Below are 56,561 nucleotides of genomic sequence, written 5' to 3'. Positions count from 1 at the left end.
CCCATGTTCTTGGCGCGGAGGCCGATCATGTCGCCGATCAGGGCACGGGACTGGTCCCCGCCGCCGTTGACCACAATCACGTCGCCCGGCTGGGCCTCGTCGAGGGCCTTGTGGATGTAGAGATTGTCGCCCGGCCGGGTCCATACCGTGTAGGCAGGTCCGGCGAGCTTGGCCCCCGGCCAGGAGGGCGACAGGGCCGACGCCACGCCGATGCGTTCCTGGGCGTCGCCGATGTTCGCTGCCGGGATGGCTGCCAGGCGGCGCACCAGCTCAGCGGTGGAGACGGGGGAGGTGTGTTCTGCCTGCATGGTGTCGCCGGCCTTTCTGCTGGTGTCCACGGTTACTGCTGCTTCAGGAGTTCATCGATGACCGGCTTGATCAGGGTTTCGCGCTCTTCCCACATCTTGCTGACCTCGGCGGCTGGGACCCAGGCCGGCTGCGTGGCCGCGCCCTTGAGCTTCTCCTGCACGGCCGGCGTCTCGGCGGCCTTCTTCAGCGACGACTCAAGCTTGGCCACAACTTCCTTGGGCGTCTTGGACGGGACGGAGAGGGCGAAGTTGCTGGCCATCGGCTCGACGTCGTAACCGGCGCTCTTCATCGTGGGCACGTCCGGCACAAACGTGCTCGGCTTGTCCTCGATGACTGTCAGGAGCTTGATGTCTCCGGACTTGTACTGGCCGAAGAAGCTGGACACGCCGCCGAGCGCGAAGTCCACCTCGCCGGAGACGATAGCCGCCACCTTGTCGGCCCCGCTGTTGTAATGCACGATGTTGAAGTCCAGGCCCAGCTTGTTCTCCAGCAGGCGCAGGTTGATGTGGTCGTCACCGGCGCGTGAATCGGTGCCCACGGTGATCTTGCCCGGTTCCGCCTTGACGGCGTCGAACAGGTCCTTGAGGGTCTTGTACTTGCTGTCCTTGTTGACGCCGATCACCACGGAGTTGGTGGCGAAGGAACCAATGGGCGTGAAGCTGCTGCGGTCGAATGCAGCCTTTTTGCTGGGGTCCAGGTAGCGGCCCAGGATGGAGGGGATGTTGGTGTTGCCGAAAGTGAGGCCATCCGGCTTGGACTGGGCGACGTAGTTCAGGCCGACCACCTGGCTGCCGCCCTCCTTGTTGACCACCTTGATGTTGGCGCCGAGATCCTCCTGCATGGCTGGTGCCACGATGCGGGCCAGGATGTCGTTGCCGGCGCCGGCGGCCGAGGGGACGATCCACTCGATGGTGGAGCCCGCCTTCGGGAAATCTGCGGCGGCGCTGCTGGTGGTGCTGCCGGCCTGTCCGCCGCAGCCTGTGAGGGCCAGGGCAACTGATGCGGCCAGTGCGGTGGTGGTCAGTGCGGTGAGTTTCTTCATTTCGCAAGCTCCTTTGGTGCGATGGGGGTGATGGTCTTTTTCTTCAGCATGGAAGCAATGAGGGGGCGGACTGCGCCGAACAGGATGGCCAGGACAATCACGCCGATGAGGGTGAGGCTGATGGGGCCCTGCAGGAATACGTTGTAGTCGCCGCGGGAAAGCGCCAGTGACCGCTGGAAGTTCTCCTCCAGCAGCGGGCCCAGGATGAGTCCCAGGACCAGCGGGGTGAGCGGCACTTTGACCAGCTGGAAGATGTAGCCGAGGATGCCGGCGCCGAGCATGATCAGGATGTCGAAGGCGCTGCCGTTGATGGAGTAGGTGCCGAGGAACATAAACGCCAGGATGGCGGCCATGAGGTAGTGGAACGGAACCTTAAGGACGGCGATCCAGACCCGGGCCAGCGGGACGTTGAGTACCAGCAGGATCAGGTTGCCCACGATGAGGCTGGCGATGATGGCCCAGGCAACGTCGGGGTTGTCGCGGAACAGCAGGGGCCCGGGGATCAGGCCGTTCATGGTGAACGCGCCAGCCATGATGGCCACGGTGGCGGAGGTGGGGATGCCGAGGGTGAACAGCGGGATCATGGACGAGACGGCGAGCGCGTTGTTCGCCGCTTCCGGTCCGGCGATGCCTTCCACGGCGCCCTTGCCGAATTCCTTGCTGCGCCTGGAGATCCGCTTTTCGGCGGCGTAGGAGGCCAGCGATGTTGCGGCGCCGGGGGAGCCGGGCAGGAGGCCCATAAAGAAGCCGATCACTGATCCGCGCAGCGACGGGAAGGCCGAACGCTGCAGGTCGGTGCGGGTGGGCAGGAGCCGGGCAACCTTGAGCGGGCTCGGAACACCGAGCGGACCCTTTTGGGCCTGGCCGAGGACTTCGCTGAGGCCAAAGACGCCCATCACGATGGCCACCAGACCCAGGCCGTCGAACAGTTCCGGCATGTCAAAGGTGAAACGGGCAATGCCGACGCCGGAGTCCACGCCGACGGTGGCGATGCCCAGTCCGGCCGCGGCGCTGAGCAGGGCCTTGGCCGGGTTGGAGCCGGCGAAGCTCGTGATGAGGGCGAAGCCCAGGAGGGAGACCAGGAAGAGTTCGGGTGCGCCGAATTCCAGGGCAAGCCGGCTGAACGGCGCCACCACCACGAAGCCGATGACGCCGATCAGGCCGCCGACGAAGGAAGCGAGTGCTGCGATCACCAGGGCGGGACCGCCGCGTCCCTGCTTGGCCATCTGGTAGCCGTCGAGCGTGGTGGCGATGGAGGAGGCCTCGCCGGGAATCCGGAGCAGGACCGCCGTCGTGGTTCCGCCGTAGGCCGCACCGTACAGGATGGCGGCCAGCATGATGATCGCGGAAGTGGCATCCAGGCCGAACGTGACCGGGATCAGGAGTGACACGGCCGCGGCCGGGCCGAAGCCGGGAAGGACACCCACGAGCATGCCCAGGACACAGCCGAGCAGTGCGAACAGGAGGTGTTCGGGGGTAAAGACGGTGGCCAGGCCGCCGAGGAGCTGATCGAATCCCATGGTTACAGCCCCAGTCCGGCAAGGAAATCGATGCTGGCCGTCGGCAGGGCCGTTCCCAGCCAGACCTCAAAGACCAGCCGTGACGCCAGCGCGGAACCCACAGCCACCAGGGCCGCCATCCACAGCTTCCGCTTGCTGACGAAGAACAGGATGGTCCCCAGCATCAGCGTCATCACAACGGTGTAGCCCAGCAGTGGGAGCAGCAGGGCGGCGAGGAGGATGGCGCCGGAGATGATCCCCACACGTGCCCACCCCTGGCGGTCCGGGAAATCCGGAGCGTCGGGTTCGTCGCTGTTGTCGTCGTCGAGCAGGGATACCAGCGCGGATTCGGATTCGTGGTGCGGCGGCAGCGACTCCACGGTGTCGCCGGTGACTGCTGCCGGGACGGGTGCCCGGCGCGCGGCCACCAGCTGGAGGGCCCAGAGGACACCGGCCACCGCCATGAGCGTGCCGGCCACTGTGGGAAAGAACCCGGCCCCCACGCCGGAGGTGTTCGTCAGCCCGTAGCCGGCGCCGACCACAGCCATGGTCAGGCCCCCGGCGACGGCCGCTGCGGCCACCGTCCATTCAAGCGCAACAGGTGCGTTGAGGGTTTGCATCTTCGTTGTCCGCCTCTCTGCGGCAAAGTGGAGAAAATAGGGGAAGCAGGATGAGCCCTAAAGCAAACTTGCAACCTTGCACAGGATTGCATGTCCGTGAGAGAGTGTCAAGCATCACAGTGTTTCAAGCAGGAACCTCAGGGAACCTCAAAGGAGAGCCAGAGTGGGTTTTAAAGCAGTAGTGGCCAGCAGTACGGTCCAGCTCAGCGCCTCGGAGGAGCGCGTCATGAACGTCCTCATGGGCGATTACATGTCAGGAATTCCCGCCGCGGAGGTTGCGGACCGGGCCAAGACCCACGAGTCGACCGTTGTGCGGCTCGCGAAGAAGCTGGGTTACCGCGGCTACCCGGACCTGCGCAACGACCTGCGCAAGGACGAGGCTGAGGTCCACGAGCAGCACGGCGGGATCATGCGAGGGGATACCGGCTACGACCTGTCCGCGTTCGTGGCAGATGAGATCGTCGCCCTGAAGCGGCTGCCGCACTTTGTGTCCCAGGAAGACCTGGACGCGGCCGCCAGGACCCTGCATGAATCCCGGACCATCTATCTGTTCTCGAGGGACGATGAGAAGCCCACCCGTGACCTGATGGCCCGGCGCCTGCGGCGGCTGGGCCTGACCACGGTGACGATGGGGACCGCGCCGAAGGATCTGGCCGAGCGGTTCATCAGCTTCGACGAAAACAGCACACTCATAGGCTTTGCGTTGCGTGAGGCTCCGATGCAGCTGGGTGCCCTGGTGTCCGAGGCTGCCCGGCGGGGAGGCAAGAGCATCCTGATCTCGGACGTTCCCGGCTACCATTTCCGCCCCAGCCCCGACCACCTCATTACCGCCAGGCGGGGCGACGACGGTGAGTACCGGACCCAGCTGATCCCCGTTCTCCTTGCCTATGCCCTGCAGCTGGCGGTCTTCCACCTGGACCCTGCCCGCTACCGGGCTGCCAGGGACGGAATCGAGGACCTGACCCGCCTGCTGGGCGGAGCGGACGAAATTCCGCTGCGGGCGTGAGTGCCGCCAGATGGCGGCGGGCGCTCAGCGCGCAGGCGGTCCTGGCCCAGGCCGCGTGGGTGGGAATCCGGCTCATCATCGGATACCGGGCCCTTTCCGAAGGCGCGGACCCCGTGTTCCTGGGCGTCCTGGCGTCGAGCTTCGCGCTGCCCGCGCTGCTGACCGCCCTGCCAGCGGGCCGGCTGGCCGACAGGTTCGGCGGCACCGCCATGGCCTTCATCGGGTTGCTGATGGCGGCCGCGGGTACGGTGCTCATGCTCGCCGTGCGGGGACTTCCCGTCCTGCTGGCTGCCAGCGCCATCATCGGCCTGGGGCACCTCATGGTGATGGTTGGCCAGCAGGCATTCGTTGCACACGTCAGCACTGAAGGATCCACTGACAGTGCGTTCGGTACGCTCACCGCCGCCGCTTCCATCGGCCAGCTCATCGGTCCGCCCGCCGTCACGCTCGTGGCCTCGCTGGGCATCGCAGACGGGGCTGCGCCCGACACCACCCTGGGGCTCCTGGTCTGCCTCGGCTTCAGTGCCCTGGCCACGCCCGCCTACTTCTTCCTGCGGCGGACCGACGCCGGCCTTCGCAAAGGCCGGCACACGACCGCCGCGGAGCCCGTCAGCGTGGCAGGTGTCCTGAAGGCGCCGGGACTGTGGCGCTCGCTGGTGGTCAGCGGGGCCGTGCTGGTGACCGTGGATCTGATGTACGCGTTCGTCCCGGTCTGGGCCACCGAGCAGAAAGTCAGCGCCGCCGTCGTGGGGATGCTGCTTGCCCTCCGGGCTGCCGTCTCCGTCGCGAGCAGGCTGGGCCTCACCCGGCTGATTTCGCGTTTCGGACGCAAGGCAATGTTGATCGTTTCCATCGGCGCGGCTGTCCTGTCACTGGCTGCCCTTCCGCTGGTGGGCCCCTATGGCGCCATTGCCGTGATGATCGGGCTGGGGCTGGGGCTCGGCATCCCCCAGCCGCTCACCATGGCCTGGGTGGTGTCACTCACCGCATCGTCGAGCCACGGGGCGGTCCTGGGACTGAGGATGACGGTCAACCGGCTGGCGCAGATCACGCTGCCGATCGCCGTTGGCTCCGTTGCCGCGCCCCTCGGCGTGCTGGGGATCTTCTGGGCCAACGCCGCGCTGCTCCTGGGAGCCATCGCGGTGGTGGCAGGGTCCGACGCCGGCCAGCCGCCCGGGGCGGATCCCATCACCTGACAGCTGGCTGGCCTCCGTCGGAAATGTTCGACGCCGGCCTGCCGCCGTCGGAGCTTACCCGTCGTAGTGCGTGCGCGCGGGTCCCTGCCCCAGGGAGTTGACCACGGCCGCGGCCACGTCGTGGAGCTTCGAATTGCGGGTGCTGGAGGCGGTCTTGAGGATCTCGAAGGCATCGAGCTGGCTGCAGCGGTTCTGGGCCATGATGATGCCCACGGCCATGTCGATCACAGTGCGGGATTCCAGCGTTGCCCTCAGGTTCGCTGCCGTCTCGCTGTAGTGCGCGAACCGCACGGCGAGGCGGAGGGCGAGGGATGTCTGGCTGACGAAGTCCGCCGCGAATTTGAGTACGCGGCCGTCAAACCGGTTGGGCCGCCGGGAGTACAGCAGCAGGGCGGCCTTCGTGTCCCCCTCAAGCTCGAACGGCAGGGCAAGGACCGAGCGGACCCCCTGGCCGAGGACGGCGGCAGAGTACTCCGGCCAGCGGTCGTCGTCCGTGACATCGGGGATATGGATGGTGGCCTGCTCCAGCGATGCGGCCATGCCGGGGCTGTCGGTGCACTCATACTCGATCTGGCCGATGGCCTGGGCATCCGGCCCGCTGCTGGCCACGGTGGCTGCCTTGCGCTCCCGCAGCAGGGTGATGCTGCAAAGGACTTCGTCGTCAAGGTCCGAGAGGCCCCGCACGGATACGCGGGCGAGCTCGTTAAGGAAGTCCTCAACATCGGAGCTGTTGAGGACGAGTTCATGCAGGTGCTCGGTGATGGATGTATCGGTTTTTGCTGTTGACTCGCTGGCCACGATTCTTGGTGCCATTCGCTCAGGTCAAAACGAGCCGGCAACGTCCCGCCAACCTCGAAGGGGGACTGGCGGTATGGGTCGCTGGATCGACGAACTTTCCAACGGCCTGCTGCTAAACCGATAACCAGAAGTATATACACGCTCTGGCCTGTGGAAACGTCACTTGGGAGGTACGCGCGGCACGGTTACGCACCGCTAGGTTTGTGGGCCGTGACGTGGCTAAGGAAGACGATCTGGCCAGGATCCTTGCCGCAAAACTGAGTACCCGGTCCGCAATCCAAGAGGTCACCGCCCGGGCTGTGCCCAAAAAACCAGTACTGCTACGCGTTGTTTGCGCTCTCGGCGCCGGGGAGTAGGGGCGTCATCGATCAGCCGGAAGTAAGTTCCCTTAGTGGTCCCCGATGGCTGTGCGTCTCACCGTCAAGCCTTTACCCCAGCCAAAGGAGTCTCACTCATGCGCAAAATGACGAAGAAGAACAAGGTCCTGGCAGCCGCCGGAGCACTTGCCCTGGTAGCCGGCGGCGGCGGCGCGGCCTACGCCTACTGGACCACCACGGGCACCGGTTCGGGCACTGCTACCAACTCGTCCGGCGGCGGCACGGTCACGCTGCATGCCAACTTCACCGGCGGACTTACCCCGGGGGACAGCCGCGCGGTGGATTACACGGCAGACAATGCCGACCCCAACACCAGCACCAAGGTGGGCGTCCTGACCGCCACCGTGACCACGAACGTCGCGGGCTGCCTGCCCGCCTGGTTCGGCGTCACAGCGGTCACCAGCAACACCACCGTCGCGGCGAACTCATCCGGCACCTCTGTGGGCAGCGGAACACTGACGTTCAATGACAGTGCAACCGTGGACCAGAGCGCCTGCAAGGGCGCCATTGTGACCATCACCGTCGGCAGCGTCTAACAAGCTTCGCCGGCGGGGGAGGAGACGAACCTTCCCTGCCGGCGAATTCCACCTCCCGCTCGAGTCAGACCAGGCCAGAAGGGCTAGACGTGCAGAACGAATCTGGGTACTTCCGCACAGCCATGCGAAGAACCACCACCGCAGTGAAAGTGCTGCTGGTGGGGCTTCTGGTCATGCTCGTTTCGGCGGGCACCATCTTCGCGGCCGGCCAGGGCGGGAGCCAGGGCAACAAACAGGGCGTCACCATCCAGGTGAATCCCTCCAGCCGGACAGTTGACCGGGGAGAACCGGTCAGCTATTCCGTGTCCCTCACCGCCGCCAACGGCTTCAGCGGCAGCATCACCCCCACTGTTTCGGGCCTTCCGGCCAATACGACGGCGGCCTTCGCACCGGCGTCGGTGACGCCGGGTTCCGGTAAAACCGCCACAGTCGTGCTGACCGTCGCCACCTCAGCGACCACACCGGAAGGAAAGTCGGACCTGACCATTGCGACGGCGGCCGGCGCCAGCCAGGCGGCCGGCGTTGTGGTCCAGCTCTATGTCCAGTCGTCCAAAAAAACGTTCAGCATTTCCGGGAACCTTGGTGCCCCGCTGACACCGGGAGCCACCATTCCGCTGAATCTCTCCTTCTCCAACGCCAACAACAAGAGCCTGGCACTGTCCAGCCTCTCGGTCTCCATCGCCGGCATCACACGGACCCAGGCTGCGGTTGCGGCGGGGCTCCCCTGTACAACGGCGGACTACGTGGTGACCAATTACAGCGGGGCCTATCCGCTCACCGTTCCAATGGGGTCCAAAACACTCCAATCCCTCAACCCGGACTCAGCACAGTGGCCCAAAATCGCCATGCTGGATACGGCGCTTAACCAGGACGGCTGCAAGGGCGCCACGCTCCAGCTCGCCTACTCCGGAGCAGGGGAGGGGAACTGACATGACCGAAACACCGAAAAAGACGTCCGGACGGCTGGCTGCCAAGACTGCGGCAGCAACCGTCGCCCTCTGCATCGCGACAGGCGCGGGCGCGGCCTACGCATACTGGGCATCAACGGGAGCGGGAACAGGATCCGCCACCAACGGCACCATGGCCACCGTGACCGTGGAAGCGCTGGTGGCCGGCGACAGCCCGCAAGGCACACTCGTCCCGGGCGGCACCGCCGATGTTGCCGTCCGGGCGCAAAACCCCAACAACTTCCCGGTCAAGGTTTACGCCATCCGCGGCAACGGGGCCGCGACGGCGGACGCCAACCACCCCGGCTGCACCACCACGGGCGTGACGTTCGTGGATCCTGCCGCCCCGCTGGCTCCCACAGTCACCATTCCGGCAAATTCGTCCGTCCTGATCGCCTTGCCGGCGGCCGCCGCCATGTCCACTGCATCGTCGTCCGGCTGCCAGGGTGCAACGTTCAGCCTGCCCGTCACCTTGGAGGCACGGAAATGAGCCGCCCCAGCCAGACCCCCCGGCGTTCCGAGTTCCGGCCGGGCAGGCACGCCCGCATCGCCGGAGTGGTGGCCGCAGCCCTCGTCATTTCCTGGGGCGGCCCCGCGGCGAACGCGTTCTGGCAGACGCTGGGCAGCAACGCCGGCACTGCCAAGGCCGACTCCATCCCCGCCGTAGCGGCCCCGGCTGCGTCGGTTTCCTCCGGTGCCGCTGCGGTCAGCTGGGCGCAAGGCACGACGGCGGCGGGACGCCCGGTTGCCGGGTACACCGTTGCGCGCTACTCGGCTGGGACCGGCGGCACCAAGGTTGCCGCCGCGGGTGGCTGCGCCGGAACCGTCGCCGCCCTGACATGCACCGAAGCAAACCTGCCGGGCGGCACCTGGTACTACACCGTCACGCCGGTACTCGGCGCCTGGGCTGGTCTGGAATCAGCACGCAGCGGGGGTGCCGTAGGAGATTCCACCCCGCCGGCGGCACCAACGATCGTTGCTCCTTCACCCGTCAATATCGCGAATGCCGCCAGCGCTCCTGTGAGCGGCACCGCCGAAGCCCTTTCCTCGGTGACAGTCACCGTCAAGGACGCGGGTGCAGCGCACACGGCCTCACAGACGGTAACCACGAACGGTTCCGGCCAGTGGACGGCAGCCAACTTCGACCTGACCACCTTTACCGATGGCACCATCACCTACTCGGCGGTGGCCACTGATGCGGCAGGCAACGCCAGCGCGCCCGGGACGGCGACGTCGACGAAGGACACGGTTGCGCCTACGGCCAAGGTCACCCTCGTCAACAGCGGCACACAAGGGACGGCCGAAAAGGGCGACACGGTTACCATCCAGTTCTCGAAGCCCATGAATCTCCCGTCCATATGCAGCACATGGGTGACTGGCCAGCAGCCTCCCGAAGCATCAGCCAATGGCGACGTGGTGGTAACGATTACCGGCACGAACCTGACCGTGAGCCGGACATTGGCCGGCTGCACCTTCAACATCGGGACGGTTTCGCTGGGGGCAACTTACGCAAACTCGGGCAATCTCACCTTCGAGGGAAATGGTGGCAATGCTTCGAAGATCGCCTGGAACAACAGCAACCAAACCCTCACGATCACGCTGGGACAGCGAGCCGGCAGCGCCAAACCAGGTGTGGGTACATCGTCCCCCACCGTGGCGCCACCGCCCGGGGTCAAGGACCTCAACGGCAACCAGGCTGTGAGTGCTCCTCCGGCAGCGGCGTCCAGGTTCTAACGACCCTTCAAGCTAATGCCAGCCTCCGGATCCCCTCCCGGAGGCTGGCATTGTGTTGCCAACTGTGGGCAGAATGAACCACGCGTTGGCGTTGCCGGCGACGGACCCCGAGACCAGCGGCGATGGCGCCGCAGAGGGACGTAGACATGACCAGACTGCTCATCATCGGTCCGCCCGGCTCCGGCAAAGGCACCCAGGCCGAACATATCGCGCGGCATTTCAACATCCCCGCCGTCTCAACCGGCGAGATCTTCCGGGACAACGTCGGCCGGGAAACTACGCTGGGCAAGGAAGCCTCCAAATACCTGGACGACGGCCTGTTTGTGCCCGACCACCTGACCAACGCCCTGGTGAAGGACAGGCTGCTGGACGCCGACGTCCAGGCAGGCTTCCTGCTGGACGGCTACCCCAGGACGGCGCCGCAGGTCACCGAACTGGACAACATGCTGGCCGCCCGGGACCAGCGAGTGGACGCAGTCATCGAACTCCAGGCCCCGGATGCCGAACTCGAACAGCGGATGCTGAAGCGCGCCCAGGACCAGGGCCGCAAGGATGACACCGTGGACGTCTTCCGGCGGAGGCTGGATCTCTACCACCGCGAAACGCATGAGGTAGTGTCCGTCTATGCGGGCCGGGGCCTGCTTGTCTCCGTTGACGGCAGCGGGAGCCCCGGCGAAATCACCGAAGCGGCCATCGCCGCCGTCGAGAAATTCCTCGCAACCTAGGACAGGAATACTCATGAGAATTGCGGTGACCGGCGGGAGTGGGAAGCTGGGGCGGCATGTTGTCCGCAGGCTCACGGCGGACGGGCATCAGGTGCTGGTCCTTGATCGTGCGGGGGACCGGAGCCCGGGCCTGGCCGTCGTGGACCTGCGCGACTACGGGCAGGTGGTGGATGTGCTGCTGGGACTGGATGACAGGCACACGGGTTTTGACGCCGTCGTGCATCTGGGTGCCGTCCCGGCGCCGGGCATCCTGCCGGACGCTGCAACGTTCGAGAACAACATGCTCTCCACCTACAACGTGTTCCAGGCGGCCCGCCGGGCCGGGATCAAGAAGGTGGTCTACGCCTCCAGTGAGACGGTGCTGGGACTGCCGTTCGACGTCGACCCTCCCTACATTCCCGTCGATGAGGAATACCCCGCCCGTCCGGAGAGCACGTACTCGTTGGTGAAGCACCTCGAGGAGCAGATGGCGATTGAGCTGACCCGGTGGGATCCGGAGCTGAGCATCGTGGCGTTGCGGTTTTCCAACGTGATGGACGCGGCGGACTACGAACGCTTCCCGTCCTTCGATGCCGACGCCACGCTGCGCAAATGGAACCTCTGGGGCTACATCGACGGCCGTGACGGTGCGCAGGCGGTGGCGCGGGCCCTGGAAAACGGGCGGCCCGGGTTTGAAGCGTTCATCATCGCCAACGCGGACACCGTGATGAGCCGTTCCAGCGCCAGCCTCGCCGCCGAGGTCTTCCCGAACGTGACCGTGACAAGGGAACTCGGTGAGCACGAGACCATGCTCTCCATCGGCAAGGCGCGGAGGCTGCTGGGCTTCGAGCCCGAACACAGCTGGCGGGCCTACCACCCCAACAGGACCACCCCCACAGAAGACTGACGGCCCAGGCCACTCCGGCGGGCGTTTCCCTCAAGGCAAACCACGGATTTCCGTAGCCGGCAAAGGGTTGGCGCAGGATTGGCGAAATTCCGGTTCGCGGCATGCAGCTGGCTCCTATTCTGGTGGTGGGCGGGGCCTCCCCGCCCGCCAATAACCGCCCAGCCGCCCTGCAAGGACCCTAAAATTCCTACACCACGCCTGCTCCGGCCCGCCGCTGCCGCGATGCTTGTTTCCGCCGTCGCCCTGACCGCCACCGGTTTTCCGGCAGCCGCTGTTGCCCCGGCCAGCGAGCCCAGCGTCCGCTACCTCGTCCGCTACGCCGCCGACGCCGACGTTGCCACAGAAACTGCAGCCATCCGCTCCCGCGGCCTTGGCGTGGGCAGGACGTTTTCGCACGCCGTCCGTGGCGCCGTTGTGACCGCAACGCCGGCTCAGGCCGAGGCGCTGTCCCGTTCAGGGCGGGTGGTGTCCGTGGAGGCAGACGCGCCGGTCACCATCTCCGAAACGCAGCAACCGGCGCCCTGGGGACTGGACCGGGTGGACCAGCGGGCCCTGCCACTTTCCGGCTCCTACAGCTGGACCGCGGCCGGTGCCGGGGTCAGCGCCTACGTGGTGGACACCGGCGTCCTCGCAACCCACACCGAGTTCGCCGGCCGCATCACGGCTGGCTGGACGGCGGTGGCCGACGGCCGCGGCTCCGGGGACTGCAACGGCCACGGCACCCACGTGGCCGGAACGGTGGCCGGGACCACCTACGGCGTGGCCAAGGCAGCGACAGTGGTCCCCGTCAGGGTCCTGGACTGCAACGGCTCCGGCTACAACTCCGACGTCGTCGCCGGACTCGACTGGATCGCAGCCAACCACGCTGCGGGCACTCCGGCCGTGGTCAACATGAGCCTCGGCGGGGCGGCCAGCGCAGCCGTGGACGCCGCACTCCAAAGCGTCATCAACGACGGCGTGGCCGCCTTTGTGGCCGCCGGCAACTCCGCCGTTGACGCCTGCGGCAGTTCCCCCGCCCGCGTTCCATCCGCCGTCACTGTGGCAGCCAGCGATTCCGCCGACCGGCAGGCCAGCTTCTCCAACTACGGCTCCTGCGTTGACCTCTACGCACCCGGGGTGGGCATCACGTCCGCGTCCTACACCTCCACCACGGCGACCGCCTCCATGTCCGGCACGTCCATGGCCACGCCGCACGCTGCGGGCGCGGGGGCTGTCCTGCTCGCCCAGAATCCGGCGCTCACGCCGGCGCAGGTTGCGGCGGCGCTGGCATCCGGCTCGACTGCCGGCGTCGTCAGCGGCACCGGAGCAGGCACGCCGAACCGCCTGCTCTACTCTGCCGGCGCGGCCCCCGTGTCCACCCCTCCGCCCGCCCCAGTGCTCCCCGCCCCGACGGTTACGGCCAAGTCACCTGGCGCGAATTCGACGGCGGTCCCCGTGGCCAGCAACGTCTCGGCCACCTTCAGCGCCGCAGTCCAGGGCGTGGGCAGCGGAACATTCGTCCTCAAGAATGCCGCCGGCGCCGTTATCCCGGCCGCAGTCACCTACACCGCCACAACGAAGACCGCCACCCTGGATCCGGCGTCCAACCTGGCAGTGGACTCAACGTTCACGGCAACCCTGGTGGGCGGAGCCGCCGCCATCCGCGACGCCGCCGGCACCCCGCTGGTTACCACCTCCTGGACCTTCGTCACCGGTCCGGCGCCCACGGTGACGGGCTTCGTCCCCGGCAGCAACGACCTCCTGGTCAGGCGTTCCAACAACGTGTCCGTGACGTTCAGCGAAGCGGTCCAGGGCGTAACAGCATCCACGTTCACGGTGAAGAACGCCGCGACCGGCGCCGTTGTTGCTGCCGCAGTTTTCCGGAACGGCACCAGCAACCAGTGGATCCTTGACCCGCAGCTGGCACTCGCCGCCAAAACCAAATACACGGTGACGGTCACCGGCGGCGCTGCAGCCATCCGGGACCTTGCCGGCAACCAGCTGGCCACCAGGACGTGGCAGTTCACCACGGGTTCGTTCTGACGCCTTCTCCGCCACGGCAAAAGGAGGCCGACGGCGGCAGTTGCCTGCCGCCGTCGGCCTCCTTTGCGTTACAGACGCAGTGGGCAAAACTCAATCAGCCCAACGGGACAATCTCATAGCCGTCGGTCCTGGCTACCATCTGCCGGCCATGGTTGCCGTTGAACTTCAGCCACATCACCGACGAGTCCGCCAAAACTGCCTCAACTTCGCCGGTACGGACGACGCTCCCCCCAGAGCGGAGTTCCACCCAGCAGCCAATCAGCTGATGCCAGTCTTCGGTTGCCTCGTCCACGGTTCCGGCAGCCCTCAGGAAACCAGTTCGCGGGTCATCCCGAAAGGAACCTGATCCGACAGGGTTGCGGTGTAGCGGCCCGGGGCGATACGGGTCACCAGGATGCCGTGCGTGCCGGTGAGGAGTGCCACTTCCTGGAGGCGACGGACGGCAGCATCAAGCTCTTCATCCAGAAGGTGCCGACTGGCGACATCTATCTCAATGCGGTCTATGGGGGTAGACATATCGGTTCCTTGTTAATAGTTGGGGCAGGGTTCTTGGTTACTCAGGCTTGACTGCGGAAACGGGGACCGGGCGATCCTTGGCCTGGTCCGTCGTCCCTGCGGGTGCCTGGGATTCCGAGGTGGCCGGCGGGGAAGTCCTGAGCTTGAACCGTTTCCCGATGGCGCTTCCTCCGCCGCCGCTGCGGTTCTTGTTGAAGATATCGAACCCGACGGCGAGCAGGAGGACCAGTCCCTTGATGAGCTGCTGGTAGTCGGTGCCCAGGCCCAGGATGGACATGCCGTTGTTCAGCACACCCATGATCAGGCCGCCGATCATGGCGCCGGCCACGGTGCCGATGCCGCCCTGGACTGCCGCGCCGCCGATGAACGCCGCGGCGATGGAGTCCAGTTCGAATCCCGTGCCGCCGGCGGGCTGTGCCGAGTTGAGCCTGGCCGTGAATACGAGGCCTGCCAGTGCCGCCAGGACGCCCATGTTGACGAAGAGGCGGAAAGTGACGGCTTTGGTTTTGACGCCGGACAGCTCAGCGGCGTGCAGGTTGCCGCCGATTGCGTAGGTGTGGCGGCCGAAGACGCTGTTGTTCATCAGCGCCGTGTACACGATGACCAGGACGGCAAGCACGATCAGGACGATCGGTGTGCCCCGGTAGCTTGCGAGGAGGAACGTGATGACCAGCATGAGCAGGGCAACGAAGGTGGTCTTGGTCGCGAACCAGGCCATGGGTTCGTTCTCGAGGTCGAACTTCTTGCGGATCCGGCGTTCCTTGAGCGCCTGGATGAGCAACGCGACCGTGGCACCGACGCCCAGGATGACGGTCAGCCATTCGAGCACTGATGTGCCCCCGGAAATGTCCGGGAGGAAGCCGCCGCCCAGTGCGCGAAGTTCGGAGGGGAACGGGGTGATCTGCTGGTTCTTCAGGGTGATCAGCGTCAGGCCGCGGAAGATCAGCATGCCGGCCAGGGTGACGATGAACGCCGGGATGCCGACGTAGGCGATCCAGTATCCCTGCCAGGCGCCGACGAGGGCTCCGACCAGGAGGCAGGCCGGGATGGCCAGCCACCAGGCCCAGCCCCAATGGACCATCATGACGCCGGCGACGGCGCCGATGAAGCCGGCGATCGATCCGACCGAGAGGTCGATGTGGCCGGCGATGATGACCATGACCATGCCGATGGCGAGGATGAGGATATAGCTGTTCTGGACTACCAGATTGGTGACGTTCTGCGGCTCGAGGAGGATGCCGTTGGTCAGTACCTGGAACAGCAGGACGATCAGGATCAGGGCAACGAAGATGCCAACCTGCCGGAGGCGGCTTGTCAGGAAGCCGAGGGATTCTCGTAGGGCGGACATGGTCCTATTCCTTCTCTTTGGTCATGTAGTGCATGAGGGTTTCCTGGGATGCTTCGGCGATGGGCACCTCGCCGGTGATGTGGCCGGCGGACAGGGTGTAGACCCTGTCGCAGATGCCGAGGAGTTCGGGCAGTTCCGAGGAAATGACAATGACCGCTTTTCCCTCCGCCGCAAGCCTGGCGATGATGGTGTAGATCTCGAACTTGGCGCCGACGTCGATCCCGCGGGTGGGTTCATCGAGGATCAGCACGTCCGGGTCCGAGAACATCCACTTGCTCAACACCACCTTCTGCTGGTTCCCGCCGGACAGTTTGCCGGTGATGGCAGCAACGGAGGGTGCCTTGATGTTCATGCTCTTGCGGTAGCCGTTGGCCACCACCGTTTCCCGGTTCTTGTCCACCCATCCGCCCTTGACCAGCTTGCGCAGCGCAGCCATGGAGATGTTCCGCTGGATATCCTCGATGAGGTTCAGGCCGTAGTGCTTCCGGTCCTCGGTGGCGTAGGCGATCCCGTGCCCGATCGCCTGGGACACGGTGGAGGTGTTGATTTCCTTGCCGTACTTGTACACCTTTCCGGACATCGCCGTGCCGTACGTGCGCCCGAAGACGCTCATGGCCAACTCGGTCCGGCCCGCTCCCATCAGGCCCGCGAGGCCCACCACTTCGCCCTTGCGGACATTCAGGCTGGCGTTGTGCACCACCATGCGTGTGTGGTCCTGGGGATGCCTGACGGACCAGTCCTCGATCCGCAGGACTTCCTCCCCGATCTTCGGGTCCCGGTCCGGGTAGAGGCTTTCCAGGTCCCGGCCCACCATGCCGCGGATAATCCGTTCCTGCGTGATCTGGCCTTCATCGAGCCGCAGCGTCTCGATGGTTTTGCCGTCACGGATGATGGTAACGGCGTCCGCGACTTTGCGGATTTCGTTGAGTTTGTGGCTGATGATGATGCTGGTGATGCCCTGGCCCTTCAGATGCAGGATCAGGTCCAGGAGATGGCCGGAATCCTCGTCGTTGAGCGCCGCTGTGGGCTCGTCCAGGATGAGGAGCTTGACTTCCTTCGAGAGCGCCTTGGCGATTTCCACCAACTGCTGCTTGCCCACGCTGATGTGCTGGACCGGAGTGATGGGGTTTTCGCTCAGGCCCACCCGGGCCAGCAGTTTTGCCGCCTCCAGATTGGTCTTCCGCCAGTCCACCCAGCCGTTCTTGGCCTGCTCGTTGCCGAGGTAGATGTTCTCGGCGATCGAGAGGTAGGGGCTCAGGGCGAGCTCCTGGTGGATGATGACGATGCCGCGTTTCTCGCTGTCGTTGATGCTGGAGAAGTTGCAGGGCTCGTTTTCGAAAAGGATGTCCCCGTCGAAGGAGTTGTGCGGGTAAACCCCTGACAGGACTTTCATCAGGGTGGACTTCCCCGCCCCGTTTTCTCCGCAGATGGCGTGGACCTCGCCCCGGTTCACGTCCAAGGTGACATCCTGCAGGGCCTTCACGCCCGGAAAGGTTTTGGTGATTCCTCGCATTTGAAGAATGGGTGTGTTCATCGTCAATTCCCACTGACTGGTTGGAAAACTGGACCGGCCTGCGGCTGCAGGGGCCTACGGGAAGGGGTTGCGGCCAGCCGTGCGGCCGGCCGCAACCCCGCAAGAAGAGTTACTTGACGTCGGCGTCTGTGTAGTAGCCGGAGTCGATGAGTTCCTTCTTGTAGTTGTCCTTGGTGATGATCACGGATTTGAGCAGGTAGGCCGGAACCACCTTGACCTTGTTGTTGTAGGTCTTGGTGTCGTTGACCTCCGGTTCCTGGCCCTTCAGCAGGGCGTCGACCATCTTCACGGCCTGGGAACCCAGCTGGCGGGTGTCCTTGAAGATGGTGGAATACTGCTCGCCGGCGATGATGGACTTCACGGAGCCCTTCTCAGCGTCCTGGCCCGTGACGACCGGCAGGTCGCCCTTGGCGTAGCCGCCCGTGCTGGTCAGAGCCGAGATGATGCCGATGGAGAGGCCGTCATAGGGGGAGAGCACGCCATTGAGCTTGGTGCCGGAGCTGTAGGCCGCAGTGAGGATGTCCTCCATCCGTTTCTGGGCCACAGGGGCCTGCCAGCGCAGGATGGCTGCCTGCTCGAACTTGGTCTGGCCGCTGGGGACCTTGAGGGTTCCGGCGTCCAGGTACGGCTTCAGCGTGTCCATGGCGCCGGTCCAGAAGAAGTTGGCGTTGTTGTCATCCGGGCTGCCGGCGAAAAGCTCAACGTTGAACGGGCCCTTGCCCTCCACCTTCTTGCCGGCGGCATCAACCAGGCCCAGCCCGGTCAGCAGCGACGTTGCCTGCTGCACGCCCACCGTGTAGTTATCGAACGTGGTGTAGAAATCAACGTTCGGGGTGCCGTTGATGAGGCGGTCGTAGGCGATGACCTTGACGTTCTGTTCCTTCGCCTTGGCGAGCACGTCGGTCAGCGTGGTGCCGTCGATTGCGGCGATAATGAGGGCCTTGGCACCCTTGGTCAGCATGTTCTCGATCTGCGATACCTGCGTGGGGATGTCGTCGTTGGCGAACTGCAGGTCAGTCTTGTAACCAAGTCCCTTCAGGGACTTTTCCACGTTTCCGCCATCGGCGATCCAACGCTCGGACGTCTGGGTGGGCATCGAGATACCCACCAGGGATTCGCTGGGATTCGCAGTGGCTTCCGGGGCGGCTGTTCCGCCCCGGCTTCCGCACCCTGTGGCACCCACAGTGACTGCGAGGACGACGGCGACGGCGCCCAGGAATTTCCTAATTCTCACGATTTCTCCTCCCGCGGAAGCTTGTCCGCGAAGTGGTGCTGGGTCGGCAGGCGTCTGCGCTTGCCGGTGGAGCGGTACTGCCTTGCTGTGCAGGGCACCAGCCCTGGACATCTGAAGAGCTGCAAACATTCAGGCGCGGAGTTCAATGTGCCGGAACTGCAGTTCTGGAAGGTTTCTCTCTTTGTTAGCGCTAACACGAGATGCTACTGCAGAGTAAACTGTGAGTCAAGTCACGTTTTAGTCAGGCGCGGACGCGGTGTCCAGCCGGAACTCCGCGCGGCCGTGGCGCACCCCGTTGATCTGGAGTTCGAGGGCGTGCATCCCCGGGTGGTGGACCCGGGTGGTCATCGGCCGGAAGGCGTGGCGCTTCGCCAGCATCCTGGTCTCGCCCGCGGCAAGCGTCAGGGCTGTGAGCTTGAAAATCTTCACGGACTGGGTTCCGTTCGCCTTGCGGTAGTGGACTGCATAGTCCACCGCCAGCCGGGCATCGCCAGTGCCGGTGTTGGAAATCTCGAATTCGAAGCCCAGGTCTTCGGGCATGGCCACAACGTCCCGGTCCAGCCGGAGTTCCGTGACCGCCACCGACGCCGGTACGAACCCTTGGAGCGCCAGCGCCCCGGGGTGGGCCTTCTTGACCAGGGTCCGGAGACCGTGCCTGACCACCCACGCGGTGTTGGCGTCCGGCGCGGCCAGCCACCCGGCCGCCGTCGCCACCACAACGTCCGGCGCATGGCGGGCCAGGTCGTTGAGGTGGTTGGCCACAGACCGCCGGACATACTCGGAGCGGTCACGGTACAGGGCATCGAGGATGGGGAGGGTCGCCGCCGGCCGCTGGACCAGGGCCGGGACCCGGACAGCCCAGGGGAGATAGGCCCGGGTCCCTTCGCTTGCAAGGCGGCGGACATGCTCGTCGGGGTGTCCGGTCCACTCCAGGATGGCCTGCAGTGACGTGTCCGGATCGCGGGCGAGCAACCGCCGGATGGCAAACTCGCCCGTCAGCCGGGGAGTCAGTTCAGCCAGGAGGGCCAGGCAGTCTTTGAAGTCCGGAGTGCCGCCTGATTCGAGGGCCAGGGTGACAGCCGCCTCGGATACCGGCCAGAGGACCCAACCGGTAAAACCAGGGTGGTCCAGCGCGCCGCGGAAAATGGCCGCCGCCGTCTCATATCCGGGACGCGGCAGGCGCCGCAGATCATCCAGGAGCGCTCGGCAGACATGGTCGGTGCGTCCCCGCAGGCTGAGCCCGTCCAGTGTTGTGCCGGCGATACCGAGGGCAGGCCACTGTGTGCCCGGTGCTGCTTCTGCCATGATGCCGGCCAGCGCCTGCACGGAATGCCTGTTGATCAGCTCGTTCATCGCACCCATTCCGTCAGGCTATCGCGCGGCGATGATGCAGGAGGAACCGGTGCCCACGTTTGGGGGCGGGGCCGGCAGCCAAACGCGGAAGAACGGGGATAATCTTCACCTTAGGAAAGTCGTCAACTGCGCAGGGATGGAATACACGTGGCACAGCAGTCAGGACAGGGAACATCCAGCAAGGCCCCGAACTGGTGGCGCAGGTTCCATGACAAGTTCGTCGTGGAGGAGCGCTTCATGGAACCGGAGGCGCGGGCGGCACTCTATCGCTGGGCCGTGCTTCTGGTGGCGGTGGGAGCCGTCGTTTTCGTGGCCACCCTCATTGGAGTCCTGCAGCACGACGGGCTCGCGTCGGCGGACGAGTCCGCGCGGAACTGGCTGCTCGGCCTCCGTTCGGAGTTGCTCACTGCCGTGATGATCTTCCTGGCAGTGGTGTTCGGGCCTGTTGCGCTGCCTATTATTGTCCTGGTGGTCATCCTTGTGTGGGGATTCGCAGCCAAGCACGCCTGGCGCCCGATGCTCCTGGCCGGCGGCATGATCTCCGGTGTGGTGATATCGCAGATCATCCTGCAAATCGTCAGAAGGTCCCGTCCGCCGGTGGAACTGATGCTGTTCGGCGCCGATCACACTTTCTCGTTCCCTTCCGGCCACGTCCTGGGCGCCTGTGACTTCCTGCTGGTGGGCACCTTCCTGATCTTCTCGCGGCGGGAGAACACACGCACTGCCGTGTTCGGCTTTGTGGGCGCCGGCGTCGGCATAGTGCTGGCGGCGCTCAGCAGGCTGTACCTGGGGTACCACTGGCTCAGTGACGCCCTGGCCTCGCTGTCCCTCTCGCTGGTTATCCTGGGTGCGGTCATCGCCCTGGACACGTGGCGCACCGCCCGGATCCCGGGCGAAAGGATCACGGGCGAACTCTCCAAAGCCGACGCGCCAGGCGACTAGCCATGGCATCCGAGGCTGACGTCCGGAGGATGTGCCTGGCGCTGCCCGGCGTTTCGGAGCGCAGCAGCTGGGGCCAGCCGGCCTGGTTCGCCAAGACCCTGATGGCACGCATCTGGGAAGACGGCGTGCTGACGGTCAAAACGGACGAGCGCGAGGCACTGGCCGGCACTGAGCCCGGCACGTACTTCTGGACACCGCACCACGAACGCTCACCGCAGCTGGTGCTGGTCCGGCTGGAGCGGATCGGCGCCGACGAGCTGGGGGAGCTGCTTGAGGAGTCGTACCGGCTGGCTGGAGGACGCGGGTTCTGACCGCAGCCGGACAGGCTATGAATCCGGGCGCAAACGTGCCCGTTTCAGGGCCCGGTAAAGCCTGGCGTTTGCTGCCTCAAGCTCAAGGACCATCGCCACTCCGGCCAGGTTGAGTCCTTGCTCAAGCAGTTCCCCGATGCGCAGCAGGACAGCGATGTCCGAGTCGCTGTACTGCCGCGTGCCGCCCGGTGTCCGGACCGGTGTCAGCAGTCCCCTCGTTTCGTAGAGCCGGATATTCTGCTGGCCAGTGCCCGTCAGCTGGGCCGCCACGGAGATGGCGTAAAGTGCCCGCCCGGCGCTGGGCTGTGGTCGACCGGGCTGGGGTCGACTGGGCTGCGGGGTTCGGCCGGATGCCGGCTCTGTCATGACTGCTCCAAAAAATCCTCAATGAATCCCTTGCCTCAGTTTGGCACGGGTGCTATAAAAAATCTATATCCAGCACCATAGATAAGTGGGTGCGGATATGAACCCAAAAACCAACATTTGCATGCTGAAGGAGTGGGAAATGATGTTGATGCGTACGGACCCGTTCCGTGAGCTGGACCGGCTTACCCAGCAGGTCTTTGGAACCGCGGCACGACCTGCGGCCATGCCGATGGACGCCTGGCAGGAGGACGGGGAGTTCGTTGTGGCGTTTGACCTTCCGGGCGTGAACGTGGACACCGTGGACCTGAACGTTGAGCGGAACGTCCTGACGGTCCGGGCGGAGCGTCTTGACCCGACCCAGCCCAACGTCGAGCTGGTCGCCGCCGAACGGCCCCGCGGTGTGTTCAGCCGCCAGCTGATCCTGGGCGACACCCTGGACGCGGACAAGATCAAGGCCAGCTACGACCAGGGTGTCCTGACACTGAGGATCCCTGTGGCCGAGCAGGCGAAACCGCGCAAGATCGAGATTGAAACAAAGGGCCAGCTGCACGAGATCGGAAGCTAGCCCCTCGTATCATCGGCCATCCGGCCGGCGCGGGCAGGGAACCCTGCCCGCGCCGGTGCCGGATCGAACCTGACCGTCTACGAAGGCGTCCCGCATGGACACACCGCACTGGGAGAAATCTGACAGGGAAGTTCCGGACGGCGCCTCCCTGCCGGACCACTACGCAGCCCTGCGGGTCCGGCCGTCGGCCAGCCAGCAGGAAATCGCCCGCGCCTACCGTGCCCTGATGCGTAACCTCCATCCCGACGTCGACGGCGGCAGGCCTCCGGAGAGCGCGGCAGGCGAACAGGGCGCGGCCCGGAACGACGACTTGCTGCTCATCATGCAGGCATTTGCCGTCCTTCGGGATCCGGGCCGCCGCGCGGCCTACGATCGAAGCCGTGCCCGCAGCCAGGCGGTTTCCCACCGGGGGCCGGGCCCGCAAAGCATCCCTGTCCGCCACGTCCGCAGCCATACGGACAACACCATCAGAATCACCCCGGTCCGATGGGAAAGCGGACCGTGGGCCTGACCCGCCCATACAAAGGAGGAGCACCACCATGAGCGAGTGGCGCCGCTACGATTCACACCTGATGCCCGCTTTCCACGAGCGCTTTGAGCAGCGCTGGGGCCAGGACACTGCACCGTTCCTCGACCCGGAGGCGCACGAGGAACCTATGCCCCGGGCCCAATGGATCAACCCCTCCACCGGTGCGGCCCTCGCGGTGGTGCCGGTGTGGACGGCGGACGAGGGCCAGCAACGCTCGTTCGGTGTCTTCTATTTGCCGCCCGCCGGCGACATCTGGGTGCTCCGTCCGGGCTACACCGGATACCTGGAACCGGCCGACGGGGACACTGAACACCTGGTCACGCTGCGGAACGATGCCTACCGCAAGGCCGTGGCACATGCCAAGGAGTTCCTGTTCGGCTCACAGTGAGCCGGCTGTCCCCATAAAACCAGGGCCCGCGAAACCCGGGCCCGTGGAGCTCCGCCCGACCACACCCGGCCAGGGAAATCCCGGCCTGCCACCCGGAGGGGCGCCGGCCACGTCCGGACCGCTGCCCAGCAGGCTGCGGGTGAGGGTTTCGGCATCGGCCATGAGGTCCTCCACCGCGGCCTCGAGGTGCGCGTCGGACACCGGTGCGTCTTCCAGCGCTGCGGCCACCACGGCCCGGCGGACCAGTTCTCGGGCAAAGGACGCCGTGGTGCCCTCGGTGCGTTCAGCTGCGGCACGCAGTGCTTCCGGGGTGAAGTCCACCAGCCGGCCGTACAGTTCCAGCAGCCGGACCCTCTCGGCGTGTGCCGGGAGCGGGATTTCGACGGCCAGGTCCACCCGGCCCGGACGCTGGGCCAGGGCCCGTTCAAGCATGTCGGGCCGGTTGGTGGTGAGCACAAACGCGACGTCAGCGTCGTTGTCGAGGCCGTCCATGGCGTCCAGCACCTCAAACAGCAGCGGCTGCGGACCGTGCCCGAAGCTCCGGTCCTCGGCGATCAGGTCGCAGTCCTCCAGCACCACGATGGACGGCTGCAGCGCCCGGGCCATGCGTGCCGCGTCCGAGATCCTGGCGAGCGAACCGCCCGAGAGGAGGATCGCCGTCGACCCGGCACTCTGGCTCAGCAGGTGCCGGACCGTGTGGGTCTTGCCCGTTCCAGGCCGGCCGTAGAGCAGGATGCCGCGCTTGAGGTGCTGGCCGTGGTCCTTGAGCGAGGCGCGGTGGGTGGCGATCCCCACGGTGTGGTCGGCCACCTTCTGCAGCAGGCCGGCGGGCAGGATGACGTCCGACGCCGGCAGGCTGGGCCGGTGATGGAAGGTCACCCCTGCGGCGCTGGGTCCGTATTCGGACATCACGAGGGAGATGACCTGGCCCTTGAGGACACTGTTGCTGTCCATCCTGTGCCGGAACTCTGTAAGGAAGCCTGTTGCGGCTTCCTGGCCGGCTGCCAGGACTTCCAGGGAAGCAGTCTGGCGCCCGGACCGGGGGTCGGCATCGCGCTGCAGCACCGCCAGCGGCCGGCCGCCGAAGCTGAAAAGCCACAGGCCCAGCGCCACAGCCTGCCGGTGCTCATCCGGGCCCACCGCCAGGTTGGCATAGTCAGGCTGGGCAAGCGGAAACTGCGGAAACAGCAGCGACTGCTGGACCATGTCACTCAACGACTGGTGGTGCCGCTGGCCGCCGCCGCCGATGCCCACCAGCCGGCCGGCAGGGTCCTGCCCAACGAGCTCCGCCATCACAATGTCGCCGTCGACAAAACGGTGGGGCGGGATATTTTCCACCACGACCGAAAGCTCCGCGGCCGGCACGCCAAGATGCTCGGTCAGTGCTTGAAGGAGCTGCTTGCCGGGCTGCTGCCGGTGGTTTCCGGACTGCGCCAGCTGGACCAGCGCGGCAAAATCATCGATGAACTTCCCCAGTTTTTCATCCATCCCCAGACCCTAGCAGGAGGCCCTGGGTTGCTACTCGTCAGCCGCCCGGCCGTGTGCCATTCTGAGGGGTACAGTTCCTAACCCAGCTAAGGAAGTTGGCACCACCGTGCATATCACCGCCAAGGATTTGGCAGCCCTCATCCCGTCCGGATTCACCCTGGGCGTGGCCACCGCGGCCTTCCAGATCGAGGGTGCGTTGGAGGAGGATGGCCGCGGCCCGGCAGGATGGGATGTTTTCGCGTCCAAACCGGGAGCCATTGTTGAAGACCACAGCCCGGCGATCGCCTGCGACCATTACCATCGGATGCCCGGCGACGTCGCCCTGATGAAGCAGTTGGGCGTGGACTCCTACCGCTTCTCCCTGGCGTGGCCGCGGATCCAGCCCACCGGCAGCGGAGCCGTGAACCGGGCGGGACTGGATTTCTACGACCGCCTCCTCGATGAGCTGCTGGCCAACGGGATTTCGCCCATGGTCACGCTCTACCACTGGGATACCCCGAAAGCGCTGGACGATACCGGCGGCTGGATGAACCGGGACACCGCCTTCCGGCTGGGCGAGTTCGCCGCGATCGCCGCTGAGGCCTTCGGCGACAGGGTGGCGCGCTGGGCCACCATCAACGAACCCGCCACGGTCACCACCAACGGCTACACACTGGGGCTGCATTCGCCCGGTGAGTCCCTCATGCTTAACGCTTTCCCCACCGTGCACCACCAGCTGCTGGGCCACGGCCTCGCCGTGCAGGCTTTGCGGGCAGCAGGGGTCCCCGGCGAGATCGGCATGACCAACGTCTACTCGCCGATGGTCCCCAACTCCATCAACCCGCTGGACAAGATCAGCGCCGGCCTGATGGACCTTGCCCAGAACCGGCTGTACGCGGACCCGGTCCTGTTGGGCAAGTACCCCGACCTCATCCGCGCCGCGAAGATCTTCAGCTCCTTCGACCACCCTGACGAGGACATGGAGATCATCTCCCAGCCGCTGGATTTCTACGGGCTGAACTACTACATGCCCACCAAGGTGGCCGTAGGCCCGGGACAGGGCGCTGTTCCGGCCAGCATGGCCGAAGCCATGGGCAGCGACCTGAGCGCAATGGGCAACGGCGGCACCCCGTTCCACGTCGAAGCCTGGCCCGAAGCGGACGTCACCGCCTACGGCTGGCCCGTCAAGTCCGAATACATGGGTGTCGCGCTGAAGGAAATGGCGGAGCGCTACCCGAACCTGCCGCCCGTGATCATCACCGAGGGCGGGGCGAGCTTCGAGGACATCATCGTCCGCGACAAGTCCACCAACACAACGTTCATCCCGGACGAACGGCGCCTGAAATACCTTTCGGACCACCTGGAAGCGGCGCTGAAAGCCACAGCCCCGGGCGGGGAGGCCGAATCCGTGGACCTCCGCGGCTATTACGTCTGGTCCCTGATGGACAACTTCGAGTGGTCCGCCGGCTACAACCAGCCGTTCGGCCTGCTCCACGTGGATTTCGAGACACTGGAACGCACGCCCAAGGCGTCCTACTTCTGGTTCCAGGAACTGCTTGAGGAACGGAACCTGGTGGCCGCGGCGGCCACCGCCGTCGCGCAGGCTGCCACCCCGGAATCCGACTGGACGGAAGGGAACGACGACGACGTGACCACCCTGGGTGCCACCGCCTAGCGGGGTGGTGCTCGAGTCCGGCGGCGGGTCGTTGCGGTGGGTCCGGCGGCGCTAGAGGAGGTCCAGGGACTTCAGCTGCTTGGCCATGCCTGCGCCATCGGTGGAGTAGATCCACGGGACTGCCGACGCGCTGTGATCGCCGTCTTCGGAGTGCCCGCCCGCAAACACGGCCTCGCTGACGGAAAGCTGCCGGATGGCAATGGCGGCGACCTTGTCCGAGTGCTCCTGGGCGAAGCCTGAATAGATCTGTTCGTCGTGCTGGCCGTTGTCGCCGATCAGGAGCCAGCGCATGTCCGGGAACTCCTCAGCGAGGCGTTCGAGGTTGCGGTGTTTATGCTCCTGGCCGCTGCGGAACCACCTGTCCTGGGTCAGTCCCCAGTCGGTAAGCAGCAGTGCCCCGGCTGGATACATGTTGCGGCCGAGGAAGCGTGCCAGGGTGGGGGCTGCGTTCCACGGCCCGGTGGACAGGTAGATGACGGGGGCCTCAGGATGCTCGACGGTGAGCCGGTCCAGCAGGACCGCCATCCCGGGCGTGGCCATCCGGGCCCTCTCGCTGAGGACAAAGGTGTTCCACAACGCGAGGAAGGGGCGGGGCAGGGCCGTGACCATGACGGTGTCGTCAATATCGGACACGATGCCGAAGGTGGTGTCCGGCGCGATCACCTGGATGAGCGCCTCCACGGGCTCAGTCCCTTCGGCGCGCAGGACGGCCGTGTGCCAGCCGGGGGACAGCCGGATGTCCACCACAGTGTCGATCAGGCCGCCGCGGTCCGCCTTCACCGTGGTCACGACATCTTCTATGGTGACCTGGACGTCGGTGAACTGCACGGGAACGCTGGTGAAAGCCCGCCAGCCGCGGACGTTCTGGTTACCGTTGCGGGCGGCATGTTCGGCCCGGCTGCCGGGTGCCGGCTCCTTGGTGAGCAACACGCGGCCCAGGACCCGCACCCACTCAGTGGATCCGTAACCCTGGTACGCGATGGTCTTCGGCACGAAGTTCCAGCGCTTTGCCAGCTGCAGGCGGACACCGTTAACGCCGTCGGAGAGCCAGTGAGCCAGCCGGAAGGCGCGGTTGCCGGCCAATGATGATTTCTGCGGGGCCCTGTCCATGCCTCCACTCTGCCACAGGCGCTGCGGTGAACGCCCAGCGTGACTTCAGCCGGCGCCCAGGATCCAGCGCAGGGTCTCGGCGTTCCGCACGGCGTTCCCGCCGCCGTCGTTATTGAAGTACACAAACACGTCCCGCCCGCCGGCCGCCCATTCCCGGATGCGGTCAGCCCACCATCCCAGTTCCCCGTCCGAATACGAGCCGCCGTAGAGGTGCTGATGGTCCGGGCCGTGCAGCCTGACGTAGACAAAGGGCGCCGTGGCGCGGAGGATGCACGGCAGGTTGGCTCCGCTCATGATGCAGTACGCGGCCCCGTGCCGCTCCAAGAGCCCGTATATGTCCGGGTGGTCCCAGCTGGGGTGCCGGAACTCCAGGGCCACGCGGATCCAGCGTGGCACTTTGGCGAGGAAATATTCCAGCCGGGCGTCATCCCTGGGCAGCTGCGGCGGGAGCTGGACCAGCAGGACCGCCCTTTTATCACCGAGTTCATGCCAGCACCGGGAGATCCGTTCAAGCCAGACCTCCGGCGCGTACAGTTTCTTGCCGTGCGTCAGCCCGCGCGGGGCCTTGACCGACATGGCGAAGCCGTCGGGAAGCCGCCGCCGCCAGCTGGCGAAGGACGTGTCCCCGGGCCACCGGTAGAAACTCGCGTTGAGTTCCACGGTGCCGAAGCGGGAGACATAATGCTGAAGCCTGTCCCGAACGGGGAGCCCGGGCGGGTACAGCACGTTCTCCCAATGGTCATAGCTCCAGCCTGACGTTCCAATGTGGATGGCCATGTCAGCTGAAATGGGTCGTCAGCGTGCCGCCGCCCGCGGATTCCACGATGGCAGCGGCCACGTCGCGGAGCTTAACGTTGCGAGTGCTGGAGGCGGATTTGATGAGGTCCATTGCCTCGTCCTGGGTGCACCTGTTCTGCCCGATGATGATTCCCACGGCCGTATCGATCACCGTGCGGGAATCGAGGGCCGCCTTCAGGTTGGCAGCGGTGTCCGAATGCTGGGCCAGCCGCACGGCAAGCCGCATGCCTTTCGAAGCCTGGGACACGTAGCTGAGGGCATGCTCCACGGCGTTGGCGTCGAAGGCGCCAGGACGGTCCGAGTAGAGGTTGATCCCCGCCTTGGCGTCGTCCCCGGACAGCTCGAACGGTACAGCCAGGACCGACCGGATGCCGTGGTTCAGCACCGTGGCAGCATATTCCGGCCACAGGGTTTCGGTCCTGAAGTCCCGGATGTGGACGAGCACGCCTTCCCTGGCGCATTGGAGGCAGGGGCCGTCGCCATATTCGTACTGGAGCTCATCAAGCAGGCGTGCCCGGTCGCCGCTGCTGGCCACCGTGGCTGCGGTCCGGTGGCGGAGCAGGGTGATCCCGCAGAGAACTTCGCCCCGGGGGCCGGAGAGGTTCTCGGCCGAATACGTTGCGAGTTCATTGAGGAAGTCCTCAACGTCCTGGGTGTCCAGGAGGAGGTCCTGAATTTTCTCGATGACCAGGCTAGTGGATGGCTGTTCCAAGGGTGCCTCCGGTGTTGCGGGCCGGAACCGGGGAACCTGGCCTGCTGGCGGCCACCACCGGTGGCCATAGGCAGCTGCTTTACCCTGATTTCAGGCTACACCCGTGATCCTCCGGCCGGCCGGGCACGTGTGTGGCAGGGTAGGGAAATGGCGCGAATTGAGGATTATGCGGTAGTCGGCGACCTCCACACCGGAGCGTTGGTGAGTACTGCCGGGTCCATCGACTGGCTGTGCCTGCCCCGGTTTGACTCCCCGGCCTGCTTCAATGCCCTGCTGGACACTCCGGATGCGGGCCGGTGGCTGCTGGCTCCTGAGTCCGGCGGGACGTGCACCCGGCGCAGCTATCGCGACGGAACCCTCATCCTGGAAACGGAATGGGAAACGCCGGACGGGACTGTGCGCGTCATTGACTTCATGCCGCCCCGCGACGAGGTGGCAGATATCGTGCGCATCGTGGAGGGCGTCAGCGGCAGTGTCCGGATGCACGGCGAGCTGGCGCTGCGCTTCGATTACGGCCACATTGTGCCCTGGGTCCGGAAGGACAAACACGGGATCCATGCGATTGCGGGTCCTGACGCCGTCTATTTCGTCACCGGGGCCCCGCTGCACGGCGAAAACCTGCACACGGTCAGCGACTTCACGGTCAGCGCAGGGGAGCGGATCCCGTTTGTGCTGACGTGGGCACCAAGCCACGTGCGGCGGCCCACCACTGTCGACGCCGAGGAAGTGCTGGGTACCACGGCGGCCTTCTGGCGGGGCTGGACTTCCCAGTGCACGGTCACCGGGAAGTACCGGGACGCGGTGGTGCGCTCGCTGGTGACCCTCAAGGCCTTGACCTACGCGCCCACCGGAGGCATCGTCGCCGCGGTCACCACGTCGCTGCCGGAACAGCTTGGCGGCCCGCGCAACTGGGACTACCGCTACTGCTGGCTGCGGGACGCCACCATGACGCTGCAGGCACTGTTGGCCGCGGGCTACACCAAAGAGGCCGCAGCCTGGCGGGACTGGCTGCTCCGGGCCGTTGCCGGCGACCCCGCGGACCTGCAGATCATGTACGGAATCCATGGCGAGCGCAGGCTTCCGGAAATGGAATTGCCGTGGCTGTCCGGCTATGAAGGCTCCAGCCCGGTGCGGATCGGCAACGGCGCGGCGGAGCAGTTCCAGCTGGACGTGTGGGGGGAAGTGCTGGACTGCCTGGCCCTGACCCGGAATTCCCTGCTCAAACACACCGACGAGGCCTGGGATGTCCAGATTGCCCTCATGCAGCACCTGGAAACCATCTGGGACCAGCCGGACAACGGTCTCTGGGAGATGCGCGGACCGCGACGCCACTTCACGCATTCGAAGGTCATGGCCTGGGTGGCCGCGGACCGGATGGTGAAAGGCGTCCGCGAGTCCGGCCTGCCCGGTCCGGCGGAGCGCTGGGAGGCGCTCCGGGACACCATCCACCGGGACGTGATGGCGAACGGCTTCGACGCGGTGCGCAACACGTTTGTGCAGTCCTACGGCCGGCCGGAACTTGATGCGAGCCTCCTGCTCATCCCGCGTGTGGGGTTCCTGCCGCCGGAAGACCCGCGGGTGGTGGGGACCATTGACGCGATCCTGGATGAGCTGACCGAAGACGGGTTTGTGCTCCGCTACCGCCCGGCCGAGAGCGACGATGGACTTCCCGGGGATGAGGGGGTGTTCCTGGCGTGTTCGTTCTGGATGGTGGAGGCGCTCCTGGGGGCGGGCCGCCGTCGGGAAGCCACCGAGCTGTTCGAACGGCTCCTGGAATTGCGGAACGACGTGGGCATGCTGAGTGAGGAGTGGGCCGTCAGGGCGGGGCGCCAGCTGGGCAATACACCCCAGGCCTTCAGCCACTTCGGGCTTGTGACTAGCGCACTGGAGCTGCATCAGGATACGGTTCGCCGGAGTGATGCGCCCATTCCGCCCGAGACGGGGAATGAGTCGTGACTGCTTGCAATTGGGGGATTGCAGCACTTTTCCCCAGCAGAACCAGTAAGTATACTTACTAACACTTCACGGCGTGCTCCAAGCACAGCGCAGTGACTGACGGAGGAGTGGTTTGAATGGCCGGTTATTTTGAACTGGTGGATGCAGCTGACGGTGGCTACAGGGTCAGGATGTTGGATGGGGCCGGGGACCTGATGGCGATATCGGTGACATTTCCCACCAAGCGCGCCGCGGTGGCCGGCGTGGCCATGGCACGCGAAATCGCCGGAACGGGGCTGATCCGGGACCGCAGCCGCGACGGCGCGGGGACGGTCATCCGCGAACGTGTCCGGCCGGTGGTTTCCGCCAAGGAGGAGGCTGCGCCCCGCATCAAAAGGGTTTCGGGGACCACACGGGCCGCAGCCGGCTGATGGACCCCCAGCACCTGGGCGCGGCGGGAGTGACGGGTCGACGCCGGGGCGTCCTGTTTGACGTGGACGGGACCCTGGTGGATTCCTCCTACATCCATACGCTGGCGTGGTGGCAGGCATTCCGGCAGCAGGGCCACGACGTGCCGATGGCTTCCATCCACCACTGCGTCGGCATGGGCGGCGACCGGCTGGTGGACAGCCTCCTTCCGCACGGCAGGGACAAAAACGCCGACGCCGACATCATGGCCAGCCACGCCGCCCTGTTTGCGTCCAACTGGGCCGTCCTTCGCCCCTTCGACGGCGCGAGGGACCTCCTGGCGCAATGCCACTTCGGAGGGCTGGCCGTTGCCCTGGCGTCGTCCGCCCGGACACAGGACCTGGCGGCAACCCGGCGGGCCCTCGGCTCTGATGCCCACATCCATGCGGCCACCAGTGCCAACGACGCGAAGGCCAGCAAGCCGGCCCCGGACATCCTGGTGGCCGCGCTGGAGGCTGTTGGCGTCCAGTCTGCCGATGCCGTGTACGTCGGCGATGCGGTGTGGGACATGCAGGCCGCGGCAGCTCTCGGTATGCCCGCCATAGGACTCACCTGCGGCGGAACAACTGCTGCTGAACTAAGGGACGCCGGCGCCGCGGAGGTCTACTCGGGTCCGCGTGACCTCCTGGACAATCTCCAGTCAAGCGCCATTGGAAGGCTGCTTGCGGCGTCCTCCACCGCGGGTTAACCGGCGGGCTAACCGGCCAGTGCGCCCCCGGCCTGCTTCAGGAGCGGGCCACGTCCACCACGCAGAACCGGTTCCCGTCCGGGTCCGCGAGCACGATGAAATCGGGATCTTCGGGGTACAAGTCCCAGTCCACGCGTGAGGCGCCCAGGTCCAGCAAACGGGCCACCTCGGCGTTCTGGTCGTCGGCGTAGAGGTCAAGGTGGATCCGCGGACGCTCCTGGACGGGCGTCTCGCTGAGCATCAGGGCGAGCCTGGCCCCGTTGCCGCCGTGCGGGACGAGGACCACCCAGGTGTCGTCGCCCTCCTCGCGCGGGACGTAGCCCAGTGCATCGCACCAGAACGCGGTGGCACGGGGAACGTCCTCCACTCCGAGAACCGTGGTTCCGATGGTCAGCATGGTTGTATGCTTCCCCCATCTGGACCGGCAGGCAAGCCCCGGCGGCTGTCCGGGCATGGCTCAACTCAGCACAGCGCGTTCAGCGTTTGTTCCGCCAAGTTTGCGAGGTCAAGGACCAGCGGGTTGACGTTCAGTGTGGGCGGTTCCGGCGGAAAGGCCACGGCGATGCTGAACTGCCTCAAACCGTCTTCGCTGGTCATGGAAACGGACCCGTAGCCATCGATGTCGCCGGTATGTCCGTGGTACAGCCGGTTGGAACAGGTGTCGTTCCATTTCATCAGCCCGAAGCCGTAGTAGTCGCTGTCGCGCCGCAGCATCGAGGTCCGGCTTTCGTCCCGCAGTAGTTTCCCCTGGAACAGGGCGGCGTAGAAGGTGTTCAGCTCGGACACGGTGGACACTGCGCCGCCCGCTGCAAACTCTGACAGCCAGGCGGGCTGGGTTACGTCCAGGCGCTGGCCGTTCACGGTGATGTAGCCGTGGACCATGGTGGCCGGGGCTGCACCGGGCAGGGGAAGGCCGGTTGACGGCAGCCCCAACGGATCAGCAACGTCCTCCTTCAGGACTGCATTGATGCTCTTGCCGCGGAACCGCTGGACGATCAGGCCCAGCGCCGCGTAATTGGAATTGGAGTATTCGAAGCCCTGTGCGAGCCGCCGTTCCCACGGCGCCGTGGCCGCGAGCGCCAGTTGCTGCTCCAGGCTCAGTGGCCTGTTCATAACTTCCGGCAACGGCCCCGAGGCCAGCAGGGGAATGCCAAAATCAGGCAGCCCGGTTTCGTGGATCAGGAGTTGGCGCACCGTTACCGGGCCAGGCGGATGAAGGACGGTTCCGAATTCTGGGAGGTATTTGCTGACCTGCTCGTCCAGGCCGATTTTGCCTTCCTCCACCAGCTTCATGACGGACACGGCCACCATGGACTTGGTGATGCTGCCTACCCTGAAGGGGTCGGAGACCGTGGCGGGTTCACGGGTGTCGAGGTCCCGGACGCCGGCGGCATGGGTCCACGTTTTCCCGCCGCCTTTCACTTCGATGACGACAGCCGGGGCGCCGTCTTCGATCATCGAGCGGCTGAAAGCCTCCAGTGCGGCGTAGATATCCTCATGCCGATCCGGTGGGAGGGGTTCAGGAGTGCAGCTGCCCAGGGCAACGGCCACCAGCGCTGCGGACACAGCCGCCGCGATCCTGTTCCTGATGCGGTGCCGCCTGGTTCCGGGCATGTCGCTGACCCTTCGGGCCGGCGCTTCGGCAGGGACCTGCAGTGCCGGCACCTCAATGCTCCTCGGACTTCAGAACGCGGTCAATGGCCCCGGCACCCCGAAATCGCCGGAAACGCGACGAGGTCGCCGGAAGCCCTCCCAGCGAACTGGAAGGCTTCCGGCGACCTCGGCGTCGGAAAGGACTAGGTGAGGCGGATCTGGCGGTTCATGTCCTTGTACAGCAGGTACCGGAACTCGCCGGGGCCGCCGGCGTAGCAGGCCTGCGGGCAGAACGCGCGCAGCCACATAAAGTCGCCGGCCTCCACTTCAACCCAGTCGTTGTTCAGCAGGTACATGGCCTTGCCCTCCAGGACGTACAGGCCGTGCTCCATGACGTGGGTCTCCGGGAACGGGATGACCCCGCCCGGCTGGAACGTCACGATGTTCACCTGCATGTCGTGGGCCAGGTCGGACGAATCCGTGAAGCGGGTGGTCTTCCAGGCGCCGTTGGTATCCGGCATCGCGGTGGGTTCCACCTCGGCGTCGCTGGTGACGAAGGACTTGGCCTCGTAGCCTTCGAGCCGCTCGTAGGCCTTGCGGATCCATTGGAACGAGACGATGTCGTCCGAGACGTTCTCCAGGCCCCACGTGGAACCGGCGGCCAGGTAGGCGTAGCCGCCTTCCTCCAGCTGGTGCAGTTCGCCGTCGAGGGTCAGGTTGACCTTGCCCTTGGTGACAAAGACGACGCCTTCAACGCCTGCTTCGAACTCGGCTTTCGGGGCGCCGCCGCCGGGGCCGATCTCCACGATCAGCTGCGAGAACGTGGTGGCAAACCCGGAGATCGGGCGGGCCAGGATCCACGAGCGGGTGTTGGAGAAACCCGGCAGGGTGCTGGTTACGATGTCGGTCATGACGCCCTTGGGGATGACCGTGTAGGCCTCCGTGACGATGGCCCGTTCCGTGGTGAGGTGGGTCTGCGGCGGCAGTCCGCCCTGGGGGTAGTAGTACTTGCCCATCATTGGATCCTTTACTTCGAAGTGGAGTGTGCCAGCCGCGGGTGCGCCAGTGCGGTCAGCTGGGGAAGTTCGACGCCGGCCAGCGCCTGGACCTCTTCGGTCCCCACCGCGCCGCACTGGACGCCGCGCAGGACGAAGGCGGCCAGGGCGCGGGCGGTGGCGGGTTCGTCCATGACCCCGCCTTCCGTGCGTTCGACGTAGTTGCGCAGGCGCGCCGCGGCGGCCGGCAGCCCCTCGCGGTAGAACGCGTACGTGGCGGCGAAACGGCTGGGCAGCTGGGCGGCGTGCAGGTCCCAGCCCTGGTAGTAGCCCCGCTCCAGCGAGCGGCGGACCAGCCGGCCGTGCAGCTTCCAGGCATCTTCGACGGCGTCGCCCACCGGGATGATGTTGGTGGAGCCGTCGGAGAGGCGGATGCCCGTGCCGGCGACGGCCAGCTGCATGACCTCCTTGGCGAAGTCCGCCACGGGGTGCTCCATGGACTGGTACTCGGCCGAGATCTGCAGCGACGCTGAATAGTCGTATGTGCCATAGTGCAGTCCGCTGATCCTGCCGGGGACCGCGTGCGGCAGCTGCGCCACGGGGGAGGTGCCGTCCGGGCCGAGGATCAGCTGCGGTGTTTCCACCTGCACCTCGAACCGCAGCCTTCCGGCCGGTAGCCCATGGACTTCCTCCAGCCGCGACACGGCGTAGTCCATGGCCTGGACCTGCGCCACGGTGGTGACCTTGGGCAGGGTCAGGATCAGCCCGGCCGGGAGCTCGCCCGCGGACGCGAGCCCGGAGACGAAGAGGTCCAGGGTGCGCAGGCCGCGGGCCCTGGTGGGGGCCTCGAAGCATTTGAACCGGATCCCGATGAACGGCGGCGCGGAGCCGGCCGCGACCGCGGTGGCCACGGCGGCTGCCGCGGCCACTGCGGCGGCGTCCTCGGCGTCGTCGCCGCGGTCGCCGAAGCCGTCCTCGAAGTCGAGGCGGAGGTCCTCGATTGGTTCGCTGTCGAGCTTCGCCTGGACCCGCGAGGCTACTGCCCCGGCGAGTTCGGCGTCCTGGCCCAGCAGCCGGCCCAGCCGTTCCAGGCCGCCGTGCGCCGCCGCCGTCGTAAGCGCCTGGGCGCCCCAGTCGGCAGCGAACGACGGCGTGAACCGGTCGGCGGGGACGTAGACGGTGTGGACGGGCTGGCGTGAGCCGTCGTCACCCGGGTAGTTCCGGTCCAGCAGCCGGTCTGTCGCGGCCAGCTGGGCGTCGATGTGGGCGGTGTCCGCCGCGGAGAGCGACGGCGTGGGGGAGACCGCCATCGCTCAGCCCACCAGTTCGTAGGCCGGGGTGGTGAGGAAGTCCGTGTAGTCCTCGGACAGGCAGATGTCAGCGATCAGGTCGCTGGCCGGCTTGTAGTAGCGGCGGAAGGCCTCGTCACCGAATTCGGTGCGGAGCCGTTCCGTTTCCTCGCCCAGGATCCGCTCCACCAGTTCCCGGGTGACCGTGTTTCCGGTGTCGGCGAGGACTGACTTGTTGCGGATCTGCTGCCACACCTGCGAGCGGGAGATCTCCGCAGTGGCGGCGTCCTCCATCAGGTTGTGGATGGCCACGGCACCGTTGCCCGACAGCCACACGGCGGTGTACGCGACGGCGACATACAGGTTCAGCCGCAGCCCGCCTTCGGTGACCTGGCCGTCCGCGGAGGCGATGTCCAGCAGCTGGCCGGCGGTGACCGAAACCTCGGGGCGCTGCTTGTCCAACTGGTTGGGGCGCTCGCCCAGGACGGCGTCGAACACCTCGCGGCAGGTGGGGACCAGGTCCGGGTGGGCCACCCAGGAGCCGTCGAAACCGTCGTTCGCTTCGCGGGTCTTGTCAGCGCGTACCTTGGCGAAGGCCGCCTCGGTGACCTCGGGGTGCCTGCGGTTGGGGATGACTGCAGCCATGCCGCCCATGGCGAAGGCGCCGCGCTTATGGCAGGTCTTGACCAGGAGCTCGGTGTAGGCGCGCATGAACGGGGCGGTCATGACCACGGAGGCGCGGTCCGGGAGGACGAACTCCTCGCCGGCGTCGCGGAAGTACTTGATGATGCTGAACAGGTAGTCCCAGCGCCCGGCGTTCAGGCCCGATGCGTGGTCCCGCAGCTCGTACAGGATCTCGTCCATCTCGAAAGCTGCCGGGATGGTCTCGATCAGCACGGTGGCGCGGACCGTGCCCTGGCCCAGTCCCAGGAAGTCCTGGGCGAAGACGAAGACGTCGTTCCAAAGCCGGGCCTCGAGGTGGCTTTCCATCTTGGGCAGGTAGTAGTACGGGCCGTGGCCGTTGAGGACCAGCTGCTTGGCCACGTGGTAGAAGTGCAGGCCGAAGTCCACCAGCGCACCCACGGCAGGTTCGCCGTCGATCAGCAGGTGCTTTTCCGGCATGTGCCAGCCGCGCGGGCGGGCCACCACAACCGCCAGCGGCGCGTCGGTGCGGAGCTTGTATTCCTTGCCTTCTTCGGAGGTGTAGCTCAGGGTCCCCTGGGCGGCGTCACGGAGGTTCAGGATGGAGTCGATGACGTTGCCCCAGGTGGGGGTGCTGGCGTCCTCAAGGTCGGCCAGCCACACCTTGGCGCCGGAGTTCAGGGCGTTGATGGCCATCTTGGCCGGGCTCGCCGGGCCGGTCATTTCAACGCGGCGGTCCTGCAGGGCCGCAGGGGCCTCCGCAACTTTCCAGTCGCCGTCGCGCACGTCCTGGGTTTCCGGCAGGAAGTCCAGCTTGCCGGTGTCCGCTACCCGCTGGCGCTTGACGCCGCGGGCGGCGAGGAGCTCGTTGCGGGTGCCGGCGAAGCGTTTGTGGAGTTCCTCCACAAACGCCAGGGCCTTGGGGGTAAGGATCTCCTCCGCGCGTTCGATCGGCCGGGGGTCTGTGACTGTGATGGCCATTTCTGGTCCTTTCGTTGGCTGCGAATCAGGCGTTGGCGAAGGCGGCGGCTTCAGTGTCAGCTGAAGCCCCTGCTGCATCCGTGGCCGTGCTGGCTGCTGCGGTTGCCGCCGCCGCGTGCGCTGCCGCTGCTACGGCGGAAGCGACGTCGGAGGCGACGTGGGGATCGAAGACGCTGGGGATAATGTAACTGGCATTCAGTTCATCATCAGCCACCCGGTTGGCGATAGCCTCTGCGGCGGCAACCAGCATCTCCGGCGTGATGTCGGACGCGCCGGCGTCCAGGAGTCCGCGGAAGAAACCGGGGAACGCCAGGACGTTGTTGATCTGGTTGGGGAAGTCGCTGCGCCCGGTGGCCACCACGGCCGCGTACTTGGACGCGATGGACGGGTCGATTTCCGGCGTCGGGTTGGCCATCGCGAAGACGATTGCCTTGTCGGCCATCGAGGCGACCTGTTCCTCGCCGATCACGTGCGGGGCGCTGACGCCGATGAAGACGTCCGCTCCCTTGAGGGCCTCGTGCAGGGTGCCGGAGAAGCCTTCCTCGTTGGTGTTCGCGGCGATCCAGGCGCGGTGTTCGTCGTTGTACTGTTCGCCTGAGTGGATGGCGCCGGAGCGGCCGGCGGCAACGATGTGCCGGGCGCCCTGGGCCTTGAGCAGCTGGATGATGGCGGAGCCGGCAGCGCCGACGCCCGAAACCACGATCTTGACCTCTGAGAGCTTCTTGCCGACCACGCGGAGCGCGTTGACCAGGGCGGCCAGGGTGACGATGGCCGTGCCGTGCTGGTCGTCGTGGAAGACGGGGATGTCGAGTTCGTCGCGCAGGCGCTTCTCGATTTCGAAGCAGCGCGGCGCTGCGATGTCCTCAAGGTTGATGCCGCCGTAGACGGGGGCCATGGCCTTGGCGATCATGATGATCTCCTCGGTGTCCTGGGTGTCCAGGCAGACCGGCCAGGCGTCCACGTTGGCGAACTGCTTGAACAGGGCGGCCTTGCCTTCCATCACGGGCAGGGCCGCTGCGGGGCCGATGTTGCCCAGGCCAAGCACGGCGGAGCCGTCGGTGAGCACGGCGATGGTGTTCCGCTTGACGGTCAGGTTGCGGGCCGCGGCGGGGTCCTCGGCGATGGCCAGGCAGACGCGGGCGACGCCGGGGGTGTAGGCGCGGGAGAGGTCGTCGCGGTTGCGCAGGGCAACTTTCGGGACGACCTCGAGCTTGCCGCCGAGGTGCATCAGGAAGGTGCGGTCGGAGACGTGCTGGACTTTGACGCCGTCGAGCGCGTTGAGGGCGTCCTTGACGCGGGCGGCGTGCTCGTCGTCGGTGGTGTTGCAGGTGACGTCCACAACCAGGGTTTCGTGGTGGGACTCGGTGACGTCCAGGGCGGTAATGGCCGCGCCGGCTGCTCCGACGGCCGCGGCCAGTTCGCTGGTTGCGGAGAAGCTTGACGGTGCTTCCACGCGCAGGGTGATCGAATTTCCGGGGCTCGGGTTCGCCATTGAATGTCCTCCTGTTAGGCCCGTCGCCGGGCTCGTTGCTGAGCTAAATGTTTTCGTATTATGGATATTATTATCTACTTTGTGGAAATACAAGCCTACGTGGTTCGTCGACTGGCGTGTGGCCGTGATGTATCTTGGGAGTTCTAGGGCAATTCTTTTCACGATGCGGATAAGAGTTGTCGAAAATCGAGTCCTCAGGAGACTGGTTACATGGCTGAAAAAGCCCCGGGAGGCGTGCAGTCCGTAGAGCGCGTCTTCGAACTCTTGGAACTGATCACGGATGCCGGCGGGGAAGTAACGCTCAGCGAACTCTCGTCCTCCACTGATCTGCCGCTCCCCACCATCCACCGGCTGCTGCGCACCCTGGTCACGCTGGGGTATATCCGCCAGCTGCCCAACCGCCGGTACGCGCTGGGGCCCCGGCTCATCCGGCTCGGCGAAGGCGCCAACAAGCAGCTGGGCGCCGTGGCCCGGCCGCAGCTGAAAACCCTGGTGGACCGGCTGGGGGAGACCTCCAACATGGCGGTGCTCGACTCGGACATGGTCATCTACGTGGCCCAGGTCCCGTCCCTGCACTCCATGCGCATGTTCACCGAGGTGGGCCGCCGCGCCCACACCCACGACACCGGCGTGGGCAAGGCGATCCTGGCCCAGCTCGACGACGACGTGGTCCGCGGCATCGTGGCCCGCACCGGAATGCCCACTCCCACGTCCAAGAGCATCGGTGACATCGAGTCCCTGCTGGCCGACCTGGGCAAAATCCGGGAACGCGGCTACTCCATCGATGAGGAAGAACAGGAGCTGGGCGTGCGCTGCTTCGCCATGGCCGTGCCCAACGCCCCGACCCCCACGGCAATCTCCGTGTCCGGGCCGGTATCCCGCGTGGACCAGTCCTTCGGTGAACGCGCCGTGCCCATGCTGCGCGAGGCAGCCCAGGCCATCTCGGACGAGCTCAACCGCAACTGAGCCCAATCCAGCTGGACCCAACCGGACCTGGCGCGTCCCGCCGTCGGACGTTTCCGGCATCACAACCAGCGCGAACGAACAGTTGAGGCCCCGGAATCCGCGGATTTGGGGCCTCAACTGTACGTTCGCGCTGTTGTTGGCGGGTGGTTAGTGGTCAGACTTCGACGACGACTCCACCGGGACTTCCTTGCCGTCGCAGTCGATCAGCTTGCCGCCTTCGTAACGGTCGCCGTCGGCCAGGCACTTGAGGTCCTCCTCGCGGACCACGCGTCCGGTGCCGGCCACAAACACCGACTGGTTCTCCGAGTTCCCTGCCTTCAGGTGGTTGAAGAGCAGGTTCAGCACGATGGCCATCACGGCCGCCGAGCTGATGCCGGAGTGGAAGATGGTGCTGAACCACGACGGGAACTGGTCGTAGAAGGCCGGCGCGGCGATGGGGATCATGCCGAAGCCGATGGACGCCGCCACGATGATCAGGTTCATGTTGTTCCGGTACTCAACCTTGGACAGGGTGCGGATGCCGCTCGCGGCCACCGTTCCAAAGAGCACGACGCCGGCACCGCCCAGGACGGGCGTGGGCACCGCTGCGACCACCCGGCCCAGCACGGGCAGCAGCCCGAGGACCACCAGGATGACGCCGCCGGCGGACACCACGAAGCGGCTCTTGATGCCGGTGATGGCCACCAGCCCGACGTTCTGGGCGAAGGCGCTCTGCGTAAAGGAACCGAAGAGCGGCGAGATGGCGCTGGAGAGCATGTCCGCGCGCAGGCCGTCGCCGATGCGCCGGGAATCCACTTTGGTGCCTACGATCTCGCCGACGGCGATGATGTCCGCCGAGGTTTCCGTCAGCGTCACCAGGATGACGATCAGCATGGAGATGATGGCCGCGATGTGGAACGTGGGCGGGCCGAAGGCGAACGGCGTGGGGAACGCGACGATTTCGCCCCGTGCCACCTTGGAGAAATCGGCCATGCCGGTGACGAAGGCAATGGCGGTGCCGATGATCATGGCCAGCAGGATGGACAGCCGCGAGATGGTGGCGCTGCCCACCTTGCTGAGCAGCAGGACGATGCCCATGGTGGCGGCGGCGAGGCCGATGTTGGCGACGCTGCCGTAGTTGGGTGCCTTGCTGTTGCCGCCCATGGCCCAGTTGGCGGCCACCGGCATCAGCGTCAGGCCGATGGTGGTGATGACGGTGCCGGTGACCACCGGCGGGAAGAACCGGATGATCTTGGAGAACAGCGGCGTGATGGCCAGGCCGATCAGCGAGGCAACGATCACCGAGCCGAAGACGGACTGGATGCCTCCGCCGCCGTGGACGATGGCCACCATGGTGGAGACGCCGGCGAAGGAGACGCCCTGGACGAGCGGCAGTTTGGAACCGAAGAACGGGATGCCCACGGTCTGGAGGATGGTGGCCAGGCCGCCCACAAAGAGGCATGCGGCGATGAGCAGGCCGATGTCCTGGGAGGACATGCCGGCCGCGGCGCCGATGATCAGCGGCGGGGCGATAATGCCGCCGTACATGGTCAGGACGTGCTGGAAGCCGTAGGCGAAGCTGCTGCCAATGGAGAGGCGCTGGTCTTCGGGACGGTCAGAGGGCTGGCGGCCTGGCTTGGTGGCCTGGCTGGCGGACTTTTTCTTGAGGTTCATTGCAGACTTTCTGGTTCATGGCAGACGTCTTTGTCTGGCTAACGTGGTCTGGCTAAAGGTGTGGGGAATTGCCCGGTGGTCGAGCCTGCTCAGGCTCGACCACCGGCGCGGGTCAACGGCCTAGCAGAAGCCGGCGATGCCGGACCAGGCGATGTCCGCCGGGGTGGCGTCGTCGCGCTGGACCGTGGCCTCGATCAGGCCGTAGGGGCGGTCCGCCGCAAAGAAGACCTCGTTGGGGTTGTCGAGGCCGAACGGCGAGAGGTCCACCAGGAAGTGGTGCTTGTTGGGCATGGAGAACTTGATCTCGTCGATCTCGGCGTGGGCTTCCAGGACCTTGGTGCCCATGTCGAACAGCGTCTGCTGCAGGGCGTGGGAGTACTTCTCGGTGAACCCCTCGAGCAGGAGGCCCTTGACGTCCTCGTAGCTCTTGTTGAAGTCCAGGGTGCTGAAGTCCGTCCCGGTCTTGAAGCGCCAGCGGGCGGAAACGTCGGTGGCCAGGATGCGGTCCGTGGTTTCCGGGAGGGTGGTGTATTTGTCCTTGGGGTAGCCCACAAAGCCGGACTGGGTGGACTTCAGGACGGTGAGGTCCTTGAGTCCGGAGATCAGGTGGGCGGCGGCGCCGTCGCGGACCAGGACAGCGGTGCGGACTTCCTGGCCGTTGCGCACGAACGAGTGGTCATGTTCGCTGCCGTGGGCCTGGATCCGGTCCCAGCTGTAGGACTCGGCTTCCCAGCGGCCGCCGGTGACCCAGTCGAAGCTGGAGGTGAAGTGTTCGCCGAGGCGCAGGAGGAAGGCCTCGGGGGAGCCGACGCCTTCGCGGGCAAAGGCGTAGATGGTGTTTTTCTGGGTGTCAGTGGCCACCACGTGGGCGTTGTCGCCCTCAAGGTGTGCGGCCTCGAAGTCGCCGCGCAGCTGCGAGGTGACGTTCAGGTCTTCGATCTCGTGGCGGTCGGTGTCGCGGGTGATCTTGACGACCCGGACTTCGGCCTTTCCGTACTGGTTGTGGCCGAGGATGATGTTGCTGCTCATGGTCAGATTCCCAACTTCAGGTATGCGGGACAAGGTCCCACATAGAAATTAAGCGCGCGTTTCCCACGCGTTTCTAGTACCGTCGGCCCAACAAAAAATGAGCCGACATCAATTGATGCCAGCTCATTACGACCCTGCCTGCTGCTCCCAGGTTACGTGACTTGCGCCACGAGTTGGTTCCCAGAATAGCCCAGCCGTGCGGTGGTGTACATCACAATCTGAAAAATCAGTTTGTGACCGACCGCCGTCCAGGCCATTGACGAACTGCGGGACGGCACCCTAGGATATTTCACATAGCAAAAGTTCCTTTCCACTTTGCGGAATCGATGAAGTACTGCCAACCACCTCGGAGGAGGATCAGATGTACCAGCAGGACACAACGCCGGTTGCACCGGCACAGACGGCGGCACCCTCAGTCCAGGAGTTCTACCTCCCCCTCGGAGGCGGAACGGATCCGGACTTCTACCTGCCCGCAGACCGCGAGCACATCCCCGGCCGCTTCTCGCGCTGGGTCCACGCCCTGCCGGGCTTCGGCGGCGCGCGTTCCTGACAGGGCTGACGACACGCATCTTCGCTGACGACACTCAAAAGGCCTGGCGACACCCGAATACGGGTGTCGCCAGGCCTTTTCCGTGTCGCGGGGGCTTTCGCGCGTCGCCAGTGTGCCGCCGGGGTCAGGACCCGGGCCGTCCCGGCCACTCCCTGCCGGCCCACGGGTCGTAGTCGGAGATGAGCTCCTCCTGCGGCGGGCGCTCCGCTTCGGGGACGTGCTGCAGGTTCACCCGCACCCGGTACCAGAGCGAGCTCGATCCCCGCATTCCGTCCACGAGCACGTCGGCGGGGTGCAGGGCCGGTACGACGGCGGCATGCCGGGTCTTCCATTCGTCGAGCGCCGCGAGCGCCTCGGGTTTGGTCCTGGTACGGGCTACCTCGATGAGCGGCATCAGTGAATGGCGGCGGCCGGAACCGTCGCCGCCGCGGGGCGGCTTTTCGGCAGGGCCGAGTTCGGCGGCCAGGGCGAGGAGCCCATCGAGTGAGCCCACCGCGTCGTCGATGCCGGTGTGCGGGTCGCCCACCTCGGCGTAGCGGCCGGGCACCGTGCGTACGGTGAACTGTTCGGGGCGGGTGGAGCGGACCTCGTCCCAGGTGAGCGGCGTCGAGACCCTGGCATCCGGTAGTGCCCGGATCGAGTACGCGGATGCCACGGTGCGGTCCTTCGCGTTCTGGTTGAAGTCGACGAAGACACTCTCGCCGCGCTCCTCCTTCCACCACCGCGCGGTGGCCAGGCCGGGAGCACGGTTTTCGACTTCGCGGGCGAGGGTCTCGGCGGCGAGCCGCACGTCGCGGTAGGACCATTGCGGCGCGATGCGCACCAGGATATGGAGCCCCCGTGATCCGCTCGTCTTTGGCCACCCCACCAGTCCGACGTCGTCGAGCACCTCCCGGGCGACATAGGCGACGTCGACGATCTGTGACCAGCTGACTCCCGGCATCGGATCGAGGTCCACCCGGAGTTCGTCGGGGTGCTCGAGGTCCTCGGCGCGTACGGGATGCGGGTTGAGGTCGAGGCAGCCAAGGTTCACCACCCATGCCAGGCCCGCAGCATCCCTGATGACGGCCTCCTCGGCCGACGTCCCCGACGCGTAGCGCAGCGTGGTTGTGTCAATGAAGCCGGGGTGGTTTTCGGGCACCCGCTTCTGGAAAAACGGCTCAGCGTCGATGCCCTTCGGGAAGCGCTTGAGCACCATGGGCCGGCCTCCGGCGCCGCGCAGCGCACCCTCCGCGACCGCGAGGTAGTAGCGCACGAGGTCGAGCTTGGTCAGCCCGGGCTCAGGGAACACCACTTTGTCCGGACTCGAGATTCGCACCTCGGTGCCGTCAATGGTGAGGATCTCGGCCGGAGTCTTGGACGGGCTCATGCCGCCACGCTAGCAACGATCGGACGAAAGTGGGATAGGCCCGTTTCGACGGTTCCCTGCACGCTCGACGTCGCTGGACATCGTGTGGGCAGGGAACCGTCGAAACGGCGAATCCAGCCCTACCCGTTCACCAGCCGGCGCGCTGCGGCGGAGTGCTCCGCGATCAGCCCGGCAACATCCAGTCCCGGAATCTGCCCGTCCACCACGCGCCACTGCCCGCCCACCATGACCCGGTCCGCCCGGTCCGCCGCGCACAGCAGCAGCGCGGCGATGGGGTCGTGGCTGCCGGAGAAGCGCAGGTCGTCCAGCCGGAACAGGGCCAGGTCCGCCTGCATCCCGGGCGCCAGCTGCCCCAGGCCGGGGCGGCCCAGGACGGCCGCGGAGCCCCGCGTGGCCCAGCCCAGCGCCCGCTCCACCGGGACATCGGCCCCGTACCGGAGCCGCTGCAGGTACAGCGCCTGCCGTGCCTCGAGGATCATGTTGGACGCATCGTTCGACGCCGATCCGTCCACTCCCAGCCCCACGGGAACTCCCGCGTCCTCCAGTTCCAGGACGCGCGCGGTGCCGGATGCCAGCCGCATGTTGGAGGTGGGGCAATGCGCGACGGCGGTGCCCGCGGCTCCCAGCCGGGCGATCTCGGCGTCGCTGAAGTGGATGCCGTGGCCCAGCCAGGTGCGGTCCGTCAGCCATCCCACGCTGTCCAGGTAGTCAACGGTGCGCAGGCCGAACATCTCCCGGCAGAAATTCTCCTCGTCCAGGGTTTCGGCCAGGTGGGTGTGCAGCCGGACGTCCAGCCGTCCGGCCATCAGTGCGCTTTCGGCCATGATCTCCTTGGTTACCGAAAATGGTGAACAGGGGGCGAGGGCTATCTGGATGACCGCGTCATCGCCGCGCTCGTGGTACTGGCCGATCAGGCGTTCGCTGTCCTCCAGCACCACCTCGGGAGCCTGCACCGTCGACTGCGGCGGCAGGCCGCCGTCGTCCGTTCCCAGCGTCATGGAACCGCGTGTGAGTGTGGCGCGCATCCCGAGCCGGCGGACAACGTCCACCTCCACATCAACAGCGTGTTCGAGGCCGTCCGGGAACAGGTAGTGGTGGTCGGCCGCGGTGGTGCAGCCGGAGAGCAGGAGTTCGGCCAATGCAACGGTGGTGGCGAGTTCCAGGTCCTTGGGCGTGAGGCGCGCCCATACGGGATACAGGTTCTGCAGCCACGGGAAGAGTGGGGCGTTCGCCACCGGACCCCAGGCACGGGTGAGCGTCTGGTAGAAGTGGTGGTGCGTGTTGATCAGGCCCGGCAGCAGGACGTGGTTGCCGGCGTCGAACGTCTCCCCGCAAGGCGCCGAAGGCTGCTGGCCCGCGGCAAGGACCTCGACGATGACGCCTCCGCTGACCACCAGGCCGCCCGAGGCGTCCAGTGCATTGGCGGTGAAGGCGGCCTGCGGGTTTTTGATCCAGAGCCGGGTGGCTGTGCTGTGAGGGGGGATGGCGTTCATGGGATTCCTTTGGCTGGAAGGGGCAGTAGGTGATTCCAGCTCAGTGAAGCCCTGTCTGCTGATCCAGGTGGCCGCGGCTGCGGGCAGCGGCGGTTGGGGATCAGCGTAGGGGCGCTGCGGGCAGCCCGTCAATGGCCGCCAAATGTGACTGCCGGGCGTGAAGGCCATGAAACATAGATTTCACATTGCGAAATTAAATTTCCAGAAAACTATGGCGCAGGCCACACCGTGGTGCTAATCTCGAACTTGCCAAAGGCGGGCACCCGGACTTCGGGAAGCTATCTACCAGGCGCAACTTAACCTTCACAGCACATGCTGAAGCCTGGTAACCGTCGCATCTGGTTCTACTGGTCCCGCAACGGGATACCGGCTTCCAAGCAAAGGGAGTCGCATCATGAGTACCACCGTCACGGCCGAACAGTATTTGGCCCGATCCATCCAGTTGGCCACGGCCAACGTCCTGAACAGCGGGGGCCCGTTCGGGGCCATGATCGTCACGGCTGATGGCCAGACGTTCGACGGCGTCAACCGCGTCACCGCCGACAACGATCCCACCGCGCACGCCGAGGTCACCGCGATCCGCACCGCCTGCCGGGAACTGGGAACGTTCGATCTCACCGGCGCAGTCCTCTACACGAGCTGCGAACCATGCCCCATGTGCCTGGCGTCCGCACTCTGGGCCCGCGTCCAGCGGGTCGTCTTCGCCGCCGACCGGCACGATGCCGCCTCCGTAGGCTTCGACGACGCCGTCTTCTACGAATACTTCGAGAACCGGAACCGCGATTCCCTGATGCCGGTGGCCAAGCTCGCGCTGGACGATCCGCAGGCACCCACGCCGCTGGAGCCGTTCAACACCTGGAACACGCTCGAATCCAGGATTGACTACTAGGGCCCGGTGGCAGACATGACCATCCTGGATCATTCCCACGAGGAGCATTCGGCTCCGAAGCCCGCCCGCACTTCGGCACGCACTGCAACGCCGGCCCCCGAGGCACCGCAGGCGCCAGGCCAGACGCCCAACACACCCAAGTCGCCGGCGTCGAAAGCCCTGGACCGCTTCTTCCAGATCACCGAGCGCGGCTCAACCATCGCCCGCGAATTCCGCGGCGGCCTGGTCACCTTCTTCACCATGGCCTACATCGTGATCCTGAACCCGCTGATCCTCGGCGGGTTCGCGGCGGACAACGCCCCCACCGACGTGGCCGGCGGCTGGCTTTCCGCCGCCCAGGTGGGAGCAGTCACCGGGCTGACGGCCGGCGTCATGACCATCCTGTTCGGGCTCGTCGCCAACCTCCCGTTCGGGCTGGCCGCCGGGCTGGGCATCAACTCCTTCCTCGCCGTCTCGGTCATCCAGGAAGTCACCTGGGCCGAGGCCATGGGGCTGGTGGTCATCAACGGCATCCTGATCGTCCTGTTCGGCATCACCGGCGCCCGTACCGCCATCTTCCGGGCCGTCCCCAAGGAACTTAAGGCCGCCATCACGGTGGGAATCGGCCTGTTCATCGCGTTCATCGGGTTTGTGGACTCCGGCTTCATCCGCGCCACCGTGGCCGGCCCGCCCGTCCAGCTGGGCGACGGCGGCTCCATCACCTCCGTCCCCACCCTGGTGTTTGTGGTGGGCCTGCTGGCCATGGGCATCCTCGTGGCCCGCAAAGTCCAGGGCGGCCTGCTGATCGGCATCGTGGCCACCACCTTCCTGGCCGCCGTCGTTGAAGCCTTTATGAAGATCGGCCCGGCCAGTGCCACCAACCCCGGCGGCTGGCACCTGAACACCCCGGTCCTCTCGGGCCAGCTCGTGTCCGCCCCGGACCTGGGCCTGGTGGGTCAGTTCGACATGTTCGGCGCGTTCGGCCGGATCGGCGGGCTCGCCGCCACGATGCTGGTGTTCACGCTGGTCTTCACCAACTTCTTCGACGCGATGGGCACCATGACGGGCCTGGCCAAGAGCGCCGGCGTGGCCCACAAGGACGGCACGTTCCCGCGGCTCAAGGCAGCCTTCATCGTCGAAGGCTTCGGGGCTGTGGCAGGCGGCGCAACGTCGGGCTCCTCCAACACCGTATATATCGACTCCGCGGCCGGGATCGGCGAAGGCGCCCGCACCGGCCTGGCATCGGTGGTCACCGGCGTGCTGTTCCTGGGCTCCATGTTCCTCACCCCGCTGACCAGCGTTGTTCCGCTGGAAGTGGCCGCCGCTGCCCTGGTGGTGGTGGGCGCGATGATGATGGCGCAGATCCGCGAGATCAAGTTCAGCAAGTTCTCCGTGGCCCTGCCTGCCTTCCTCACCATCGTGACCATGCCGCTGAGCTACTCGATCGCCAACGGCATCGGCGTGGGCTTTGTGTCCTGGGCGATCATCGGGGCAGCCTCCGGGAAGGCAAAGAAGATCCATCCCCTCATGTGGGTGGTCAGCGCCGGCTTCCTGGTGTACTTCGCCCGCGGCCCGATCAACCTGCTGCTGGGCGCCTGACCGGGCGCCTGACCGCATTTCACTTCACAACCGCCGGACCGGTGCTTGGTCCGGCCCCCGATAGGAACGACAATATGGAAACCACCGCCGCGCCGGAAGAAGGAGTGCCGCCATGCTGGACCTGATACCTTCGCTCAGTTCCTGGCCGCCTGCCTTGGCCGGAGAGCGGTATGCCGTGGCCACCGTTGTTACGGCCACCGGTTCGGTGCCGCGGCCGGTGGGCACGTCCATGCTGGTCGCCGAGTCCGGGGCTGTCCTGGGCAGCCTGTCCGGCGGTTGTGTGGAAGGCGCCGTGGTGGCGCTCGCCCTCGAGGCAATGCACGACGGCGGCACCCGCCACGGGACCTTCGGCTACAGTGCCGCGGACGCCTTCGCCGCCGGACTCACCTGCGGCGGTGAACTCGGGATCCACATCGAGCCCGCCGGCCGCAGCCTGCGCGATGCCCTGGTCCGGCTGGCCGCCGTCCCGCCGGGGGAGCCCGTGGCGCTGGTCCGCCGGCTCGATGCCGACGGCAGCGGCGCCGTCGTTATCCCGGACCCGGCCACGTTCAGCGTGGCCGGGTCCGCGGAAGCCGCCGCGCTGCTGGGACGGGCGGGGCACCCAGCCCTGGACCGCACCGGCGTGGTGCAGCTCGAATCGTTCGTCCGCGGCGGTGGCTCCGGCGTCGTCACGATGGCCGCCCCGGGCATGTGCCCCACGGGATCCGGCCCGGCAGCCCCGGACGAAGCGCGCCACCCCGTCACCCTCTTGGTGGAAACCCGGCTCGCCCCGCCCCGCATGCTGGTGTTCGGCGCCAACGATTTCGGCGCAGCCCTGGTGCCGGCCGGCAGACTGCTGGGCTACCGGGTGACCCTGGTGGACGCCCGCCCCGCTTTCGCCGGCCAGGCCCGCTTCGCCTGCGCCGACGACGTCGTCACGGACTGGCCGCACCGGTACCTCGCGGCAGAAGCCGCCGCGGGCCGGCTCGACCGGCGCACTGCAGTCTGCGTGCTGAGCCACGACCCCAAGTTCGACATCCCGCTGCTGGAGACGGCGCTGGCCCTGGACCTTGCCTACGTCGGCGCCATGGGATCGCGCCGCAGCCACCTCCAGCGGGTGGATGACCTCCTCAACACCGGGGTGCTGCCCGAAAGGATCGCGCAGCTGCACTCGCCGATCGGGCTGGACCTTGGCGCCGTAACCCCGGCCGAGGTGGCCGTATCCGTCACGGCGGAGCTCATCGCGTCCCGCAGCCGGAAGTCCTCCTGCACGCCGCTCCGTGAAACCTCCGGACCCATCCACGCGCCCGCCGCACCGCCGGCGCCCACCCACATCAGCCAGCAGGAGATCGCATGGACATGAACACCATCGAGGCGGTGGTCCGCACCACCGACCCCGCCGACTGGCGCGACGGCGACGCCTGGCTGGCCGGCGGCACCGTCCTTTTCTCCTACGGCAGCTACGCGTTCGGGCCGGAACCGCTCAAACGCCTACTGGACCTGGGATCCGCAGGCTGGACACCCGTCGCCGTCACGGACGACGGCATCGACCTGGCCGCAACCTGCACGGTAGCGGAACTCTACGCCCTCCCGGAATCGCCGGACCTGGCCCGGCGGGACTGGCCCGCGCTGGACCTTTTCCGGCCCAGCTGCGACTCCTTCGTGGCGTCCTTTAAGGTCTGGAACATGTCCACGGTGGGTGGAAACATCTGCACGGCACTCCCGGCCGGACCCATGACCTCCCTCTGCGCCGGGCTCGACGCCGTGGCCACTATCCTGGGTCCCGGCGGCACCACCCGCACCGTCCCCGTGGCCGACTTCGTCACCGGGGACGGGACAAACAGCCTGGCACCCGGGGAGCTGCTCCGCAGCATCCACCTCCCGGCGTCGGCCCTTGCCTCCCGCGTGGCGTTCCGCCGCCTGTCGCTGAGCAACCTGGGACGCTCCGGCGTCCTGCTCATTGGAAGGCTCGACGGCGGCACCTCCCTGGTCCTGACCGTCACCGCAGCGACCAAACGGCCCGTGCAGCTGCGCTTCCGGCACCTGCCGGACGCCGCCGAACTGGCGGCCGCGCTGGACGACGCCGTCCCACAAAACCTTTACCACAACGACATCCACGGGCTGCCGGCCTGGCGGCAGGACATGACGTACCGCCTCGCCGAAGAGATCCGGGCCGAGCTCGCCGCGCCTGAATCGGCGCCGCGCGTGTCCGGCGACTTCTGGCCGCCGCAGGTGCGCAGTTCGCCGTCGCCGCACGAGCCAACACAGCAGGAAGGGGCCTGACGAATGGCCATCGAGATCAACGGCATTCCGGCGGAAGCCGGGCCGCGCCCCGGGCAGTGCCTGCGGACATTCCTGCGGGAGCAGGGCAACCTTGGCGTCAAGAAGGGCTGCGACGGCGGCGACTGCGGTGCCTGCACCGTGCACGTGGACGGCACCCCGGTGCACAGCTGCATCTACCCGGCCGTCCGGGCCGAGGGGCACGCCGTCACCACAATCGAAGGGCTGGCCGGGACGTCCGGCGCCGCGGGCGGGGAACTGCATCCCGTCCAGCAGCAGTTCCTGGAGCGGCAGGGCTTCCAGTGCGGATTCTGTACCGCCGGCATGCTGATGACCGCGGCCACGTTCACCGACGAACAGAAGGAGAACCTGCCCCGCAACCTCAAGGGCAACCTGTGCCGCTGCACGGGTTACCGCGCCATCGAGGACGCCGTCTGCGGGCACGCCGGCCACCCGGATCCGGCCGGACCGGGTTCCGGCATCGCGGGCGAGGGCCAGCCCGAACCGCGGCCCGGCGGGATGGGCGACGACGTCCCCGCCCCCGCCAGCCGTGCCATCGTCACGGGCACCGCCCGCTACACCCTGGATGTTCCCGCCGGCCAGCTGCCCGGGCTGCTGCACCTGAAGCTCCTGCGCTCGCCGCACGCCCACGCCCGTGTCCTCGGCATCAACACCGAAGCGGCGCTCAAAGTGCCGGGAGTGGTGGCCGTATTTACGCACGAGGATGCCCCCGCGCAGCTGTTCTCCACCGCCCAGCATGAGCTGTACACGGACGACCCGGACGATACCCGGGTACTGGATGACGTGGTGAGGTTCCGCGGGCAGCGGGTCGCCGCCGTCGTCGCTGAATCTGTTCAGGCCGCCGAAGCCGGTGTCCGGGCAATCACCGTGGAGTACGAAATCCTCGACGCAGTGTTCACCCCGCAGGATGCCATCCTGCCGGGGGCACCCACCCTCCACGGGGAGAAGGACGCGACCACGGCACGGATCGCCCGGCCGGAGCGGAACGTGGTGGCCGAACTCCACTCGGAACTGGGCAACGTCGAGCAGGGTTTCGCGGCCGCCGGTTTCGTCCATGAGCAGACGTACCAGACCCAGCGGGTCCAGCACGTCGCGCTCGAGACCCATGCCTCCATCGCCTCGGTGGACAGTGGCGGCCGGCTCCAGGTCCGCACGTCCAGCCAGGTTCCGTTCCTGGTGCGCCGCACGCTGTGCCGGGTCTTCGGCCTGCCCGAGGACCAGGTCCACGTGGTGGCCGGCCGCGTGGGCGGCGGTTTCGGCGGCAAGCAGGAGGTGCTGACCGAGGACATCGTGGCGCTCGCCGCCCTGAAACTGGGCCGGCCCGTCCAGCTCGAACTCACCAGGACGGAGCAGTTCACCGCCACCACCACCCGGCACCCGTTCAGCATTAAGCTCAAGGCCGGCGCCAGCGACGACGGCCGGCTGACCGCCCTGAAACTGGACGTCCTGACCAACACCGGCGCGTACGGCAACCACGGCCCGGGCGTGATGTTCCACGGCTGCGGCGAGTCCCTGGCCGTCTACAAATGCGACAACAAAAAAGTGGACGCCCAGGCTGTCTACACCAACACCGTCCCCTCCGGCGCCTTCCGTGGCTACGGCCTGAGCCAGATGATTTTCGCGATCGAATCCGCCATGGATGAGCTTGCCATCGGGATCGGGATGGACCCGCTCGAGTTCCGGCGCCGGAACATGGTGCGCGAAGGCGACGACATGCTCTCCACCCATCCCGAGCCGGAGGAGGACGTCCACTACGGCAGCTACGGCCTGGACCAGTGCACCCGCCTGGTCCGGGATGCCCTGGACCGGGGTGCGGAGCGGTACCGCTCCGCGGGGCTTGATGACCTCGGCCCGGACTGGGCCACCGGCGAGGGCACCGCGCTGTCGATGATCGACACGGTGCCGCCGCGGGGCCACTTCGCCCATGCGAAGGTCCGGCTCCTGCCGGACGGAACGTACCAGGCCGACGTCGGCACGGCCGAGTTCGGCAACGGCACCACCACGGTGCACGCCCAACTGGCCGCCACCGCGCTGGCCACCGAGGCTGCGCGGGTTGTGGTGCGTCAATCGGACACCGACCTGATCGAGCACGACACTGGCGCGTTCGGTTCGGCCGGCACGGTGGTGGCCGGGAAGGCGACCCTTGCCGCCGCGGAGGAACTCGCCGTCCGGATCCGGGCGTTCGCCGCCGGGATCCGGCAGATCCAGTCCTCCGGCTGCGTCCTCGACGGCGACACTGTGGTGTGCGAGGGAACGCCCGTGCCGCTGGCGGAACTGGCGCACTCGGCTGCGGAAGCCGGCGTCGAACTCGCCGCCGAGGGACGCTGGGGCGGCACGCCGCGGTCCGTTGCTTTCAACGTGCACGGCTTCCGCGTTGCGGTGAACCGCGGCACGGGCGAACTGCGGATCCTGCAGAGCGTCCAGGCCGCGGACGCGGGCGTGGTGGTCAATCCGCGGCAGTGCCGCGGCCAGATCGAGGGCGGGATCGCGCAGGCGCTGGGGGCCGCGCTGTACGAGGAGGTGGTGGTGGACGACGCCGGCCGGGTCACCACGGACATCCTTCGCCAGTACCACATCCCCACCTTTGCCGACGTGCCACGGAGCGAGGTCTACTTCGCCGACACCAACGACAAACTGGGCCCGCTCGGCGCCAAGTCGATGAGCGAAAGCCCCTTCAACCCGGTGGCTCCCGCCCTGGCGAACGCCATCCGGAACGCCACAGGAGTGCGGTTCGCTTCGCTGCCCATTGCGCGGGACAAGATCTACCTCGGGCTGAAGGAGGCAACGCGGGGTCACAAAAAGCCCAAAGAAGCGGCCCGGGCGGGCAGGATCTGACCCCGCGTTGCATATAGTCGTGGGATGGAACAGCGCAGATTAGGCAAGACCGGACGGAACGTCTCGATCGTGGGGCTGGGCACCTGGCAGCTCGGCGCTGACTGGGGAAACGTGGACCACGGACAGGCACAGGCGATCCTGGCCGCCTCGGTGGAAGCCGGCGTCACGCTCTTCGACACGGCCGACGTCTACGGCGACGGCAAGAGCGAGCAGGCCATCGGCGCGTTCCTTAAGGACAATCCCGGGCTGGACATCACCGTGGCCACCAAAATGGGCCGCCGCATGGACCAGCAGCCGGAGAACTACACCCTGGCCAACTTCCGCCAGTGGGTGGACCGGTCGCGGAAGAACCTGGGCACGGACAGCCTGGACCTCGTCCAGCTGCACTGCCCGCCCACGTCCGTCTACAGCAGCGCCGAAGTCTACGACGCGCTGGACACCCTGGTCTCCGAAGGCGCCATCCGCAACTACGGCGTCAGCGTGGAACGCACCGACGAGGCACTCGAAGCCATCCGGCATGAAGGCACCGCCTCCGTCCAGATCATCCTCAATGCCTTCCGGCTGAAGCCACTGGACGAGGTCCTGCCGGCGGCGAAGGCGGCAGGGGTGGGTATCATCGCCCGCGTTCCGCTCGCCTCCGGCCTGCTCACGGGCAAGTACACCAAGGAAACGACCTTCGCGGACAACGACCACCGCAATTACAACCGCAGCGGCGAATCGTTCGACGTCGGGGAGACCTTCTCCGGTGTGGACTACGAACTGGGGCTGAAGGCCGTGGCCGAGTTCGAGCAGCTGGTCCCGGACGGGGTTGGCACGACCCAGGCGGCCATCGCCTGGATTGCTGCCCAGGACGGCGTCACGACTGTCATTCCCGGCGCACGGACCGTGGACCAGACCACGGCGAATGCTGCCGCCGCCGGCGTTTCCCTCAACGGCGAATTCGACGAGGGCGTCCGCTGGATCTACGACCACTACTTCCGCGAGGCCATCCACCCCCGCTGGTAGCCCGCCCGTCTTGGCGCGAACTGGCAGTAAATGACCTTAAACCGCGTGTTTGACGTCATTAGCTGCCAGTTCGCGCTTCGAATCTAACCCAGCAGGTGGAGCTGTTCCGGAGTGTCGACATCCTGGCCGGTGGACTGGTCGCTGCAGTCCACCCCATCCACCAGCTCCGGGTGCGCCTGCAGGAAGCCGCGTGCCCCGGCGTCGCCAACCACGGTACTGGCCACTGCGTCCCGGAGTCCGACGTCGATGAGCAGCGGATGCCCCCGGCGCACCGTACCGTCCGCACCGCCGTCGCCGTAAGCGGCTGCGGTGATCCGGCCCGGACGGTGGGCGGCCAAGAGGCGCCCCACCGTCCGGAGGGTCAGGCCCGGCTGGTCCACCAGCGCAATCAGCAGGTGGTCCCGGGGGTCCGCCGCGGCGTTGCCCAGCAGGAACGAGCTGCCCATGCCGGACTGCCAGTCCATGTTGACCACCGTCCGGTAGCGGTCCAGCTCGGCGATGGACGCGACGTCGGCGGCACCGGCGCCGAGCACCACCACCACCTCACGGCAGCCGCCGTCGAGCAGTGCCCCGGCGATGGATTCGACGAGCGGCCGGCCGCGGTAGGGGAGGAGGGCCTTGGGCCCCTTCCCCAGCCGCCTGCCGGCGCCGGCCGCAAGGACAACCGCGGTGGTCCTGGTCTCGGACATGTTCCCCATAGCCATACCCTAGCCGCCCGGTCAGTGATTGGTCGGGGACACCTCAGGCGTCGCCGCCGGCCCCTCCGGTGGTGCCGGCGTTGACGTCCAGGAGCTTGTAGCGGTCCATGGCGTACTGCGGTGCGCCCTCCTCCACCTCGCCCCGGGCCGCAAGCAACTGCAGGGTCTTCACCACGATGGAGTGGGTGTCGTTCTTGAAGAAGCGGCGTGCGGCTGCACGGGTGTCGGAGAAGCCGAAGCCGTCCGCGCCGAGCGAGGCGAACTGGTTTGGCAGGAACTGGCGGATCTGGTCCGGGACGGCCTTCATGTAGTCCGAAACCGCCACGACCGGTCCCGTCGCATCGGCCAATTGCCTGGCGACGAACGGGATCCGGGCGGGTTCGCCGGGGTTCAGAAACGCTTCTTCCTCGGCGGCCATGCCGTCGCGGCGCAGTTCGTTCCAGGACGTGACGGACCAGACGTCGGCGGAGACGCCCCAGTCCTCAGCGAGGATCCGCTGGGCTTCCAGCGCCCAGGGCACTGAGACTCCGGACGCCAGGATCTGGGTCCGGGGACCGTCGATCTTGGCCGGAGCCAGAAGGTAGATGCCCTTGAGGACGCCTTCAACATCAAGCTCGTCGGGTTCGGCGGGCTGGGTGATCGGCTCGTTGTAGACGGTGATGTAGTACATCAGGTTCCGGTCAGCCGAGTCGGGTCCGTACATCCGCTCGATGCCGTCGCGGATGATGTGGCCCATTTCGTAGCCGTAGGCGGGGTCGTAGGTGACCACTGCCGGGTTGGTGGCGGCGAGGATGGGAGAGTGGCCGTCGGCGTGCTGGAGTCCTTCGCCGGTGAGGGTGGTCCGTCCTGCGGTGGCGCCGATGATGAAGCCGCGGGTCATTTGGTCCGCGGCTGCCCAGAAGGCGTCGCCGGTGCGCTGGAAGCCGAACATGGAGTAGAACACGTAGACCGGGATCAGCGGCACGCCGTGGGTGGCGTACGCGGTGCCGGCGGCGGTGAAGGCTGCGACGGCGCCGGCTTCGTTGATGCCGGGGTGGATCAGCTGGCCCTGGGCGGATTCCTTGTAGGCCAGGACGAGGTCCCGGTCCACGGACAGGTAGTTCTGGCCGCCCGGGTTGTAGATCTTGGCCGTGGGGAAGAACGCGTCCATGCCGAAGGTCCGCGATTCATCCGGGACGATGGGCACAACCCGGTGTCCGAACTTCTTGTCGCGGAGCAGGTCCTTCAGCAGCCGGACAAAGGCCATGGTGGTGGCCGCCTGCTGCTTGCCCGTGCCCCGCTTGGCCACGTCGAATGTCTTTGCCTCGGGAAGTTCAATTTCCTGGTGGTTCGGCCGACGTTCGGGGACGGCGCCGCCCAGCACCCTTCTCCGCTCGAGGAGGTAGGCGATCTCGGGGGCATCCGCGCCGGGGTGGTAGTACGGCGGGCTGTAGGGGTCCTCTTCCAGCCGGGCATCCGAAACAGGGATCCGGAGGTAGTCGCGGAATTCCTTCAGGTCGTCCAGGGTGAGTTTTTTCATCTGGTGGGTGGCGTTGCGGCCTTCGAAGTGGGGTCCGAGTCCGTAGCCCTTGACGGTTTTGGCGAGGAT

54 protein-coding genes (1 of these 54 running past the window's edge) are annotated in these 56,561 nt (G+C 66.6%); 26 read left to right on the top strand and 28 right to left on the bottom strand.

The window, feature by feature from the left end; all coding sequences use genetic code 11:
- The 4 genes in view from J2X42_RS22665 to J2X42_RS22650 are tightly spaced (at most 2 nt apart) and all read right to left on the bottom strand, a layout consistent with a single transcriptional unit that may run on beyond the window.
- Window positions 1-338, bottom strand: the 5' portion of a protein-coding gene (locus tag J2X42_RS22665) for a methyltransferase (protein ID WP_396134135.1). It extends 301 nt beyond the left edge of the window; 338 of the gene's 639 nt are visible here — the first part of the coding sequence; its start codon is at window positions 336-338; its stop codon lies beyond the left edge, outside the window.
- A 2-nt stretch (window positions 339-340) separates the two neighbouring features.
- On the bottom strand, window positions 341-1,351 hold the full coding sequence (locus J2X42_RS22660; protein WP_310168303.1) for a tripartite tricarboxylate transporter substrate binding protein: 1,011 nt from the start codon (window positions 1,349-1,351) through the stop codon (window positions 341-343).
- Window positions 1,348-2,871, bottom strand: a complete 1,524-nt coding sequence (locus tag J2X42_RS22655) for a tripartite tricarboxylate transporter permease (protein WP_310168302.1) — start codon at window positions 2,869-2,871, stop codon at window positions 1,348-1,350. Before J2X42_RS22655 ends, J2X42_RS22660 begins: the two co-directional genes overlap by 4 nt.
- A gap of 2 nt (window positions 2,872-2,873) precedes the next feature.
- Complete coding sequence (locus J2X42_RS22650) at window positions 2,874-3,470, bottom strand: tripartite tricarboxylate transporter TctB family protein (RefSeq protein WP_310168301.1); 597 nt, start codon at window positions 3,468-3,470, stop codon at window positions 2,874-2,876.
- 163 nt (window positions 3,471-3,633) lie between these two features.
- Between J2X42_RS22650 and J2X42_RS22645 the strand changes: the two genes are divergently transcribed.
- Window positions 3,634-4,476, top strand: a complete 843-nt coding sequence (locus tag J2X42_RS22645) for a MurR/RpiR family transcriptional regulator (RefSeq protein ID WP_310168299.1) — start codon at window positions 3,634-3,636, stop codon at window positions 4,474-4,476.
- Window positions 4,473-5,672: an MFS transporter gene (locus J2X42_RS22640; RefSeq protein ID WP_310168297.1), complete on the top strand. Its 1,200-nt coding sequence runs from the start codon at window positions 4,473-4,475 to the stop codon at window positions 5,670-5,672. The genes J2X42_RS22645 and J2X42_RS22640 overlap by 4 nt, the downstream gene beginning before the upstream one ends.
- Window positions 5,673-5,726: 54 nt before the next feature.
- Here the strand turns inward: J2X42_RS22640 and J2X42_RS22635 are convergent, their stop codons facing one another.
- Window positions 5,727-6,470 (bottom strand): GAF and ANTAR domain-containing protein, encoded by a 744-nt coding sequence (locus tag J2X42_RS22635; protein WP_310168319.1) that lies wholly within the window; start codon window positions 6,468-6,470, stop codon window positions 5,727-5,729.
- A gap of 454 nt (window positions 6,471-6,924) precedes the next feature.
- On the opposite strand from J2X42_RS22635, the gene J2X42_RS22630 reads away from it, so the two are divergent.
- From J2X42_RS22630 to J2X42_RS22600, 7 genes are all read left to right on the top strand, one after another.
- A complete protein-coding gene (locus J2X42_RS22630) occupies window positions 6,925-7,383 on the top strand; it encodes a hypothetical protein (protein WP_310168295.1) in 459 nt (152 codons plus the stop codon).
- An 89-nt stretch (window positions 7,384-7,472) separates the two neighbouring features.
- Window positions 7,473-8,312: a hypothetical protein gene (locus tag J2X42_RS22625; protein ID WP_310168293.1), complete on the top strand. Its 840-nt coding sequence runs from the start codon at window positions 7,473-7,475 to the stop codon at window positions 8,310-8,312.
- 1 nt (window position 8,313) lies between these two features.
- On the top strand, window positions 8,314-8,820 hold the full coding sequence (locus tag J2X42_RS22620) for a hypothetical protein (protein ID WP_310168291.1): 507 nt from the start codon (window positions 8,314-8,316) through the stop codon (window positions 8,818-8,820).
- Window positions 8,817-10,064, top strand: coding sequence for an Ig-like domain-containing protein (locus tag J2X42_RS22615; RefSeq protein WP_310168290.1), 1,248 nt, complete (start codon window positions 8,817-8,819; stop codon window positions 10,062-10,064). Before J2X42_RS22620 ends, J2X42_RS22615 begins: the two co-directional genes overlap by 4 nt.
- A 146-nt stretch (window positions 10,065-10,210) precedes the next feature.
- Window positions 10,211-10,789, top strand: a complete 579-nt coding sequence (locus J2X42_RS22610; protein WP_310168288.1) for an adenylate kinase — start codon at window positions 10,211-10,213, stop codon at window positions 10,787-10,789.
- 13 nt (window positions 10,790-10,802) lie between these two features.
- Entirely contained in the window at window positions 10,803-11,675 is an 873-nt protein-coding gene (locus tag J2X42_RS22605; RefSeq protein WP_310168286.1) for an NAD(P)-dependent oxidoreductase, read from the top strand.
- A 222-nt stretch (window positions 11,676-11,897) separates the two neighbouring features.
- The gene (locus J2X42_RS22600) at window positions 11,898-13,697 is read left to right on the top strand and encodes a S8 family serine peptidase (RefSeq protein WP_310168285.1); all 1,800 of its coding nucleotides are present in this window, start codon (window positions 11,898-11,900) and stop codon (window positions 13,695-13,697) included.
- A gap of 94 nt (window positions 13,698-13,791) precedes the next feature.
- On the opposite strand, the gene J2X42_RS22595 is transcribed toward J2X42_RS22600, so the two are convergent.
- The 6 genes from J2X42_RS22595 to J2X42_RS22570 form a co-directional block, all read right to left on the bottom strand.
- Window positions 13,792-13,989: a hypothetical protein gene (locus tag J2X42_RS22595; protein ID WP_310168284.1), complete on the bottom strand. Its 198-nt coding sequence runs from the start codon at window positions 13,987-13,989 to the stop codon at window positions 13,792-13,794.
- A gap of 14 nt (window positions 13,990-14,003) precedes the next feature.
- A complete protein-coding gene (locus J2X42_RS22590) occupies window positions 14,004-14,213 on the bottom strand; it encodes a hypothetical protein (RefSeq protein WP_310168281.1) in 210 nt (69 codons plus the stop codon).
- A gap of 37 nt (window positions 14,214-14,250) precedes the next feature.
- Window positions 14,251-15,561: a multiple monosaccharide ABC transporter permease gene (gene mmsB / locus J2X42_RS22585; RefSeq protein WP_310168279.1), complete on the bottom strand. Its 1,311-nt coding sequence runs from the start codon at window positions 15,559-15,561 to the stop codon at window positions 14,251-14,253.
- 4 nt (window positions 15,562-15,565) lie between these two features.
- Complete coding sequence (gene mmsA, locus J2X42_RS22580; protein ID WP_310168277.1) at window positions 15,566-17,095, bottom strand: multiple monosaccharide ABC transporter ATP-binding protein; 1,530 nt, start codon at window positions 17,093-17,095, stop codon at window positions 15,566-15,568.
- 109 nt (window positions 17,096-17,204) lie between these two features.
- A complete protein-coding gene (chvE, locus tag J2X42_RS22575) occupies window positions 17,205-18,329 on the bottom strand; it encodes a multiple monosaccharide ABC transporter substrate-binding protein (protein ID WP_310168276.1) in 1,125 nt (374 codons plus the stop codon).
- Between the two features lie 237 nt (window positions 18,330-18,566).
- Window positions 18,567-19,691, bottom strand: coding sequence for a DNA alkylation repair protein (locus J2X42_RS22570; RefSeq protein WP_310168274.1), 1,125 nt, complete (start codon window positions 19,689-19,691; stop codon window positions 18,567-18,569).
- 138 nt (window positions 19,692-19,829) lie between these two features.
- Here J2X42_RS22570 and J2X42_RS22565 point away from each other — a divergent pair, with 138 nt between their 5' ends.
- Entirely contained in the window at window positions 19,830-20,624 is a 795-nt protein-coding gene (locus J2X42_RS22565; protein ID WP_310168272.1) for a phosphatase PAP2 family protein, read from the top strand.
- Window positions 20,625-20,626: 2 nt separating this feature from the next.
- Window positions 20,627-20,935, top strand: a complete 309-nt coding sequence (locus tag J2X42_RS22560; RefSeq protein ID WP_310168270.1) for an MmcQ/YjbR family DNA-binding protein — start codon at window positions 20,627-20,629, stop codon at window positions 20,933-20,935.
- 15 nt (window positions 20,936-20,950) lie between these two features.
- Here J2X42_RS22560 and J2X42_RS22555 read toward each other — a convergent pair whose 3' ends face one another.
- On the bottom strand, window positions 20,951-21,301 hold the full coding sequence (locus J2X42_RS22555) for a MerR family transcriptional regulator (RefSeq protein WP_310168268.1): 351 nt from the start codon (window positions 21,299-21,301) through the stop codon (window positions 20,951-20,953).
- 142 nt (window positions 21,302-21,443) lie between these two features.
- Between J2X42_RS22555 and J2X42_RS22550 the strand changes: the two genes are divergently transcribed.
- The 3 genes from J2X42_RS22550 to J2X42_RS22540 all read left to right on the top strand — a co-directional run bounded on the left by J2X42_RS22550 (window position 21,444) and on the right by J2X42_RS22540 (window position 22,783).
- Window positions 21,444-21,866, top strand: coding sequence for an Hsp20/alpha crystallin family protein (locus J2X42_RS22550; RefSeq protein WP_310168317.1), 423 nt, complete (start codon window positions 21,444-21,446; stop codon window positions 21,864-21,866).
- A 94-nt stretch (window positions 21,867-21,960) separates the two neighbouring features.
- On the top strand, window positions 21,961-22,377 hold the full coding sequence (locus tag J2X42_RS22545; RefSeq protein WP_310168266.1) for a J domain-containing protein: 417 nt from the start codon (window positions 21,961-21,963) through the stop codon (window positions 22,375-22,377).
- A 28-nt stretch (window positions 22,378-22,405) separates the two neighbouring features.
- On the top strand, window positions 22,406-22,783 hold the full coding sequence (locus tag J2X42_RS22540; RefSeq protein WP_310168264.1) for a hypothetical protein: 378 nt from the start codon (window positions 22,406-22,408) through the stop codon (window positions 22,781-22,783).
- On the opposite strand, the gene J2X42_RS22535 is transcribed toward J2X42_RS22540, so the two are convergent.
- Window positions 22,775-24,271, bottom strand: a complete 1,497-nt coding sequence (locus J2X42_RS22535; RefSeq protein WP_310168262.1) for an ATP-binding protein — start codon at window positions 24,269-24,271, stop codon at window positions 22,775-22,777. The two genes, J2X42_RS22540 and J2X42_RS22535, sit on opposite strands and share 9 nt — an antisense overlap.
- 106 nt (window positions 24,272-24,377) lie before the next feature.
- On the opposite strand from J2X42_RS22535, the gene J2X42_RS22530 reads away from it, so the two are divergent.
- Window positions 24,378-25,925 (top strand): family 1 glycosylhydrolase, encoded by a 1,548-nt coding sequence (locus J2X42_RS22530; protein ID WP_310168260.1) that lies wholly within the window; start codon window positions 24,378-24,380, stop codon window positions 25,923-25,925.
- 51 nt (window positions 25,926-25,976) lie between these two features.
- Here J2X42_RS22530 and J2X42_RS22525 read toward each other — a convergent pair whose 3' ends face one another.
- From J2X42_RS22525 to J2X42_RS22515, 3 genes are read right to left on the bottom strand one after another with little or no spacing between them, the layout of a single operon-like run.
- Window positions 25,977-27,035, bottom strand: coding sequence for a phosphatase domain-containing protein (locus tag J2X42_RS22525; RefSeq protein ID WP_310168258.1), 1,059 nt, complete (start codon window positions 27,033-27,035; stop codon window positions 25,977-25,979).
- A 45-nt stretch (window positions 27,036-27,080) separates the two neighbouring features.
- On the bottom strand, window positions 27,081-27,812 hold the full coding sequence (locus J2X42_RS22520; RefSeq protein ID WP_310168254.1) for a DUF72 domain-containing protein: 732 nt from the start codon (window positions 27,810-27,812) through the stop codon (window positions 27,081-27,083).
- 1 nt (window position 27,813) lies between these two features.
- Window positions 27,814-28,545 carry a GAF and ANTAR domain-containing protein gene (locus tag J2X42_RS22515; protein ID WP_310168253.1) on the bottom strand — a complete coding sequence of 244 codons (732 nt, stop codon included), beginning with the start codon at window positions 28,543-28,545 and terminating at the stop codon, window positions 27,814-27,816.
- Window positions 28,546-28,692: 147 nt separating this feature from the next.
- Here J2X42_RS22515 and J2X42_RS22510 point away from each other — a divergent pair, with 147 nt between their 5' ends.
- The 3 genes from J2X42_RS22510 (at window position 28,693) to J2X42_RS22500 (ending at window position 31,636) form a co-directional block, all read left to right on the top strand.
- Window positions 28,693-30,501 carry a glycoside hydrolase family 15 protein gene (locus J2X42_RS22510; RefSeq protein WP_396134134.1) on the top strand — a complete coding sequence of 603 codons (1,809 nt, stop codon included), beginning with the start codon at window positions 28,693-28,695 and terminating at the stop codon, window positions 30,499-30,501.
- A gap of 116 nt (window positions 30,502-30,617) precedes the next feature.
- A complete protein-coding gene (locus tag J2X42_RS22505; RefSeq protein ID WP_310168250.1) occupies window positions 30,618-30,911 on the top strand; it encodes a hypothetical protein in 294 nt (97 codons plus the stop codon).
- Entirely contained in the window at window positions 30,911-31,636 is a 726-nt protein-coding gene (locus tag J2X42_RS22500; protein ID WP_310168248.1) for an HAD family hydrolase, read from the top strand. Before J2X42_RS22505 ends, J2X42_RS22500 begins: the two co-directional genes overlap by 1 nt.
- A 37-nt stretch (window positions 31,637-31,673) precedes the next feature.
- On the opposite strand, the gene J2X42_RS22495 is transcribed toward J2X42_RS22500, so the two are convergent.
- The 6 genes from J2X42_RS22495 to J2X42_RS22470 all read right to left on the bottom strand — a co-directional run bounded on the left by J2X42_RS22495 (window position 31,674) and on the right by J2X42_RS22470 (window position 38,628).
- Window positions 31,674-32,033 carry a VOC family protein gene (locus J2X42_RS22495; RefSeq protein ID WP_310168246.1) on the bottom strand — a complete coding sequence of 120 codons (360 nt, stop codon included), beginning with the start codon at window positions 32,031-32,033 and terminating at the stop codon, window positions 31,674-31,676.
- A gap of 65 nt (window positions 32,034-32,098) precedes the next feature.
- Entirely contained in the window at window positions 32,099-33,301 is a 1,203-nt protein-coding gene (locus tag J2X42_RS22490; RefSeq protein WP_310168244.1) for a serine hydrolase domain-containing protein, read from the bottom strand.
- A 131-nt stretch (window positions 33,302-33,432) separates the two neighbouring features.
- Window positions 33,433-34,245: a bifunctional allantoicase/(S)-ureidoglycine aminohydrolase gene (locus tag J2X42_RS22485; RefSeq protein WP_310168242.1), complete on the bottom strand. Its 813-nt coding sequence runs from the start codon at window positions 34,243-34,245 to the stop codon at window positions 33,433-33,435.
- Between the two features lie 11 nt (window positions 34,246-34,256).
- A complete protein-coding gene (locus J2X42_RS22480) occupies window positions 34,257-35,534 on the bottom strand; it encodes a DUF6986 family protein (RefSeq protein ID WP_310168239.1) in 1,278 nt (425 codons plus the stop codon).
- 3 nt (window positions 35,535-35,537) lie between these two features.
- Window positions 35,538-37,136, bottom strand: a complete 1,599-nt coding sequence (gene aceB / locus J2X42_RS22475; RefSeq protein WP_310168235.1) for a malate synthase A — start codon at window positions 37,134-37,136, stop codon at window positions 35,538-35,540.
- 25 nt (window positions 37,137-37,161) lie between these two features.
- Window positions 37,162-38,628 (bottom strand): NAD-dependent malic enzyme, encoded by a 1,467-nt coding sequence (locus tag J2X42_RS22470; RefSeq protein ID WP_310168233.1) that lies wholly within the window; start codon window positions 38,626-38,628, stop codon window positions 37,162-37,164.
- A gap of 210 nt (window positions 38,629-38,838) precedes the next feature.
- Here J2X42_RS22470 and J2X42_RS22465 point away from each other — a divergent pair, with 210 nt between their 5' ends.
- A complete protein-coding gene (locus tag J2X42_RS22465) occupies window positions 38,839-39,594 on the top strand; it encodes an IclR family transcriptional regulator (protein ID WP_310168231.1) in 756 nt (251 codons plus the stop codon).
- A gap of 147 nt (window positions 39,595-39,741) precedes the next feature.
- On the opposite strand, the gene J2X42_RS22460 is transcribed toward J2X42_RS22465, so the two are convergent.
- Together J2X42_RS22460 and pucL are read right to left on the bottom strand one after the other, a co-directional pair.
- Window positions 39,742-41,247, bottom strand: a complete 1,506-nt coding sequence (locus J2X42_RS22460; RefSeq protein WP_310168228.1) for a nucleobase:cation symporter-2 family protein — start codon at window positions 41,245-41,247, stop codon at window positions 39,742-39,744.
- A 120-nt stretch (window positions 41,248-41,367) separates the two neighbouring features.
- A complete protein-coding gene (gene pucL, locus J2X42_RS22455; protein WP_310168226.1) occupies window positions 41,368-42,276 on the bottom strand; it encodes a factor-independent urate hydroxylase in 909 nt (302 codons plus the stop codon).
- A 361-nt stretch (window positions 42,277-42,637) separates the two neighbouring features.
- On the opposite strand from pucL, the gene J2X42_RS22450 reads away from it, so the two are divergent.
- Window positions 42,638-42,826, top strand: a complete 189-nt coding sequence (locus J2X42_RS22450) for a hypothetical protein (protein WP_310168224.1) — start codon at window positions 42,638-42,640, stop codon at window positions 42,824-42,826.
- A gap of 124 nt (window positions 42,827-42,950) precedes the next feature.
- Here J2X42_RS22450 and ligD read toward each other — a convergent pair whose 3' ends face one another.
- Both ligD and J2X42_RS22440 read right to left on the bottom strand, forming a co-directional pair.
- A complete protein-coding gene (gene ligD / locus J2X42_RS22445) occupies window positions 42,951-44,195 on the bottom strand; it encodes a non-homologous end-joining DNA ligase (protein ID WP_310168222.1) in 1,245 nt (414 codons plus the stop codon).
- 119 nt (window positions 44,196-44,314) lie between these two features.
- The gene (locus J2X42_RS22440) at window positions 44,315-45,688 is read right to left on the bottom strand and encodes an 8-oxoguanine deaminase (protein ID WP_310168220.1); all 1,374 of its coding nucleotides are present in this window, start codon (window positions 45,686-45,688) and stop codon (window positions 44,315-44,317) included.
- A 394-nt stretch (window positions 45,689-46,082) separates the two neighbouring features.
- On the opposite strand from J2X42_RS22440, the gene J2X42_RS22435 reads away from it, so the two are divergent.
- From J2X42_RS22435 to J2X42_RS22410, 6 genes are all read left to right on the top strand, one after another.
- Window positions 46,083-46,577, top strand: coding sequence for a nucleoside deaminase (locus J2X42_RS22435; RefSeq protein ID WP_310168218.1), 495 nt, complete (start codon window positions 46,083-46,085; stop codon window positions 46,575-46,577).
- A 15-nt stretch (window positions 46,578-46,592) separates the two neighbouring features.
- Window positions 46,593-48,155, top strand: coding sequence for an NCS2 family permease (locus J2X42_RS22430; RefSeq protein WP_310168216.1), 1,563 nt, complete (start codon window positions 46,593-46,595; stop codon window positions 48,153-48,155).
- 112 nt (window positions 48,156-48,267) lie between these two features.
- Window positions 48,268-49,497 (top strand): XdhC family protein, encoded by a 1,230-nt coding sequence (locus J2X42_RS22425; protein ID WP_310168215.1) that lies wholly within the window; start codon window positions 48,268-48,270, stop codon window positions 49,495-49,497.
- Window positions 49,488-50,417 (top strand): FAD binding domain-containing protein, encoded by a 930-nt coding sequence (locus J2X42_RS22420; protein ID WP_310168213.1) that lies wholly within the window; start codon window positions 49,488-49,490, stop codon window positions 50,415-50,417. Before J2X42_RS22425 ends, J2X42_RS22420 begins: the two co-directional genes overlap by 10 nt.
- Window positions 50,418-50,420: 3 nt before the next feature.
- The gene (locus J2X42_RS22415; protein ID WP_310168211.1) at window positions 50,421-53,270 is read left to right on the top strand and encodes a molybdopterin cofactor-binding domain-containing protein; all 2,850 of its coding nucleotides are present in this window, start codon (window positions 50,421-50,423) and stop codon (window positions 53,268-53,270) included.
- Window positions 53,271-53,294: 24 nt separating this feature from the next.
- The gene (locus J2X42_RS22410; protein ID WP_310168209.1) at window positions 53,295-54,275 is read left to right on the top strand and encodes an aldo/keto reductase; all 981 of its coding nucleotides are present in this window, start codon (window positions 53,295-53,297) and stop codon (window positions 54,273-54,275) included.
- Between the two features lie 83 nt (window positions 54,276-54,358).
- Here J2X42_RS22410 and nboR read toward each other — a convergent pair whose 3' ends face one another.
- Both nboR and J2X42_RS22400 read right to left on the bottom strand, forming a co-directional pair.
- Window positions 54,359-54,973: a nicotine blue oxidoreductase gene (nboR, locus tag J2X42_RS22405; RefSeq protein WP_310168207.1), complete on the bottom strand. Its 615-nt coding sequence runs from the start codon at window positions 54,971-54,973 to the stop codon at window positions 54,359-54,361.
- A gap of 43 nt (window positions 54,974-55,016) precedes the next feature.
- Window positions 55,017-56,561: transketolase-like TK C-terminal-containing protein (locus J2X42_RS22400; RefSeq protein WP_396134133.1), on the bottom strand; the 1,545-nt coding region annotated here is incomplete at its 5' end.

The organism is Arthrobacter sp. BE255, from assembly GCF_031457335.1.
Classification (GTDB): Bacteria; Actinomycetota; Actinomycetes; order Actinomycetales; family Micrococcaceae; genus Arthrobacter.
The sequence above is the reverse complement of the archived record's forward strand: the minus strand, read 5'-3'. Positions and strand labels throughout refer to the sequence as shown.

Coding starts and splice junctions, on each gene's coding strand:
- J2X42_RS22660 (WP_310168303.1), bottom strand. CDS start 1,351: ATGAAGAAACTCACCGCACTGACCACCACCGCACTGGCCGCATCAGTT.
- J2X42_RS22655 (WP_310168302.1), bottom strand. CDS start 2,871: ATGGGATTCGATCAGCTCCTCGGCGGCCTGGCCACCGTCTTTACCCCC.
- J2X42_RS22650 (WP_310168301.1), bottom strand. CDS start 3,470: ATGCAAACCCTCAACGCACCTGTTGCGCTTGAATGGACGGTGGCCGCA.
- J2X42_RS22630 (WP_310168295.1), top strand. CDS start 6,925: ATGCGCAAAATGACGAAGAAGAACAAGGTCCTGGCAGCCGCCGGAGCA.
- J2X42_RS22620 (WP_310168291.1), top strand. CDS start 8,314: ATGACCGAAACACCGAAAAAGACGTCCGGACGGCTGGCTGCCAAGACT.
- J2X42_RS22615 (WP_310168290.1), top strand. CDS start 8,817: ATGAGCCGCCCCAGCCAGACCCCCCGGCGTTCCGAGTTCCGGCCGGGC.
- J2X42_RS22610 (WP_310168288.1), top strand. CDS start 10,211: ATGACCAGACTGCTCATCATCGGTCCGCCCGGCTCCGGCAAAGGCACC.
- J2X42_RS22605 (WP_310168286.1), top strand. CDS start 10,803: ATGAGAATTGCGGTGACCGGCGGGAGTGGGAAGCTGGGGCGGCATGTT.
- J2X42_RS22600 (WP_310168285.1), top strand. CDS start 11,898: ATGCTTGTTTCCGCCGTCGCCCTGACCGCCACCGGTTTTCCGGCAGCC.
- J2X42_RS22590 (WP_310168281.1), bottom strand. CDS start 14,213: ATGTCTACCCCCATAGACCGCATTGAGATAGATGTCGCCAGTCGGCAC.
- mmsB (WP_310168279.1), bottom strand. CDS start 15,561: ATGTCCGCCCTACGAGAATCCCTCGGCTTCCTGACAAGCCGCCTCCGG.
- mmsA (WP_310168277.1), bottom strand. CDS start 17,095: ATGAACACACCCATTCTTCAAATGCGAGGAATCACCAAAACCTTTCCG.
- J2X42_RS22570 (WP_310168274.1), bottom strand. CDS start 19,691: ATGGGTGCGATGAACGAGCTGATCAACAGGCATTCCGTGCAGGCGCTG.
- J2X42_RS22560 (WP_310168270.1), top strand. CDS start 20,627: ATGGCATCCGAGGCTGACGTCCGGAGGATGTGCCTGGCGCTGCCCGGC.
- J2X42_RS22555 (WP_310168268.1), bottom strand. CDS start 21,301: ATGACAGAGCCGGCATCCGGCCGAACCCCGCAGCCCAGTCGACCCCAG.
- J2X42_RS22550 (WP_310168317.1), top strand. CDS start 21,444: ATGTTGATGCGTACGGACCCGTTCCGTGAGCTGGACCGGCTTACCCAG.
- J2X42_RS22545 (WP_310168266.1), top strand. CDS start 21,961: ATGGACACACCGCACTGGGAGAAATCTGACAGGGAAGTTCCGGACGGC.
- J2X42_RS22540 (WP_310168264.1), top strand. CDS start 22,406: ATGAGCGAGTGGCGCCGCTACGATTCACACCTGATGCCCGCTTTCCAC.
- J2X42_RS22535 (WP_310168262.1), bottom strand. CDS start 24,271: ATGGATGAAAAACTGGGGAAGTTCATCGATGATTTTGCCGCGCTGGTC.
- J2X42_RS22525 (WP_310168258.1), bottom strand. CDS start 27,035: ATGGACAGGGCCCCGCAGAAATCATCATTGGCCGGCAACCGCGCCTTC.
- J2X42_RS22520 (WP_310168254.1), bottom strand. CDS start 27,812: ATGGCCATCCACATTGGAACGTCAGGCTGGAGCTATGACCATTGGGAG.
- J2X42_RS22510 (WP_396134134.1), top strand. CDS start 28,693: ATGGCGCGAATTGAGGATTATGCGGTAGTCGGCGACCTCCACACCGGA.
- J2X42_RS22505 (WP_310168250.1), top strand. CDS start 30,618: ATGGCCGGTTATTTTGAACTGGTGGATGCAGCTGACGGTGGCTACAGG.
- J2X42_RS22500 (WP_310168248.1), top strand. CDS start 30,911: ATGGACCCCCAGCACCTGGGCGCGGCGGGAGTGACGGGTCGACGCCGG.
- J2X42_RS22495 (WP_310168246.1), bottom strand. CDS start 32,033: ATGCTGACCATCGGAACCACGGTTCTCGGAGTGGAGGACGTTCCCCGT.
- J2X42_RS22485 (WP_310168242.1), bottom strand. CDS start 34,245: ATGGGCAAGTACTACTACCCCCAGGGCGGACTGCCGCCGCAGACCCAC.
- J2X42_RS22480 (WP_310168239.1), bottom strand. CDS start 35,534: ATGGCGGTCTCCCCCACGCCGTCGCTCTCCGCGGCGGACACCGCCCAC.
- aceB (WP_310168235.1), bottom strand. CDS start 37,136: ATGGCCATCACAGTCACAGACCCCCGGCCGATCGAACGCGCGGAGGAG.
- J2X42_RS22470 (WP_310168233.1), bottom strand. CDS start 38,628: ATGGCGAACCCGAGCCCCGGAAATTCGATCACCCTGCGCGTGGAAGCA.
- J2X42_RS22465 (WP_310168231.1), top strand. CDS start 38,839: ATGGCTGAAAAAGCCCCGGGAGGCGTGCAGTCCGTAGAGCGCGTCTTC.
- J2X42_RS22460 (WP_310168228.1), bottom strand. CDS start 41,247: ATGAACCTCAAGAAAAAGTCCGCCAGCCAGGCCACCAAGCCAGGCCGC.
- pucL (WP_310168226.1), bottom strand. CDS start 42,276: ATGAGCAGCAACATCATCCTCGGCCACAACCAGTACGGAAAGGCCGAA.
- J2X42_RS22450 (WP_310168224.1), top strand. CDS start 42,638: ATGTACCAGCAGGACACAACGCCGGTTGCACCGGCACAGACGGCGGCA.
- ligD (WP_310168222.1), bottom strand. CDS start 44,195: ATGAGCCCGTCCAAGACTCCGGCCGAGATCCTCACCATTGACGGCACC.
- J2X42_RS22440 (WP_310168220.1), bottom strand. CDS start 45,688: ATGAACGCCATCCCCCCTCACAGCACAGCCACCCGGCTCTGGATCAAA.
- J2X42_RS22435 (WP_310168218.1), top strand. CDS start 46,083: ATGAGTACCACCGTCACGGCCGAACAGTATTTGGCCCGATCCATCCAG.
- J2X42_RS22430 (WP_310168216.1), top strand. CDS start 46,593: ATGACCATCCTGGATCATTCCCACGAGGAGCATTCGGCTCCGAAGCCC.
- J2X42_RS22425 (WP_310168215.1), top strand. CDS start 48,268: ATGCTGGACCTGATACCTTCGCTCAGTTCCTGGCCGCCTGCCTTGGCC.
- J2X42_RS22420 (WP_310168213.1), top strand. CDS start 49,488: ATGGACATGAACACCATCGAGGCGGTGGTCCGCACCACCGACCCCGCC.
- J2X42_RS22415 (WP_310168211.1), top strand. CDS start 50,421: ATGGCCATCGAGATCAACGGCATTCCGGCGGAAGCCGGGCCGCGCCCC.
- J2X42_RS22410 (WP_310168209.1), top strand. CDS start 53,295: ATGGAACAGCGCAGATTAGGCAAGACCGGACGGAACGTCTCGATCGTG.
- nboR (WP_310168207.1), bottom strand. CDS start 54,973: ATGGGGAACATGTCCGAGACCAGGACCACCGCGGTTGTCCTTGCGGCC.